Here is a 57671-nt window from a genome sequence, read left to right on the forward strand (position 1 = left end):
ATGAAACTACTAGCATATCTACAGTATAGCATATCATCAACAAAGCAATTATTTTCATCGAGCTTTGCGCTGGTATCAGCTATATAATATAAACCTTCATCTATGGCAGACAGATACTCAATTTGATCAGTAACAACCCTATTAACTACTTTTCTATAAGGACTTTCAATGAAACCATATTTATTAATACGCGCGTATATAGCTAAACTATTGATTAACCCTATATTTTGCCCTTCAGGAGTCTCAATAGGGCAAATTCTTCCATAATGAGTTGGATGAACATCACGCACTTCAAATCCTGCCCGTTCTCTTGTTAAACCGCCAGGACCTAACGCGGACAACCTTCTTTTATGTGTTATTTCAGATAACGGATTAGTCTGATCCATAAATTGAGATAATTGAGAAGAATTGAAGAAATCTCTTAAGACATTAGTTAACACTTTTGGATTAATAAAATCAGATGGAGAAACTTTATCTAAACTAGAAGTGGACATAGAATCAACTATTGCGCGTCCCAATTTCAACAACCCAGTTCTAAATTGATTTTCTATAAACTCTCCAACTGATCTTACTCTTCTGTTTCCTAAATGATCAATATCATCTACAGATCCTTGACCGTCACGTAACAATACTATTTTTTTTACAATTTCAATAATATCTTCATACGTTAAAACAGTTAAATCCTCATCATAATTTAATCCAAGGTAAGAGTTAAGCTTCAACCTACCAATGTTAGACAAATCATAATATTCCGGACTGAAGAAAAGATTACGGAAAAACTCCTCTACTATCTCTAAAACAGGAACTTCACCAGGACGCAAAACTCTATATATTTCATATAGCGCATCCTGATAAGACATGTTTTCGTCTAAGAAAAGCGTATTTAATATATAAGGTCCAACAGATACATTATCTATGTTCAATACTGATATTTCATCCACAGACAATAACTCAAGCTTCTTTATGTCTTCCAGCTTTATAGATTCACCAGCAGATAAAATTTTCGTAGAGCTAGCACTATCCATTAAATCTTCTGCGAGGAATAAACCACATATAGAATTAAAAGGAACCAGATACTCTTTCAATTCATTATCATATAGCTTTTTAGCTAGTCTTGAGGTAATACGAACGTTAGCTTTAAGCAGCACATTACCTTCAATATCCATTAAGTCGAAAGGCAACCTCACTCCTTTAAATTTATCAGGAACAAAAGGCACTTTCCAACCATCTTTATGTTTTACATACTTTATTTTCTCATAAAATCTATCGAGTATATCATTATTTGATAGACCTAACGCCTTTAACAAAACTGAGATTGGCAATTTTCTTTTTCTATCAACACGAAAATACAAATGGTCTTTAACATCAAATTCAATATCAAGCCAAGAACCCCTATAAGGAATAATTCTAGCAGAATAGATCAATTTACCAGAATTGTAAGTTTTTCCCTTATCGCTATCAAAAAATACACCAGGAGACCTATGCATTTGTGAGACAATAACTTTTTCTACACCATTAATGATGAAAGTGCCCTTATCAGTCATCATAGGCAACCCACAAAAGTGGACTTCCTGCTCTTCTATAGATTTTACAACGGTTGCAAGTTTAGAATGATCTCCACTCTCTTTAATCGATTTATATTCATCAAGAGAAATACCATCCTGCATAACAACAAGACGTATAGAAGCAATAACCTGAGCAGAAAAAGTTACACCACGCTTTATACACTCAGATTCATCATACTTAGGATCATCTACCCTACAACTTATAAACTCAATAGTAGCCCTACGCAAAGGATCATTTATTGGAAAGATTGTATGAAAGATAACTTCAAGTCTTTCATTACCCTTATTCTTAGGAGCAAATGAATCATACGATTCTTTTTGAACCTTAACCAAATCCAATAAAGAATCTTTTAAATCAATCGACCTAGAATAAGAAACTCTAGGAACAAAAGCACCAGAAGTGTACATATAAGAAGAATCAACCATTAAAATACCCCAAACTAATTAAAAGAGCTATATCAATATAAAATTAATACATTAAATATTATTCAAGCTCCACTTTAGTTGCTCCTGCTTCAATAAGTTTTTGCTTGATTTTTTCTGCTTCGTCTTTAGGAACATTAGCAGTTAAATCTTTAGGTAAAGATTCAACCAACTCTTTTGCTTCTTTTAAACCCAATGTAGAATTAACTTCTCTCACAGCTTTAATAACTCCTATTTTTTTACTCGCATCAATTTCTTTAATCACAACTTTATACTCAGCTTTTTCTTGAGCAGCAGGAGCAGCAGCATTATCACTAATAGGCGCCCCAGCACCAACAGCCCCACCAAGAAAAGAACCAGCAGGCAACCCTATTTTCTCTTCTAGAACTTTTACAAGTTCAGAAGCCTCTAATAGGTTTAAAGATAATATTTTATCAACCAAATCACTTGTTACATTACTCATAATTACCACCTTACTTAACAACAAATTTATTTTTTAGAACTATAATAATCCAAAACTCTCATAAGCCTCATAGAAGATGAATTAATAGACAACGCCAATCGAGTAGGAATATCATAAGATATTAAACGCATAATTTTAACACGCAATTCATCCAGAGAAGGCAACTTAGCCAGTTTATTAACATCTTCCACTGTTAACAATTCATTTATATGAGCCGCGCAAATCACAGACATTTTTTCTTTGTTAGCATTAATAAAATCAACTATTAACTTTGCAGCTTCTACTATGCCACTAGAGTATATAATAGCAACAGAACCAGAAAATTTGCCTGATAAATAAGAAAATTTACCAGTCCTTTCCAAAGCCAAGCGCGCTAGAGTGTTTTTAACTACTAATACCCCACCTGCTATAGACTTCAGGCTATTCCTCAGAGTTAATGAATCATTAGCATTTATAGATTTAAAATTTACTAATATCAAGAAATCATTATTTACAAATACGTTTATTGTGCTCTGTATAAATTCATCCTTATTTTTACGCTTCACGGTATCACTCCCTTAAATTATATCTTCCACTTTGCTTATCTTATAAGCTTCACCCATAGTTGAATTTAAAAAAACACCCTTAAAGTAAATTCCTTTCACAGAAATAGGTTTATTATCTTTAATTACTTTAAGAAAGGCTTTTAAATTTTCTAGCAAGTCATCAATATCAAATTTAATATTTCCTAATTTACCATGAATAACACCATTTTTATCTGTTCTAAATTTTATCTGACCAGACTTAATGGTTTTAATAGCTTCTGCAATGTTAGAAGTCACAGTACCAAATTTAGGGTTAGGCATCAGCCCTTTAGCACCCAATACTTTTGCAATAGGAGTGATTTTTGCCATAAAATCAGGAGTAGTAATGCACCAATCAACATCTAATTTTCTACCTTTTTTTATTTCTTCAACTAAATCCTCTCCTCCTGCAATATCAGCGCCAGCTTTTTCAGCTTCTAATAAATGTTTATCTTGAGCGAAAACAGCTACTTTAATATTCTTCCCGATACCTTTAGGCAAAACTACTGTACCACGCACCTGCTCTTCAGATTTACGTGAATCTACGCCTAAATTGACTGCAATATCAACTGATTCATTAAATTTTGCTGAAGCAGACTCAATAATCTTCTTCAAACACTGCTTAGGATTATCATTATATGTATTCATTTACCTAACCTTCCACAACTTCTATACCCATAGATTTTGCAGTGCCTACAACCATTTTCACTGCTGAATCTTCATTATCCACTTTCATATCAACCATCTTGCACTTTGCCACTTTAATTATAGCAGACATAGGTAATTTAGCCACTAATTCTTTACCAGGATTACCAGAACTTTTACTTAATTTAGCCTCCTGCTTAAGTAAATAAGCCACAGGTGGACCGCTGACAGTAAAATCATGAGAGCGATCATCCTTTATGGAAATTCGCACTGTTACTAAATCGCCTACTTTATAATTAGCGTTAGCAGCGCTAGTAACTTTATTAAAAGCTTCACAAAACTTAGGAACAGATATACCACGTGGACCAAGTACTGAAGCAATTTTCGGTCCTGGAATTGCTTTCCCAGCTTCCATAAGTAAGTTAATCTTAGGAACTATAACACTCATAATTAATCCTCTATTTTCTCTACTTGAGCCAGATCAAGCTCTATTATTGTCGGCTTGCCTAAAATTGATACTTCCACATTAATAATTTTTTTCTCATCGTTTACCATATTTACCTTACCAGTAAAATTTTGAAAAAGACCATCATTAATTTTCACTTTTTCACCTTTTTCATAATCATAACCTAACTTCTTTGTCTCTTGAGCATTATAAAGTGCATTACACATTGAGTGAATCTCATCGTCCAAAATCACCTTTGGAATATTACCATTTTTCAAAAACCCATAAACCTTAAGAGATTTTGGTATATTATTGATAAAATTCAATACTTCATCGCATAAATTCACGTATAAAAAGACATAACCAGGAAAGCATTTCCTTCGTGTAGCAATTTTCTTAGATTTCAACTCTACTTCACTTAGCTCTTCATATGGAATAAAAACTTCCTTAAAGTAACCATTAACACTCAATCTCATAGAATTTTCCAATATATGTTGGCGCACTTTCTCTTCACAATTGGAAGCAACTCTCAAGATATACCATTTATATCTATTAAATTCTTTACACTTTAAACTTATCTCATCATCTGAAATTATCTCAAAATCACCAGATTTGCCACTGCAGAATCCAGGCGTTTGATTCAAAATATTTTTGCTTTCATCACATAGATGCATATATACATACACTTCACATAACTCTTTTATATCAGACTTTGAATTACATACCGTTTGATAAGGAATAAACACTTCCTTAAAATAAACAGCATTACTTACCAATTCGCGTATATTTTGCTCATATCCATAATCAACTCTAATGATATACCATTTATATTCACATTCCATAAATAATTCCAAATAAAGCCTTAATTACGTAAAGAGACATAAAATCCACAAAACAGAAGAAAATCGAAAAGCATAATATAACAATCATCACAACAAATAGAGATGACAACACCTCCTGTTTCTTTACCCAAGCAATTCTTCGTATTTCTTGCTTTATATCATAGAAAAAAACACACAAACTTTTTAACATTTTCACCACAACATTAATGCAGGAGCGATAGGAATTGAACCTACAACCTCTGGTTTTGGAGACCAGCGCTCTACCAATTGAGCTACACTCCTATAACTCAAACTCTCACTCCAAAATTTCAGAAACAACACCAGAACCAACAGTTCTACCGCCTTCTCTTATCGCAAAACGCAATCCCTTATCCATTGCTATCGGTACTTGCAATTCTACTTCTACACTCACATTATCTCCTGGCATTACCATCTCCTTCCCATCTAGCAATTTTATGCTCCCAGTTACATCCGTTGTCCTTAAATAAAACTGTGGCTGGTAATTCGCAAAAAATGGTGTATGCCTTCCTCCTTCCTCTTTCTTTAATATATAAACCTCCGCCCTAAACTTTCTATGCGGCGTTATCGTCCCCGGTTTTGCTAATACTTGCCCTCTCTCTACTTCTTCTCTTTTTGTCCCTCTTAGCAATATTCCTACATTGAGTCCTGCACTTCCCTTATCTAGCAACTTCTTAAACATCTCAACACCTGTACATATCGTCTTTTGTGTTGCTTTCAGACCTATTATCTCTATCTCATCACCCGTCTTTATCTCTCCCTTCTCTATCCTTCCTGTTACCACTGTTCCTCGCCCCGATATCGAAAATACATCCTCGATTGGCAATAAAAATGGTAAATCCACAGGTCTTGGTGGAACCGCCACATACTCATCTAACTTTTCCATCAATTTATCTATTGATTTCTTTCCATATTCGCTACTGTCATCCTCCAGCGCTTTCAATGCAGACCCCACTACCACAGGCACTTCATCCCCTGGAAATCCGTATTTATTCAGCAATTCCCTCACTTCCATTTCTACCAAATCTATCATATCAGCATCAGCAACATCAGCTTTATTTATATACACCACGATATATCCAACACCTACCTGCTTCGCTAGCAATATATGCTCTCTCGTTTGTGGCATTGGCCCATCAACCCCCGACACTACCAATATCGCCGCATCCATCTGCGCTGCACCTACTATCATATTCTTTACATAATCAGCATGTCCAGGACAATCAACGTGTGCATAATGCCTTTTTTCCGTCTGATACTCAACATGCGCTGTTGCTATCGTTATCCCCCTTTTCCTTTCTTCTGGCGCCTTATCTATCTGATCGTACGCTACAAAATTTCCATAATGCTTTGTTATCGCCGCTGTTAACGTTGTCTTCCCATGATCCACATGTCCTATTGTTCCCACATTTACATGCGGCTTTCCAAATGCTTTCACTACTGCTGTCATAATTATTACCCTTAATTATACTTTAACTTTAACTCATCAACCACATATTGTGGTACTTGTTCATAACAAGAAAAATGCATACTATACTGAGCTCTTCCCTGAGATATAGAACGCAAAACATTTATATAACCAAACATATTCGCAAGAGGAACCGAAGCAGTAATTATTTTGCTATTATTACCTAAATCCAGCATATCAGCAACACTGCCTCTTCTGCTATTTATATCGCCCATAACATCACCCATATATTCTTCAGGAGTGATGATTTCAACTTTCATTATAGGTTCTAGCATTTTTGGACCAGCTTTATTTGCCATTTCCTTAAAAGCACCTTTAGCAGCAAGTTCAAAAGCCAAAGGACTAGAATCAACATCATGAAAAGCACCATCAAGAAGAGTAGCCTTAAAATCAATCAATGGAAAGCCGGAAATTATACCACCTTCTTTTATCAACTCTAAGCCATTTTGCACTCCAGGTATATACTCTTTTGGAATAGCACCGCCTACAATTTTACTTTCAAACTGAAAACCAGAACCAGGCTCAAGAGGTTCAAATTTTATTTTAACCTTAGCAAACTGACCAGCACCACCTGATTGTTTTTTATGAGTGTAATCAATTTCAACAGATTTAGTGATAGTTTCACGATATGCAACTTGAGGAGCACCCACGTTAGCCTCAACATTAAACTCACGCTTCATTCTATCAACAATAATTTCAAGATGCAGCTCGCCCATGCCTTTTAATATAGTCTGACCGCTTTCTGCATTTACTGACATCCTCAAAGAAGGATCTTCTGCTACCAACCTATTGAGAGCAATGCCCAATTTTTCCTGATCTGCAGTGGTTTTAGGTTCCACGGCAATTTCAATAACGGGCTCAGGAAATTCCATGCGTTCTAACAATATAGAGCAATCGACTGAACACAAAGTATCGCCGGTGGTCGTTTTTTTTAGTCCAACTAAAGCAACTATATCCCCGACACTAGCTTCAGTTATATCTTCTCTGTTATTTGCATGCATAAGCAACATTCTGCCAATTCCTTCAGTCTCATTTTTTCCCGCATTTAACACAGCGGATTTGGATTTTAACTTACCGGAATAAATACGAATAAACGTCAAGCTGCCTACAAACTTATCCGTCATCACTTTAAACGCAAGAGCAACGAATTTCTCTTTTTCTGAAGGTTTGACCTCAATTTTCTTTTCTGAATCTTTAGGATCAGTTCCAACAATTACATCAACATCAATAGGAGAAGGTAAAAAGTCAACCACACCATCTAAAAGTGGTTGTACGCCTTTATTTTTAAAAGCTGATCCACATAATACAGGAACAAATTTTCCTTTGATGGTTCCATTTCTCACGCATTTTTTCAGTAAATCTACTGGCAGATCATTAGACTCAAAGTAAGTATTCATCGCTTCATCATCCATCTCAGCTGCAGCATCTAATAAAAGATTTCGATATTCTTGAGCCTTGTCAAGCAAATCAGAAGGAATATCTTCATAAGAAAATTTAGCACCCAACGTTTCTTCTTGCCATATAATGGCTTTCATAGAAATAAGGTCAATTATACCTTTGAAATCTTTCTCACTTCCTATTGGCAACTGAATGACTAAAGGTGCTGCACCAAGCTTCGTCTTTATCATATCGACACATCGATAAAAATTTGCCCCTATTCTATCCATCTTATTAACAAAGCAGATACGAGGAACGCTATATTTATCAGCCTGACGCCAAACTGTCTCAGATTGAGGCTCAACTCCAGCAACTCCATCAAATACAGCAACTGCACCATCTAAAACCCTCAAAGATCTCTCAACTTCAATAGTGAAATCAACGTGACCAGGAGTGTCTATTATATTGATTCTATGATCATTCCAAAAACATGTTGTTGCAGCAGATGTGATTGTAATACCACGCTCTTTTTCCTGCTCCATCCAATCCATAGAAGCTGCCCCATCGTGCACTTCACCAATTCTATTTTGCTTGCCAGTATAAAATAAAATACGCTCTGTTGTGGTAGTCTTACCAGCATCTATGTGAGCCATTATTCCTATATTTCTGTATTTAGATATTCCAATTTCCATATCACAATTAATTAGCTACCATTAAAAACGAAGATGAGAAAATGCCTTATTAGCCTCAGCCATTTTATATTTTTCTTCGCACATCTTAAACGCACCACCGCGTTTATTATAAGCATCCAGTATTTCAGATTGCAAACAATCAACAGTGGTTTTTCCACTCTTTTTTCGAGCAGCAGAAGTTGCTTTAGCAATCCACCTTAACGCTAAAGAAATCGCTCTATCTTGTCGAACTTCAACAGGTACTTGATAAGTTGCACCACCAATGCGTCGAGAACGCACTTCTATAGAAGGAGTAACATTTCCTACCGCTGTTTCAAAAATTGATAACCCACCTTCGCCTATTTTCTTTTCAGCTAAAGACAAAGCGTCATAGATAATCTTTTCTGCAGTAGATTTTTTACCACATTTCATGATTGTATTAATGAAACGCATCAGCAAAACACTGCCATAACGCGAATCAGGACTTATTTCTCTTTTTTTTGCTTTATTCCGACGAGCCATAAACTTTAACCAGATTTCTTTACACCATATTTTGAACGAGCTTTCTTTCGATTTTGCACACCATGCAGATCAAGGGCACCTCTTATTATGTGATAACGCACACCTGGCAAATCTTTAACCCGCCCACCACGTATCAAAACAACAGAATGCTCTTGTAAATTATGACCTTCACCAGGTATATAAGCTGTCACTTCACCATACCCACTAATTTTTACTCTGGCTACTTTACGGAGTGCTGAGTTAGGCTTCCTAGGAGTTGTAGTATACACCTTAGTGCAAACACCCCTCCTTTGAGGGTTGCTTTCTCCCAAAGCTGGTACCTTTTTCTTATGGGTCAATCCTAATCTACCTTTACGTATTAATTGATTTATCGTAGGCATATGTTATAAACTCAAGCTCATTAAAATAACTAAGTTTTTAGTTATAAAATAATAAACCTCAATAGTCAATATAAAAATAAACATTACTACTCTAATAATTAAGCTCAACTGCTTTGAAAGCCATCAGTAGACTTCTTGCACTACCTCCCAAGCCACAATTGTCATTCAGTGGAAACGAAAAACTTCCTTGACAAACTCCGCCAGCCCCCTTATTATGACAATAAGGGTATTTGTGACTCAAAACTTGTTTTTGACCTGCAGGCTCAATGACAAAATTCAGTAAAAAACTTAGGGTATTTTTTGGCGGATTACATAAAATTATAGCGGCTGCATGTCTTTTAAATTTTTTCTACATTCAGCCAAATCTCGCTTATTTTAAGCGTTAGCACATTATTACAGCGCCAGTTTAAATTATTATAGGGTCAAAACTCGCACCATGGGGCTTCTTTTGCCTTTTTTTCGTTTAGTAAATTTCTTAAATATTTATAACTAAACGACAACCGTCATCCCTGTAAAGGTCAAGTATCCCGCTACGTGTTAGCGGGATCTATGCTAAGAGATACCGCGAATGAATCGCGGTATGACGTAGGGGTTGCCAAGAACTTGTCATTCCAGTGCTTGACACTGGAATAGGTGTGTGTATTTGTGAAAAAAAATCTCCATGAAATTTGTGAAGCAATGTGGTGGGACTAGTGCGATTCGAACGCACGACCTTCGGATTAGGAGTCCAACGCTCTATCCTGCTGATCTATAGTCCCGTGTTTCCTACCATTTATGTAAAGTTATAGCAAAAAATCCTTCTCTTTTCTAGATTTCTTGCATAACCAATTTATGACAACAAGAAACATTTCTGTACTTCTTGAGTATAATGCTATTATATTTAATAACATGGTTTAAGTAAGATTAATGCTAGTTAACAACATTGGTTATTTCTATAACAATCAAGACGACTTTGCTTTAAGCAATATAAACATTAAAGTAAAAAAAGGAAGTGTTGCATGTTTATTGGGGCATTCTGGCTGTGGCAAGTCAACAATTTTGAAATTAATTGCAGGGATAGAAAATCCGAAATCTGGAACTATTTTTATAAATGATAGGTTAGTTGCAAGCAATAAGGCATCAGTCGCTATAGAGCATAGAAATATCGGATTGATTTTTCAGCATTCTGCATTATTTCCTCACAAAACAGTAGTAGAAAATATAACCTTTGCTATCCGCAGCTCTTCCAAGAAAGAAAAGCACCTAATTGCATTGGAAATCTTGAAGTTACTCAATATAGAAAAATATGAAAATATGTACCCTAACGCTTTATCAGGAGGGCAGCAACAATTAGTTGCAATAGCAAGAGTGATGGCACAAAACCCTGATGTTGTGTTACTAGATGAACCATTTTCTAATTTAGATATACTGCTCAAGTGCCGAATAAGACAACATATATTGTCCCTTTTTAGAAGTAAAAATATCCCTGTACTAATGGTAACTCATGACCCGCAAGAAGCATTGAAAGTTGCAGATTTTATCTACGTAATGAAAAATGGTAGGATTATTCAATCAGGAGTTTCTAGTGATATATATCACAGGCCTCAAGATGATACGCTAGCAAAGTTTTTTAGAGAGCTCTCTTCTACTCTATAGTTAAGCGAAAAGTTTCCACTTATTCGCTGCAAGAAAACAATCTAGTTTGGAATTGTTATAAAATAATTAAAAAACCTTGATTTATAATTAAATAAAGGTGATATAATCTATGTGTTACTTGACTTCAGTCAAGTTTTAATATTTAAAGGTCAATATTTTAAATGGAGGTGAAAATGAGTTTAGGACCATGGCAATTGTTTCTAGTCTTAATAATAATTTTAGTTCTGTTTGGTGCAGGCAGATTACCGCAAGTTATGGGTGATTTAGGAAAAGGCATCAAAAACCTTAAACAGGAGCTTAAGGACTCAGAAAAATTATCGTCTAATGAACCAGATCGTTAGCGTCCTCATACTTCGTGACATGCACCTTAGTGCATGTCATCTGTTTAAAAACTTAGTCAGGTTAAAAAATGAAAGAGATGAAGTGTTGGTATGAAATAAATAACAAATATTGAAATACAGCAACAACTATGTTAGCTTAGGAGGAATATTTTATTAAAGGATAATTGTGCAAAAAAGTGAGAAACTAACTAAAGATAAAAAACTAGCTTCTGATATTCTAAAAGAGGTTGCAGATACCAATAACAATGATAGCGATAAAGTAACTTTGTTTGACATTAAAACAGCTTTGCATGAGCGCGGTTTTGGTATTTTAATAATCTGTAAAAGACAAGATTTAATGTGACAGACAAGAATTAACTGACAGAAGAATTGAGGTAGTCAAAACTAATATCAGGCTCTTGTTTAATGCTACTAATGTTTTTCTGAAAAGCAATATATTTACTATCAAAAAACGTTTGCATAGGTGTTTTGCCATAGCAATACTTACCCGAGTGAGGCCTTGTCTCATTATAAGAACGCAACCAATAATCAACATCAATCTGTAGATCTTCCAAAGAATTGTAGATTTTCTTTCTAAAGATAATATTGTAACACTCATCTTGCATGGTTCTATGAAATCTTTCACATATGCCATTGGTTTGTGGAGAGTTGGCTTTGGTTCTAGAATGATCGATATTTTCGATTCCCAAATATAACTGATAAGCGTGATTTTCTGGCTTGCCACAATACTCTGTACCCCTATCAGTTAGAATGCGTAATAATGGAATTTTCTGCTCATCAAAAAATGGAATAACTCTATCGTTGAGGAGGTCTGCAGCTGTAATAGCTGTTCTGTCCGTGTAAAGTTTAACCATTGCAACTCTCGAATAAGTATCAACAAAAGTCTGCTGATAAATTAGCCCTATACCTTTGATATTGCCCACATAATAGGTATCTTGAGAACCCAAATAACCTGGATGTTGTGTCTCAATTTCACCATGAGCTTCCCTTTGTTCTTTAACTTTTTCTAAAGCTGTAAGTTGTTCTTCAGTTAAAATGATTCCTTCTTAAGCTACTTTTGTCTCTAGCGCTTTAAGTCTCTTTTTGAGAGTTTCAAGGTCATTTCTTAGCCATACAGACCTTACTCCTCCCTGAGAAATTATTATACCTCTTTTTCTCAGTTCATTTGCAGCTCTTTCTTGCCCATATGCTGGAAATTCTGTTGCTATACCAATCACTGCTCTTTCTATATCGTCGGAAACTCTGTTCGCTAATAGCGGTTTTTTCTTACTTATTTCATGTAATGCTTCCTCTCCTCCATTTTCATATAACTCCTTAAACCGATAAAATGTATCTCTTGAGTATCCCATCACTTTGCATGCTTGAGATACATTTCCTAGTTGTTTTGCTAGCTCTAATAACCCTAGCTTTGGTTTTAGTATTTTTGTTTGTATTGTACTCATTTCTAACACTCCTTTCTTTTATTATTTTATAACTTACTTATTTTAAGTGTCAGATCAAGTCCTATTTAATACATCGATGTTATTGGCTCATGCGGATTCAAATCGTTTTTTCGACTTCCTGCAAATACTGTTGTGTATTTTATACCTTGGCTTTGATCAAAAGCGCTTTGATCAATGTGACTTGCTATTACTCCTATGCTTCCTACTCCGGATGTTCTCGTTACCAATACTTTTTCAGCACTTGACGCTATTGCATACGCTGCAGAATATGCATCATCATTTGCTATCGCTACGATCTTTTTCTTTTCCAACTTTCTTGCCTCATAAATAAAATCAGCCAGGTCAAAAATACCGCTTACTTCCCCTCCGGGGCTGTCTATATCTAAAAGTATCGTCTCAACTTTTTCATCCACTAAAGCTTTCTCTATTTGCTCATGTATCTTCTCATATGATGTCATACCTAACATGTCATCAAAAGCTCCTGGTTTCTTGGTTAAAATTCCATGTATCGGTATTATTGCTATTTTTTCTACGTTGTTTCCTGCAGTGTGTTTGATGTTTTTAAACGTAGGATGCTTTTCTGCATTTAATGACAATAGATCAAAACTTCTTTGCTCTATCATCATTGGTTTGTTAATCCAAGTCATTTATATTATCTCAGTATTAGTATTTACGTCGGAATCAAAACTTAAGCCCAGTTCACTTGAACGCCTTTGATCTTCTGCGATTTCTTGGTCGATTTCTTCTATATCGTAACCTAGTTCTGATACTACTTCTGACCTGCTCTTAAACCCATTTCTTACTGCCATTTGCTGTGCTTGCTGGTCTTTTAGTGGATCCACCCAATCAAACCCTTGCGCTATCCATTTTACTTCTTTTGCCCCTTTTTTTGTCCATTCTTCTCCTATATCCAGCTCTCCAGAGAGTAGTGCTAATTCTAGCCACCTATTCCATACTGGCCGGCAAAACTGAAATACTACCACGTTATGCTGTAACATTGCACACCTCCGGCGAAACTCTATTAACCCTGCTCTTATCGATGAATAATTAACACCGCTCAGATCTCCTGTTAGCTGCTCATACGTTATTCCCATTCCTACTGCTATTGCTCTGAGCTGCTGTTTCATGAATGCTTTATAACTTCCTCCAACATCTGATGGTTCAGAGAACTTAATATCCTCACCAGGATCAAGCAGTTGCATAGTCCCTGGCTCTAAACCTGATAGTGCTACTCCATGCTCATTACTCTCACCTTCTCCCATGATGTTCGCTTCAGGATCAAGTCTGGTAATAAATCCCGCAAACATCGCCGCAGTCTTTTTTCTCACTAATTCCGCATCGTCATATTGATCAAGTTCGTAGAGTTTTAGTAGTACTGTAGAAAGCCATGGTATTCCTCGAATTTGCCCAGGTCTCAGTGGTCTATAGATATGCAAAACATCATTTGCTGGCACTCTCACTGATTCTCCGAATGATCCTTCACCAGGGTGCTCTCGAAAAAGGTAATACGCTTCTCTTTGTCCCAGTCGGTTAAATTCAATGCCGTTTCTTATGACATTACCATTGCTAAGCGTTTGATTACTCTTATTATCTAAATGCTCTGATTCAAGTACTTGCAGTTGCAAAGGTACACAAAGACCATCTCCAGATTTTCTTGTTCGGAGCCTTACAAAGCACTCGCCGCCTTCTATCATACTTCTACAGACCAATGCCTGCAGCCCATAAAAATCACTTGCTCCGCTACTGTCTGCTTCATCTGTCCATCTCAGCCATAACTCTTGCACTTTTTTCCGAAATTTTGCATCCCTTGCTTTTGATTGCGGCTTTATTCCTGTGCCAACGCAGTTACTCACTATCGCATCTACGATATTTGCTGCATACGGGTTTTTTCTTACCATGTCTCGAGATCGACTACGCAGGTGTTCAAGGCTGTGAGACAGCAAATTGTTTATACTTCCTGATTCTCCTTGCCAATACATTACTCTTCGGCCAGATCCGGCTGCGTCCCAGGCTGAGCTTTTTGGTTTTGGTGATTTGTGGAATAATTGCTTGAATGATTTGAGTAACACTTAGCCTCCTCATTGTGCAACGGGTTGCTGCACCATTTTAAATTACGGTAGTTGTATTTCAGTTCACATCTTCTGCAGATAATATTTTATCCCAATCTACATCCTCAGCTCTAATTACTTCCGCACCATCAACATCACGTTCTGCGGCAATTTTTGACAGTTCTATATCTTCTTCTAGTGCTTCTCTTACCAGACTTACTAAAACTTCTGCTACACTTTTGTTGTCGATCTCTGCTATATCCTTGAGATATTGCGCCAATTCATTTTCAAAACTTACATTAACACTTAGTTGATTTTGAGCCATTTTACTTACTCCTTTACTTGTTGAAATCTGATATTAACTTTCTCCATCTGAAACTTTTGATAATTCAGCTTCTAATTCTTCTATTGTTGGCAAAGCCGTTTTTATCTCCTCTGGTAAGTTTTCAGTTATTCGATATTCCGCTAATCCTATTGGTTTGGTCATGTCTCGGAGTGCATATTCAGCAAGTACGTTATCTTTAGATTTGCATAAAACTAAACCAATTGAAGGATTGTCTGTTGGATGTTTTAGAAAGTCATCAACAATTGATAAGTAAAAATTCATCTTACCAGAGTGTTCAGGTTCAAATTCAACTGCTTTAATTTCTATTACTACAAAACACCTGAGCTTTAAGTGATAAAACAGGAGATCCAAATAGTAATCCTTTCTCCTTACCGTTAAATGATATTGGCGTCCAACAAAAGAAAAGCCTGCTCCAAGTTCCATAAGGAATTTCTCAATATGTGCTACTAGTCCTTTCTCTATTTCTCTTTCATGAGCATCCTTGCCTATGCTTAAAAAATCAAAAATGTATGGATCCTTGAGAGTTTGATTTGCTAAGTCTGATGTTGGCGAAGGCAATTTTTCTTTAAAATTTGTAACTGCTTTACCTTGACGTTTATGAAGACCAAGCTCTATTTGGTGCATCAGAATAGAGCGAGACCAACCATATTCTGAAGCATTTTGCATATAAAAAAGCCTCGCTTCGTGCTCCTTCACTTGATTCATTAGAACAACATGATGATACCATGGTAATTCTATAGCAGCTTGCTGTAGAAATTCAGGATTAGGATAAAGCTCTGCAAAACGCCTCATATTATGCAAGTTAGCAATACCAAAACCCTTCATTTCAGGAAGTTCAACCTTTAAATCTTTGCTTAATTGTTCAATTACCTTGGCTCCCCAGCCCTGATTCTTTTGTTTTTCTAGAATCTGTGTCCCAATATAATGATAAAGTATTAGCAGTTCTTTATTTACTGTTCTGGCTGCTTTATAACGACTAGTGGCAATACGATCCTTCAACTGCTCTAAAAATTCTGTATACTCTTTTGCTATAATTTTTGTCATAGGATTCCTCTTAACGATTTTTATCATTATATGATCCCTTTATCCGTCGAAATAACAATCTTTCTCTTCGGCTTCACACCTGCAATTTTCAATTCAGATTTAATGCGTTGCCTTAAACTGTATTAAATAGGACTTGATCTGACACTTAAAATAAGTAAGTTATAAAATAATAAAAGAAAGGAGTGTTAGAAATGAGTACAATACAAACAAAAATACTAAAACCAAAGCTAGGGTTATTAGAGCTAGCAAAACAACTAGGAAATGTATCTCAAGCATGCAAAGTGATGGGATACTCAAGAGATACATTTTATCGGTTTAAGGAGTTATATGAAAATGGAGGAGAGGAAGCATTACATGAAATAAGTAAGAAAAAACCGCTATTAGCGAACAGAGTTTCCGACGATATAGAAAGAGCAGTGATTGGTATAGCAACAGAATTTCCAGCATATGGGCAAGAAAGAGCTGCAAATGAACTGAGAAAAAGAGGTATAATAATTTCTCAGGGAGGAGTAAGGTCTGTATGGCTAAGAAATGACCTTGAAACTCTCAAAAAGAGACTTAAAGCGCTAGAGACAAAAGTAGCTTAAGAAGGAATCATTTTAACTGAAGAACAACTTACAGCTTTAGAAAAAGTTAAAGAACAAAGGGAAGCTCATGGTGAAATTGAGACACAACATCCAGGTTATTTGGGTTCTCAAGATACCTATTATGTGGGCAATATCAAAGGTATAGGGCTAATTTATCAGCAGACTTTTGTTGATACTTATTCGAGAGTTGCAATGGTTAAACTTTACACGGACAGAACAGCTATTACAGCTGCAGACCTCCTCAACGATAGAGTTATTCCATTTTTTGATGAGCAGAAAATTCCATTATTACACATTCTAACTGATAGGGGTACAGAGTATTGTGGCAAGCCAGAAAATCACGCTTATCAGTTATATTTGGGAATCGAAAATATCGATCATTCTAGAACCAAAGCCAACTCTCCACAAACCAATGGCATATGTGAAAGATTTCATAGAACCATGCAAGATGAGTGTTACAATATTATCTTTAGAAAGAAAATCTACAATTCTTTGGAAGATCTACAGATTGATGTTGATTATTGGTTGCGTTCTTATAATGAGACAAGGCCTCACTCGGGTAAGTATTGCTATGGCAAAACACCTATGCAAACGTTTTTTGATAGTAAATATATTGCTTTTCAGAAAAACATTAGTAGCATTAAACAAGAGCCTGATATTAGTTTTGACTACCTCAATTCTTCTGTCAGTTAATTCTTGTCTGTCACATTAAATCTTGTCTTTTACAGTGCAATAAGAAATTACCTTATCAGATATATATTTCACTAGACACACTGTAATTGCTGTTGAATGACGGCTTTTTACTTAAAGGAATTAGATTTTATCATAAGTAGTGTAGAAAGTTTTTCCTCTGAGGTTGAATTAGAACTTGATCAAGCAGATTGGGAGACTAAACTTGATATAATTAGAAAATTAGCTCAACGCATTGAAATTGATGACGATAACGTACATATAGTGTTTCGATTAAAAGAACTCACTCTGGAAAGGCAAAAAAATGTTCACCATTGTATCAGGATTCCAGCATCACACGCTGGAATGACGCCTGAGTTTTTTTGTCATCAAATAACTCCTACTCTTTAAGTCATCCAAGTAGCTGACACTGGGACTATACACCTACATACATCAATCACTTATCTTCAAAGCTTGAATAAAAGCATTCTGTGGAATATTTACGTTTCCTATAGAATGCAACCTTTTCTTACCTTTCTTTTGTTTTTCTAGCAGCTTCATTCTTCGCGTTACATCTCCACCATAGAGTTTAGCTGTTACATCTTTTCTGTACGGGTTAATCGTTTCTCTGGCAATAATTTTGCCTCCCGCTGCCGCTTGAATCGCGATTTTATATTGCTGACGTGGTATTAGATCCTTCAAGCGTGCACATATTTCACGTCCTCTTTTTTCTGCCCTACTTTTGTGAGCGATACAAGCCAGTGCATCTACAGGCTCTGCATTAATTAAAAAACTTAATTTATCTATTTGACTTTCCCGGTAACTGGAAATTTCCCAATCCAAACTTGCATACCCCTTGGAAATTGATTTTAATCGATCATAAAAGTCAAAAACAACTTCAGACAGTGGTAACTTATATCTTAACAATGCTGTTGTTGTGTTACCAATGTAAGATAAATCTTCCTGTTCTCCCCTCCTCTCTTCACATAATGATAGAATCTCACCTAAATATTGGTCAGGGACCATTATGGTTGCAGTAATCCATGGTTCTTCCACCATTTCAATCTTTGTTGGATCTGGCATATCACTTGGATTATGAATATTTAGAATTTCGCCGCTTCGTGTTGTAACTCTATATATAACACTCGGTGCAGTTGCTGTTAGGTCCAAGTCAAACTCTCTTTCGAGCCTCTCTTGAATAACTTCAAGATGCAGCATTCCCAAAAAACCGCAACGAAATCCATAGCCGAGTGCATTTGAAGTTTCAGCTTCAAAAGTAAAACTTGCATCATTTAAATGTAATTTTTCCAGCGCTTCTCTCAAATATTTAAAGTCGTCCGTTTTATTAGGAAAAATACTACAAAATACCACAGGGTGCACTTCTTTAAATCCCGGTAATGCTTCGCTGCAAGGTCTTTTTTCCTCAGTGATAGTATCCCCTACTTTGCAGTCTGCCACTTCCTTCATTGAAGCGGTAATAAAACCAACTTCACCTGCTGAGAGTTCACCTGTCATTACTTTTTTAGGAGTAAAAATACCGATATTGTCCACTTGGTATGTAGAGTTATTAGACATCATAACAATCTTCATGCCCTTTTTTAGCACTCCATTTTTAATTCGTACTAAAATTACTACTCCCAAATAAGTGTCATACCAACTATCAACTAAAATTGCCTTTAGTGGAGCATTTACATCACCTTGAGGAGCTGGAAGTTTTGTCACTATAGCTTCTAATACATCCCTTATTCCAAGACCAGTCTTGGCTGATATTAAAACTGACTCACTTGCGTCAATGCCAATTACTTCCTCAACCTGGAGTTTTACCTTTTCTGGATCTGCAGCAGGGAGATCAACTTTATTGAGTACAACTATTATTTCATGATTGTTGTCAATTGCCTTGTATACATTTGCAAGAGTCTGAGCTTCAACACCTTGACTGCTATCTACCACTAAAAGTGAGCCTTCACACGCTGCTAAACTTCGACTTACTTCATACGAAAAGTCAACATGACCTGGAGTGTCCATGAGATTTAGGCAATATTGATTACCATCGTTTGCTGTATAATTGAGTTTTACCGTTTGTGCTTTAATTGTAATCCCACGTTCACGTTCTATATCCATTGAATCGAGTATTTGATTGGTCATTTCTCTTGCTTCAAGGCCGTTACATTTCTCTATTAAACGGTCAGCAAGCGTTGACTTACCGTGGTCTATATGCGCTATTATTGCAAAATTCCTTATGTTGTCCATTGATGGCTATTTTATTTAAGTAGAACCATTAAGGGAGACTGATCATTTCTTGAGGCAAAGCTTGATCAGCTACTGGTTGACTCAATTTACTACTCTCTACCGCATCAGCAAGACTCAAGTAGTTGCCATTAACTTGAATCTTTACATCTTTATATTTTTCCAAATCTTCACCGGCTGGTTCATCACCCACTATTTTAATACTGCCATCGCTATTAGCACTTAATGTAATGCTACATTTTTTTCCACCTACATACCAATTAAACTGTATTCCATATCGAGCTATGGCACTTAAATCGTAGTGCCTTACTTTATTATCTACATAGCCACTGATAATTTTTTCTTGATTGTTATTTAATATTAAGAAACCAGTAATGTTGTTTTCTGTACAGAATTTGCTATTTAAAAACTCACTTATTTTAATACTCGTGTTTTCATTATTATTATCTTGTAGTTTAATTATTGCATACAGATCACCATTCTCATACCTTCCAATTAATACTTCATCAATAGTACTATTTTCTATGTACTCTTTAAACTTTTCTTTAGCTTTTTTTTCTAACTCACAGTATTCTTTTTTATTAGTATCATCAGGATATTCGTTTACATCATTACCTTGACCTTGGTTCGTTGCACTTTGTGGCAATTGCTGCTGTGGCATTTTTTCTAGCGCTTCTTTCATTTTTTTCTGAAGTGATGTGATGTCATCAGGTAATATGGTTTCATCAGCACTGATAATTTTATCAGACAATTTTTCATCTAATTTTTTGATTAAAGTTACTATTTTAAAAATTAATTCTAAGTTTTCATGATTTACATTAATTTGTTCGTTACTCAAGCTATTCTTATTGCTATCCCAATCAATAGAAATGTTAGTAAATATTACATTAAGCCCTTTATAAATAGTTTTCAATTCATCTAATTCCTCTTTTTTCAAGCCTTGGCCTGTTCCATTTTGCTTAATATTAATATAACCATTAATTAGCTTTATTTCTTCAGGATCCATAAGGACACCCTGTAGTTTTTTATTTGCTACTATATCTTGTATTTTTTGTTTTATTGCCTTGAGCTTTTCTAAAGCCATATACTTCCCCTTATTAAATTACCTAACATTATAATTATATCCATAAATATCAGGAAATGATAGCACTTATTTAACACATTTCCTATTACTCCTTCAACATAGACGACACTTTTTTTGAGCAGGAAATCACTTTATTAACCATATAGTTTTCATGATTGTTATCTATTTTAGTTAATTCATATAGGTAGTTCACCATTATACCAGCAGACTGGCTCACACCCTTTTCAGAGGTATCCGCCATCCAGTTCAATTGTTTTATTGATGCACCATTGCTCAAATGAAAATGTGCTACTGGATCATAAGCATTTCCATTGCTATTATTCACTTTTAGTAAATAATATGCACATAGCTTAAGCAAGCACTGTTTAACTCTACTTTCACATTCAACGTTAATTTTTAATTGCTCTGCACTTTCTAAAATTTCTGCACTAGATTGTTTTATATTTAGTTTGCCCAATAAAGTGACATCTTGGTTTAGATTGTTTTTTAGCCATTTCGTAAAGCCAGGTATTGGAGAAAGAGTTGCGTATGTTTTTATACTTTTAAACTCTTGCGATAGCTTTTCTACAACCCTTTTGATCAAAAAATTACCAAGGCTGATTCCAGATAACCCTGCTTGAGTGTTTGATATAGAATAGAATATAGCAGTGTTTGCATTACTTGGATCACTTGAAGGCACTGACTCATCTAAAAGGTGTTGAATGCTATCTGCAATCTTATTCACCAATGCAACCTCTACAAAAATTAGAGGTTCGTTTGGTATTTTGTAATGAAAAAAAGCAAAACATAGACGATCAGAATCTAGCCTGTTTTTTAGGTCACCCCACGAAGAAATTTTATGCACAGCTTCATATTTTATAAGTTTTTCTAGCAATGATGCAGGTGAATCCCAGGTGATTTGACGAAGATCCAACAGATCAACATCAACCCAATTACAGAGTATATTTTTTAACTCGTTTTCTAGTGGATTTAGACTTCTATATTGATTTTTTAACTTGAGCACGTCAGAACGCATATCAACAATAAATTTGAGGCCTTCTGGTAAAGAAATAAACTGTTTCAGTATTTTAGAACGTGGCGATTCAAGGATTTTTATCAAATCTTGTTCAAATTTATAGTTTAACTCAGGATTCTGACTCTCCTCATATTCTTTAATTTTCTCATCTATTTCCGTTTTATTCGGATTAAATTTTTCTGCCAGGGTTTGCAGAAACTTTATTTTACCTTTCTCTGATAAACTTAAGTACAGATTACCAAGAGATACAGTGTTCTTACGTGCTGAGACCTCCCCTCCCTTTGGGTTTAAGCACTCGTTCATTTTTAAGACTAAACTATCGATATCGCGACTGTTGCTTAAATCGGGGCCAATATTACCAATCCACGATCTTACAGCATCTGCCACTCCACCTAGTATCTTAAAAAAGCCTTTTACTGCTTTCTTATCTTCAACTTTCACTACGTCGGTTTTTGCTAATGATTCTTTTGTCATAGATTCCTTTTACCGTATATCTATATTAAGCTAAAGAAAAATCTTAGTCTACATAGCAGGCATTATTACCGAATTATTAATAATTTAGTAATACAATTAATTTTAAGGTGTTAATGGAAAACAACTATGGCAGAGGTAAAGAAAAATCCAATAGCTACATTGAATGCTCAAGCTAAAGAGTTTGATTTTAGTAAATTAAGAGCTGATAAAAACAATTCCCTAGCGAATTCTGGTGAAACAATGTACTTAGATTTTCAAAGGATGAATTTTGTTATCAATGGAAAAGAAATAGATAAAAATTTTATTATTGCGCTGAAAGAAGGAGCTAAGGATTATAAAAGCGAACTTTTTAGTAGAGGTGACATCTATAATCCCGAGAGTGGAAAAGAAAGAGAAATAGATACGGAGCAGGGTAGAGCTTTTATTGATTCAGTGTTGAAAGAGCTTGATCAGAATAGATTACCTAAAATTTGGGATGACCACTGCAATAATCCTAACACTGCTGATCACCAAAAAACTGATTTATACAAAAAAGAGTTTGAAAAATTTTACAATATAGGAAAGGAGTATAATCATCTATTACCAAAAAAAGGAGACGAAAACAAAAATTATCGCCCATTTGCAAAAGAAATTTTTAAGGAAATGTTTGAATATGCCGGAGCAGAAGTTCCAAGTGACCCCATTTTAGAAGAGCTAATTACTAATTGTAATCAAGCAGGGTATGGGGCTGGTATATTTAACGAGTATCACGCTGCACTCAGTAGTTGTAGCTTAACTCCACACAATCCTAAAAAAGCGCTAAACATTTACTGTATTGACCACAATCATATAAAAGTGAAGTCCGATATGGCAATACCTATAACCACATTTGACAATCCAGAAGAAAAAATATGTGATCTATCCAGCTCACTGGAATTCACACTTGAATCTCAAGACGGTAAAGATGGTGTAACATATAAAGATGGCAAATTATCACTTACTGCTCCTGAAGAGCTAAAAAACTACCAAGAGGGTGGTAAGAGCTTGTTTGATATTATCAAAGAACATTTCCAAAAATTCTGCGAACAGTTAGGATTTAAATTCGAAACAGAAACACAAATAAAGCATAATTTAGAGAATCCACTGAAAGTAAATAGCCATCTAGAAAGTGTCAAACCTCCTGTTCATGTCAATGAGAATGAGCATGTTCATGGTGGTCGAGGATTGTAGCTAACCCTTCTAACTTTCACTTCTTAATTTGATGTGTATGATTCTTTACACACTCCAGCGTCATCTACTGCTTCTAAATAAATCATTGCTAGACATATACCACTATGTACTTCTATAGATACCTTACTGTCTAAACTTCGATTAAAGCAAGAATTCTTTCCCGGAAAGGCAAGTTTATTAAGACATAGTTCCCACTTTAACCCTTTAGTTGATACTTGTGCTTTGGGTACACCAAGTAAAGATATTTTAGTATTTTTTGGCAAAGAAAAAAAATGGGTAATACCTTTTTGTAAGGTGTAACCTACCATGGGAGGTGAAGGCGTGTAAAAGATACTGCCTGTACTTAGAAAGATGTTAATATTCTGCAGTATGTGATCAATTGCTCCTCCAGTAATACCCGTGATTATCGATGGCAGTAACTTCACTATCTTTAAATGGGCTATGGCTTTAGAAAAATCGCAATAATCTTGATCAGGCAGATATATTGTATTTAAACTAGCACGTAAATTTGGATTTATACTATCTAAATCCCCCAACACAAAATCAGGTTGTACGCCAATTGATGCAAGCCGATTTGCCCCTCCATCCACAGCAATAATAGGTATACCTTGTTTAAAAAATGATGAATCAGGTATTTCCCCATTTAACACCACAATAGAACGATATTGTTGTTGTGCACTACAGATGATCATGAAGCGTCTCGCGCAGATTTTGCATCGTAATAACACTTTTGAATATTGATATTAGCAATTATTCTAATTATTATCCAAACTAATCGTTGGTTGTGCATCTTGCTCAGAGATCAGGGCAACCAGCAAATTATTTATCAATTGAACCTTTTGCTTACCATCTAATTGTATGCTTTTATTTTTTTCAAAATGAGCTATTACTTCCTCGATAATTCCTATTGCGTTTTGCACTATATGCCTTCTTGCAGAGGTGATAGCATGTGCTTGTTGACGCCTCAGCATTACCTGTGCAATCTCAGATGAATATGCTAAATGCGATATCCTTGCTTCTGTAATCTCAATTCCCGCAATATCTAATCTTTGTTGCAACATTGACCGCAATTCGTCTGAAATTTTATCAGAATTTTTGCGTAAAGATTCCTCATCGCTTTCGCTGTCATATGGATAATTGCTTGCCAATTCCCTTATTACTGAATCGCTTTGTACAAAAACAAACTCATAATAATTATTAACATTATAATATGCCTTTGCAGGACTGCTCACTCTCCAAACAATTACTGCTGAAATCTCTATTGGACTTCCATTTGCATCATTCACTTTAATTTTTTCTGTATTGATATTCTGAAATTTTAGAGAAATGACATGTTTGTTTGTAAATGGGATTGTGATAAACATTCCTGATTTAAAATAAGTACCGACGTAATGACCGAGAAATTCTATCACTCTTGCTTCATTAGGATTATTGATGAAAAACCCTTGAGAAAAAGCCAATATTGAAACAGTAGCAATTCCAAGTGCAATTGTACTGTCATACGCTACAGAAAGTACCGATAAAATTAATCCTAATATTATTAGTACAGGAAAAACCCGGAGTTGACTTAAATTTCTATCGTTTATCGTATTCTTATCCATATTGTCTTTACACTTCTTTTTCACTTGAACCCTTTCTATTGACCGTTTTATCTATCTTATTTACAAATAGTTTAAACTCTCTTAATTCATGATCAAGCAACTTTACTTCAGTTCTATGTGCTATTGTAAGTGGATCAATATGTTTATCGTTATATATAACTTCGTAATGTAAATGAGGTCCTGTTGCAACACCAGTGCTACCAACATAAGCGATAACCTGTCCCTGCTTTACTTTAGAATCTAACTTCACATTACTACTAAATTTACTTATATGCGCGTAGCAGGTTGAATATCCATTTTTGTGTCTTATTTTGATGTAATTTCCATAGCCACCATTCTTTCCTATATATTCTACCACACCCTCTGCAGCAGCGTATATGGGAGTGCCAAGCTTAGCTGCATAATCCACTCCTTTGTGAAAAGCAGTTTTACCGCGAACAGGATGCTTTCTACTGCCAAATTTTGAGGATATGCGATAATCTCCATTCAAAGGATTTATAAAAATTTCGCCATTTTTTAAGCTTACCCCTTCTTTATTAAAATACCCCTCTTTGCCGTTTTGTAATTTATAATGATATAAACTAATAGCTTTTTTGTTTATTGTCAGTGAAGTATATAAAATTTTTTCTTCAGCCTTCTGATTACTGAGTGATCTCTCAAAAAGAACTTCCAATTTACTCCTTGGTACAATGTCTCTTTTAAAATCTATACCAAAATTTTTATATATGTTGATTAATTTCATCACTGTATTTGGTACCAACCCTTGCTCAATTCCTGTGGCAAAAAAGGAAGATTTTATGTTACTTGATATAAATAACAACCTTCTATCGTGTATTAGGCTTCCTACGTTGTTTTCTGTCATCAAAGTAGCTTGACTACTTGGACCCATGTCTTCTTTTTTCCTGATCACGTGCTGGAACGGCACTGCAAGATCTGTTGATGCTTCAGTGGTATATAACGGCAAGATAAAAAGCAGTATAAATATGATCAATTTCATAATTTAAACAGCATCAACAAAAGTAAAATTACCTTCCACATGCTGTACATCATCATTATCTTCTAGCTCTTCAACCAATGCAGATAGTTTATCAATCAACTCTTTATTGCTAATTTCAATTAGATCTTTTGGCTGCCATGAAAGACGAGCAAGTTCTGGTTCCCCAAATTTTGCATAAAAGGCATCGCGTACTTTGCCAAAATCTTTTATTTCACAAGTTATAACGTGTAATCCTTCTTTGTCATTTTCCTCAAGATTCAATACTTCTAATTCGATTCCATGACTGAATAAATCGTCAAAATTCACACCCTCTGCTTTATAGACGATTAAGCCTACATGATCAAAAAGATAACTAACACTTCCTGTTTCTCCCAAGTTTCCACCCTTGCGAGAAAATATATAACGTACCTCAGAAGCAGTACGGTTGCGGTTATTAGTCAAGGCATGGACAATAAGTGCAGTGCCAGAAGGCCCATGACCTTCATATTGGATTTCCTCATAATTTTCTCCAGCAACGTTACCAGTTGCATTTTTTATTGCTGTTTCTATTTTATCTTTTGGTAGATTTTCCTTGCGTGCAGCAAATATAGCAGAGCGAAGGCGCGGGTTGAGTTCGGGATCGGGCAGCCCCTGCTTTGCAGCAACTGTTATTTCTCTAATCAGCTTCGTAAATTTTTGAGAGCGCTTTGCATCCTGAGCGCCTTTCCGATGTTTTATATTTGAAAATTGTGAATGACCAGCCATATTCAAATAGTTAAAAACCTAAATTATATATAAAAGCGTAGAAAAAGCTAAAGCAAATTTTCAAGCCTCCGGCTTGGCATCTTGCAGGTTTTCTGCTAATAACATACTTTCATACTGCTCAGCTTCCCTATCAAGGCCAAGAGCTGAATGGGCTGCTATTAAATAGTTAATAGATTTAGAAAGATATTTAGAATTTTTATAGCTTGCTATATTCTGGAAACGCTTAATTGCTGCCAAATATTCACCACGCCTCAGGTAAAATTTACCGATAGAGTACTCTTTTGTTGATATATGCTCTGTGATCAGCTTTGCTTTTTCCTTCATCTCGTCTACATATTCGCTGCCTGGAAAGAGATTAATGTACTCTGTAGCCAGCTCTAAAGTTTTATATGCAGTTTGCTGTCCAAGTTGCACTTTATTAATTTGCATGTAATAAGATAATACTCTTAAGTAGTATACATATGGTAAATCTTCACCATTTGAATAAACATATATATAATCATCCATATCACTTGCAGCACTGCTATAGTTACCCATATTATAATGAGACACACCAGATAATAATTTTGCTTTCCTTGCCCAATAAGAGAAAGGATACAAATCCTCTATCTTTTGAAATGCCCTAATAGCTTGTTTATATTTTTTCTGGTCAAAAAGTTCAACTGCTTCTTCATATAGTTCAGTTTCGGTTTTTTCAAGATCATTCGCATACGACTGCGTAAAGGAGCAAGCCAGGAAAATAAAGCATGTGATTAAAGTCTTATACATAAGATTTTTTTTGATAAAAATAAAGTATAGACTAAATATTACTTAAATAAATAAATTTCTTAGGCAATAGCCGGCCCTGTATTATGATCATCTCCCCCGCTATAGCCAACAACAGTACCAGTTGAAGCACCCTTTCCTTCCACTTTTGGATCTTTCAGCGTCTTGCTATAGGAACGTATAGTTAATATCTGTACAACCATAAAAAGTGCAATACCTATCAAGCCTAAAGTAGGCCCAACAGCAGGATTTAAGGATGATGCTAATGCCATTAACATTATCCTTCTTATTAAAAATATAGAAGAACCAGCAAGCGCCAATCCGGCTACAGACATATTGCTAGTTTTCTTGCTAGATTTCTCATCAAGATTAGATTTTTCTGTTTCCTTTTTCTTATTTTTTTCATGCTCACCAATATAAGAAGCAAGAGTTGCAAGAAAAGCAATTGCATTGGCAAGAAATAAAATTGCATCCTCTGCTGCTTCAAGTGAAGATGTTTCACCCATTATCATACCTACAATAACCAGTGCAGTTGTTATAGCCTCAATATAGATCAAACACTGACCTATGTCAGGAACATTGTGCTCTTTTTCCTTTACTTCCTCTCCATTTTCAATATTCTCCAACTCTCGTTCTTTTTGTACTATTTTCCTATTATTGTAAATTAAATATAGCGTACAAATAAGAGATAGGACCATAGAAGGTAATATAGTGTGGCTTAGCGCGCCACTTATCACGCCAAGTAATACCTGATCGCTACATATTTTTTCCAGTTCAATAGCCATAAATAATGCAAATGGAACCATTGTTACCAATGATACACATTGTCTATATAGCTCTCTTTTTTTTAGTGTTAATAGCTCTTGTTCTAGCTTCTTCTTTTTTTCTGCTGCTTCTTTAATCCCTAACAAAAAATCTTCCATTCCAGGATTTTGTTCAACTTCTGGTCCTTTAGAAAAAGACTTAGTCCCAGAGTTACCTGTAATACCAGTCATACAAACCCGATCAATTTATGAACTAATATATTATACAGGATTTTAACTATTCAGTCAATATTATGAAAGTATTAACCACTTTTGTACATTAATTGCTTCTTAAGAAATTCAGTCAATCTGTTTGATGCCGGCTAGGATATAATTATAGCCTGACCACATAGTTATAATAGCTGCAACCCATAAACAAATTGCACCTATATATTGAGTTGTGTCGTAATCGTTCATTATTAGCGCTACTACAGCAACCATCTGCAAAAATGTTTTAATTTTGCCAGCTTTGCTTACAGGTAGACTAACATTTATAGCTATAAGGAACTCCCGTAAACCCGAAACTAATATTTCCCTACAGATGATGATAATCGATGGTACTATTGTAAAATCATTTATCTTCTGCTTATAAACTAGCATAATTATCGTTGAAACCACTATTAATTTATCAGCAATTGGATCAAATAGCTTGCCAAACTTTGATTGGACTTTCCACGCACGCGCCAAGTAACCATCAAAAAAATCCGTAATGCACGCAAACACAAAGATTGATATTGTTATCAGGTCTGCAGATTTATTTTCTATATAAAAACTTAATATTATTGCTGGTATTGCAAGTGCACGAGAAATTGTAAGCAAATTAGGCACGTTTTTCTTAAGCATGTAATATCATCTTACGTAATAGGTAAACTTATACAGAAGTACAACAGAGTTCACAAGCTAATAGTTTACAATTGAACATTTATAAAAACTCCATATACTTAAAAATTACAAGCTTAAAATATAAGAATGAACGATGATTTAGATAATACCACAAAACAAGAGGCACTTAAGTATCACAGTAGAGGTGGTAACCCTGGTAAAATTTCAATCATGCCAACAAAACCTTTATCTACCCAGTATGATTTGTCACTTGCTTATTCTCCTGGCGTTGCAGCTCCGTGCCTTGAAATAGCTAAAAATCCTGAGGTTGTTTATGATTATACGGCAAAAAGCAATTTTGTAGCTGTCGTTTCAAATGGCACTGCAGTGCTTGGACTTGGTAATATCGGTCCTCTTGCTGCAAAACCTGTCATGGAAGGCAAAGCTGTTTTATTTAAGCGTTTTGCTGATATTGATGCAGTTGATATAGAAGTTGGTACAGAAAATATAGAAGATTTCATCAATGCAGTAAGGTACCTTGGGCCAAGTTGGGGGGGGATAAATTTAGAGGATATAAGATCTCCCGATTGTTTTATAATAGAGAAACGTCTGAATGAACTGATGGATATTCCAGTGTTCCATGATGACCAGCATGGAACTGCAGTGGTTGTTGCAGCTGGTATAGAAAATGCTCTTGATATTGTCGGAAAGAAATTAGAGGACGTTAAGATCATTATGAATGGAGCTGGAGCAGCCGGTATTACATGTTTAGAAATACTAAAGTCCATGGGCGCTAAAAATATAGTGCTGTGTGATAAACAAGGAGTAATATACAAAGGTAGAAACGAGGACATGAATGAGTGGAAAGAAAAATATGCAATTGATACTTCCGAACGTTCTCTACTTGATACAATAAAAGGCGCTGATGTATTCATCGGATTATCTGCAAAAGATGTGTTAAATGAAGAGATGTTAAAGAGTATGGGCAAAGACCCGATTATTTTCGCTCTCGCCAACCCCGATCCAGAAGTAAAGCCTGAGTTTGCAAAATCTGTGAGGCCAGATGCAATAATCGCAACTGGCAGGTCAGATTACAACAATCAAGTCAACAACGTAATGGGATTTCCTTATATATTCAGAGGAGCGCTTGATGTACATGCAACAACAATAAATGATGAGATGAAAATTGCGGCTGCAGGTGCAATAGCAAAGCTTGCCCGTGAGCCAGTGTCTGACGAGATATCTGCAGCCTATGGCGGTCGTAAAATGAGCTATGGACGTGAATATATAATACCTACTCCATTTGACCCAAGATTAATTTCTATAGTATCTCCTGCTGTTGCAAAAGCCGCAGTTGATTCAGGTATTGCAAGAAAGGCAATACAAGATTGGAGTAAATATGAAAATCAATTAAAATCTCGCCTTGCTAGTGCACTTAACACGCTGAATCTACTGTCTTCACAATATTAGTAACCATATAATCAATAATTCAATTGCACCCAGTCGTTTTAGATTTATAATGAAAGTATTGTAATTTAAAGCAAATCAATGACTATTGCAATTCACGAATTAGAAAGGATCATCAAACAATCGTTCCCCGACGCTGATATAAAGGTTCATGACCTTGCTGGAGATGATGATCATTATCATTTAAAAATAACCTCCAAGCGCTTTCTTGGAAAGACAAAAATAGAACAGCATAAAATGGTATATAAAGCTCTGGAAGGTCAGTCTATACACGCCTTGCAACTGGAAACTAATACTTAAAAATAAGGTGAATTTATGAGCAGTTTTGAACAAATAAAAAAAGATATAGCGGAAAGTGATGTGGTGTTGTACATGAAAGGCACTTCTGATTTTCCTCAATGCGGATTCTCTGGGCTCATCGTGTCAATCCTAAAAAAATTGAACGTGAAGTTTAAGTATATTAACGTGTTGGAGAATGATGAAATACGTGAATCTATAAAAAAGTTTTCTGATTGGCCAACAATTCCACAATTATATATAAAGGAAGAGTTTATCGGTGGTTGCGACATCACTCGCGAGATGTACGAAAAAGGCGAACTGCAAAATTTATTGAAGGAAAAAAAAATTATTGCGGAATAAGTACCAAGAAACCAGTGCCCAGACGCTGGGATTGGTATAATGTAGTATAAGCTATGAAAAAGGATCTTATGTCTTAAACCTTATCACCAGGCTTAACAAATAGGTGGCCCAATACTATTAACTTTATGGGTTTACCTTCGTTATTTGCTACTATCCAGACCCCATCGCTCTCATGATCAACAATTTCTATTGGTACAAATATTACATAATTATTGTCATCAACAATCTTTATTCCAAGAGCACCCTCGTCACTTAAGCTCAGGGCTGAAGAAGGAACTTTATATGCAAATCTTTCGCCTGAAGGTAGTCTTACGTTGGCAGTTAGTCCCTGTAAGGATATCATTTTATTATTAATTACCTTTACCTCTACCCTATAAGACCCAGTTTTAGGCTCAACAATTTTACTAATAAAACTTACTTCACCTGCCAATTCTTTTCCGTCCAGTAAACTAATTTGAGCTGTGCTGCCTAGCTCTATTTTATTTACTTCATTTTCCGAAACGTATAACACCACAAGAATTTGATCGAAATCAACCACGTCAGCTATTTTTTGCCCAGCATTAACAAAATCCCCTTCGTTTGCATTGATTTTATCAATATAACCATCTATAGGAGATTTGACTGCAGTATTTTCTAAATCCAATTCTAGCCTTTTTAGGTCAGCTTTTGCACTTTGTAACGCAGTAAAAGCTGCTTCTACTTGTATTTGTGCTCCATAGCCTGTTTTATTCAGTTTGTAAGAGGAATCATACTCAATTTCACGCTGCTTTAATAAAGCTTTGGCTTTCTGAGCTTGCTCAATCCTGTCATAATCTTCTATCTTTAACACTACATCATCTCTTTTTACCTTTTCACCATCAGGTAAATAAATAGCAATAATCTTACCACTTATTTTTGAGACAAGGCTAGCTCTATGTAAGGGATTTACTGTACCAGAAAAATTTAAATATATAGTGCGGTTTTGCGGCGCACATTCTTGAGTTTTTACTGAAAAGCTACTAGTTGTATTATCACTATGAACCGCCTGATCTTTTTTTAAAAATGCACTGCTGATAAAAAACAGTAGAATAAAAGCAATACTAGAAATGATGATTACTTTATTTCTCATCTTTAAACAATAGAATTTGTTGACTAATTTTGTTAGAAACAACTGCATAAATTTTCGAATCAGAAATGTAAGTATAATACATGCACCATTGTCACTCCATAAATAGTTTTATATGAGAACAAACACAAGATTTTCCTACAATAAGTAAGTTTTTTATTGTAAAAATGCAATTTTTAATCGAATAAAAATGTAAAATTGCAAATAAAGTTGTGCATAAGACTGAAAATTTCCATCAAATGATATTATGGAAATAAGAATATTGTAACAAAACTCAGTATATTAGTATATATTTAAATAGGGTAAGGTCAGTTTTAACGCTCCATTAAACGGATACCCAATTGTTCAACACTATCAATTTCAATTTGTAAAGTGTCCTTTATAAATTCATTAGCCTGTCCTATGTTCATTAAAACTCTATATTTATTGGAATTTGGCATAAACTTTTTATAACAGCTCTACTTTTCAATAAACTCCATTTGCATTTCTTGTATATTACTTTCTATTTGCTCTATTTGTTCTATTAACCTTTCCTCTAAGTCAAGATTACCGCTCAGCCTCGCTTCGATTCTTTCTTTTCGTAACGCATTTAATTCTTTTAGTAACACTATATTATTCCACACAATTTCTGCAGATTTTCTCTCGTTCAGTTGGCTATTTAGTACACTAGTTTTTTCAAATACATACTTTATAACGTCAAACTGTTTCAATTCTTGTAACAAAGCCTCTTTACCAAGTTTGCTTTTGTTACTTATTACATCAATTACACGCTGTTGTAATCTTTTCATCTCATTAGTAAATTCAAAATGAGAAAATTGCTCAAAAAATATAGGACGGTTCAAGATTTCAGGAAATTCTACGGCTATACGCAAAATTATGGCCTGATTTTGCTCTGCCTCAATTAGCTCTGGAGATTTGTTATGAAGATACTCACCTTTTGTTGCTCTAGTTTTACTATTAAAAATCTGTTTTTTGAAGTTACTTCTTAGTTCACTAGCCTTATTGTAAAAATAATCTCTATAATACCTTCTAATACTGCTGTTGCTAATAGTATTTACATATTCCATGAACTTGTGCTCAAGAATTGAATATTTTTCCGGAGCAAGTTTTTCATAATTTTGCAAGTTGCTATCGATTATGTGATGCCATAAATATTCAGAATGCAGTTTTGTTGAATGGTCAAGAGCAGTCAACACGTCTTCTTTCTTGTATGCCAGTTCGTTACATATATCGTATGGATCTTTATTACTCGGCAAAGTCACAAACTTTAACGTGTATCCAGGCTCTAATATTGGCAGAGCAAGTTCTGCAACTCGGGTAGCAGCATGATGTCCAGCACTATCGCCATCCATACAGATGGAGATTTCTTTAGCAAATCTCCATAGATTTTTTATCTGTTCTGCAGAAATTGCGGTACCAAGTGGAGCAACTGCATTACTAATTCCCGCTTGATGTAGCGCTATAGTGTCCATATATCCTTCAACAACAAATATGTGCTGTTTTTTACGTATTTCGCTTAAAGCAAAGTTTAATCCGTATAAATTCTCCCTCTTCTTGAAGAGCTGACTCTCTGGGCTATTTAAATATTTTGGCTGTTGCTCAAAGCTCAGCGCACGTCCACCAAAACCAATAACTCTCCCTACAATGTTGCATATAGGAAACATGAGTCGATCATAAAAATAATCACGAAAATTTTTGTTTACTAATCCAATATCAATTAAAATTTTGTCTTCAATACCTGAAGAGTTTAAATACTCTTTCAAACCAGAGCTTGGTGCATAACCTATCTTAAATTTATCTATGATTTCAGGTAAAATCTTGCGCTGCTTTAAATAATCTACAACGCCCTGATTTTTTTGTGCAAACCAATTTGCAGCTAAATCAAGCGCTAAAAATAGTTTATTGTCCCCTTTTGTAATACTAAGACTTTTGGGCAGTTCAACACCTGTAACCGATGCTAATCTTTTCAATGCTTCTTTAAAGCTTAATCCCTCAGTTTGTGAAATAAATTCAAATGCATCACCACTAGCTGAACAACCAAAACAGTAATATAACCCCTTAGTATTGCTCACCAAAAAAGATGGGGTTTTTTCGTTATGAAATGGACAGAGCCCAACAAAACTATCTCCTCTTTTTATTAGCCTGACTTTTTTACCTACTATGTCAGATAATAATAATTTTGATTTTATAATATCTATGTGATCCATCTTATTGAATTAGTAGTAGGATAAAAATTATATAGAATTTATACACATCTGACTCGAAATTTATTTCAAGCTTTAGGACTCCCGAAAGATCAGGAGTATTAAAACGGCTTGACAGAACGGCTTGACAGAAAGATCAAAATAAATTACCCATATAAATATCCTTAGGTTATGCAAGATCAACTTTTTATATGTCAGATATAATATCAATTGCCTCAGATCATGCTGGTTATGAATTAAAATCAGAAATAAAATCCTACCTGGAAACCCTGGGTTACACAGCGGTAGATCAAGGCTGCACTGCTAAGCAAAAGTGTGTAGATTACCCAGACTATGCTGTTAAAGTTGTAGAAGATATAACAAGCAAAAAAGCAAATTATGGGATATTAATTTGTGGTACAGGTTTGGGCATGAGTACTGTGGCAAATCGTTTTGAAGGAATCTACGCTGCTTTATGCAATAGTGTTGAGATCGCAAAATTAGCTCGCGAGCATGGCAACGCAAATGTACTGTGTCTTGGTGCAGGATTTACTGCGAGTGGATTAGCAAAAGACATAGTCAAACAATTCCTCGAAACAGAATTTTCAAAAGAAAGCAGACATAAAAAACGTCTTGATAAACTCAGTAATATAACCTCTAAGGAAAAAAAAACAAAAACTTATAACGAAGATGAAATATCAAAATTTGCTAAAATGGCAGGTGAATGGTGGGATGAGAATGGTAAATTTAAGCCATTGCACATGATGAATCCTGTGAGAGTATCTTACATTATTGAGAAAATAAAAGAGTTAAAAAAATGTGACTTAAATGAAATATCACTTCTTGATATCGGGTGTGGTGGTGGCATTTTATCAGAGTCAATGGCACGTATTGGCATTAACGTTTCAGGAATAGATGTATGCGCAGAAAACATCAAAGTGGCACAATCACATGCGAAAAAAGTAGGGCTTAATGTAGAATATATGCACACCAGCATTGAAGAGCTAAGCAATGACAAGAAGTACGACGTGGTTCTGCTGATGGAAGTAGTCGAGCATGTAGATAATTTAGAATTCTTTATGAGAAGAGCAATAGAATTGCTGAAACCAGAAGGGCTAATCTTTATATCCACAATAAATAGAACTATCAAATCCTTCTGTCTTGCAATAGTTGGTGCGGAGTATATATTAAATTGGCTGCCTAAGGGTACGCATAATTGGAATAAATTTCTCAAGCCGTCAGAAATTGCAAATCACTTAAGAGAAAATAATGTAACGCTGCAAAACATGGCTGGCATGGAGTACAACGTAATAAAGCGTGAGTGGAATCTAACTAAAGGCGTGGATGTTAATTATATACTTTGTGGTTTGATGAGTGGTTAGATTTAACTCTATAAAAGCACCATTTTCACTTCCAATACTTTGAAGGATCTAGACCAGGTTTCTTACATCTGCCCTTACTAGTGACCACCCAGCCATTAGGACAACATCCTCGAACCACGTTTCTCCAAGGGCCACAGCGATCACGACCTATGTATTCATATCCAGGAGCAGCAACACACTTTCCATTATTCAATGTTTGTCTCTTATCAAGACAACAAACTTCTTTTTCTGTTACCTTTGTTACAATTTGAGGAGCACCAAAAAACACAGCAACAAACATACCCAGTGCAAAAAGTGCAGGCCAAGGCATTCTTCCAAATATTGCAAGTAAGCTTGTACCAATTATTACCACTGTAATCATTGGTCCACCTATTCCATGAACGTAACCTATTACATTACACATTACATCTGTTGCTCCATCAGCGTGTGCATCAAATGCATAGAAAACTATAAATAGAATTACAAGAAAATTTCCCATTGTTCTGTCAATAATCATGCCTGATTGTTCCATATTTCAATGAAATTTCAGTAAATAGCTTTTTTCAAAAATTATGTTCAACCCAATCAATATTTATTTATTACTGCCTTTTTAATACTATAATTAACTCAGTTGATTTTTATCAAAATGCTAAACCATGGATCGATTTGAGAACTTTTACATCACCACGCCAATATATTACGTAAACGACAAACCACACATTGGTCATGCATATACTTCTCTTTTGTGTGATGTGGTGACAAGGTTCATGAAATTAGCTGGAAAAAATGTCAAATTTACCACAGGCACAGATGAACATGGACAAAAAATAGAAAAAGCAGCTAAAGCAAAGGAAATGCAGCCAAAAGAATTTACAGATGAAGTGAGCGTTTCATTTAAAGAATTGGCTAAGTTCATGAATTTTGAGTATGACGATTTTATTCGCACTACGGAGGAACGTCACAAAAAAGCAGTGATAGCTTTATGGAATAGACTTGAAGAGAGAGGACAAATATATTTGGATTCCTATTCGGGTTGGTATTCAGTTCGTGATGAAGCATTTTATCAGGAGTCAGAGCTGATAGATGGCAAAGCACCAACAGGTGCTGAGGTCCAGTGGATAAAAGAAGAGAGTTACTTTTTTCGCTTATCAAACTGGCAAGAAAAATTACTGGAACTCTATAAAAATCAGCCAAGTTTTATCTTTCCTGAGAGCAGAAGAAATGAAGTGATATCGTTTGTAAGATCAGGGCTCATTGACCTCTCAATCTCTCGCACTAGTTTTAACTGGGGAATAAAAGTACCAGGTAATGACAAACACGTAATCTATGTCTGGATAGATGCATTAACCAATTATCTTACATCAATAGGTTTCCCTAGTACTGAAGGTGAGGAATATAAGAGGTTTTGGGCAGAACCAGAAACACAGATTCCAGTGTCAAGCACTGGAATGACACCAAACCAAGGGAAAACGCAGATTCCAGTGTCAAGCGCTGCAAACCTAGCTGACAACTCTTTCAACGTTCATGTAATCGGTAAAGACATATTGCGCTTTCATGCTGTATATTGGCCAGCGATTCTCCTTGCAGCAGACCTGCCACTGCCAAAACAAATTGCAGTTCATGGTTGGTGGTTGAACGAGGGAGAGAAAATATCCAAGTCCCTTGGTAATGTCATAGATCCAATTGGCCTCGCTCAAGAGTTTGGTGTTGATCAGCTACGCTATTTTCTCCTCAGGGAAGCAAGCTTCGGCCAAGATGGCAACTTTAGTAAGAAAAATATGATCAGCCGGATAAATTCAGAACTGGCAAACAACATAGGCAATTTAGTACAAAGAACAATTTCATTTTTACACAAGCAATGTTCTGGAATTGTACCAACAATCGATCAAAGCCTACTTAAAGGTGAAGAAAGTCTTCCAGGTTGCAAAGCTATACTCGATCAAGTGATGAATCACCTATCAAAGTATGAATTTAACCATATCATACTTCTAATCATCAACATCTCTTCTGAAGCAAATGCCTACATAGACAAAAGTGCACCCTGGACACTAAGCAAAACTGACAGAGAGCGCATGAATTTAGTAATTTACAAGTTACTGGAATATATCAGGATAATAGGCATTTTATTGCAGCCAATCGTTCCCAAGTCAGCAGAGATGATACTAAATCAACTGCAAATTCCGAAAGAACAACGAGATTTAAAATCTTTGTGCGACGCGTGTGTAAGTTCAGGCATAACATTGCCTAAACCTACGCCGGTTTTTTTGAGGGTTGATATTTGAGTAGAGAGCATATAATATGCCCTCTACTATTTTGTTTTAAAGTACCGGGCTGGTTATACTAGAATCAGTAACAAACGATTTAGTTATATTAACATCATCAAGCGATGCTGATACAGGAGTGGTAGCATAATTATAAAAAACATAAGGCAAATAACCCATAGCTTTTGTTGCTTGACTAGTAAGCCAATTAGCTGTGCTCACTACTTGATTAAAATAACCACTAACTTTAGTTTCTTCTTTTTCAGCCGGCTGACTTTCTGGGCTAGAAATCTCAGGATCTTTTTCACCACCAGATTCTGCATCATAAAATATATCTTCTTCATCCCCAGCCAGTTGACTAGAAACATCATAATCTAAACGAGTTAGTTCTTGCATACTAGGTTTAGATCCATCTTCACGCTTAAACTGCTCTTCCGGACTAGAAACCTTAGTACCATAAAGTCTACTGTACAAGCTGCTTCCAACGCTGTTAAGTGCTCCTTTTGTATACTCAACTGATGTACCATAAACATTTTTTAATTTATTTCCAGCACTATTAAATTTCCCTTTTACATACTCAACTGATGTGCCATAAGCATTTTTCGCACTACCTACGACATTTTTTAAGTCATTCGCAACATCACTAAGGCGCTGCTTAATAGTACTATGAACGCGCCCACTACTGTAGGCTTCTGCTACATATGCAAATACTTCTTGAGATGCTTCTTTGATATTCTTCATTGCTTGCGGAACAAAAGTTTTCTTGTGTTTAAGTTCTTCTATTTCTTTTTTTTGATTATCAATCTCCTCATTTTTTTTATTAATTTCAATTTTTTGCTTAGAATTTTCCTCCTCTTTAGCTTTTACTTCCGCTTCTTTTTTAGTCAGTTGGTCATTTTGCCCAGAAATTGTTTGCTCTTGAGCTTGTATCTTAGCTTCTAACTCAGAAATTGTTTGCTTTTGAGCCTGTACTTTATCTTCTTCTTTAGCTAGTTGAGCATCTTTTTTAGATATTTCTTCTACTTTCTCAGCCAGTTGAACATCTTTCTCAGAAATAGTTTTGTTCTTACTAATTGCTTTATACGAAAGTGCAATAGTTACAACAAAAAATACAGCACAACCAATAATAAATGGCAGGCCAACACTTAATGCTGCAACTGGAGCTAAGAAACCAATATAAGGAGCTGCAGCAAACACTCCAGATGCTAATAAAGTTAGAGTAGCCAGAGCACCAGCTACAAGATAGGGTACATTGTTTTTACTTATCATCTCACGTATTATAAAATATAATACCATTATAAAAGGATTTTTAAGAAATTGTCAAGTTAACTTTTTACATAAAAAATAATTAATGAACTTGGGAACAAGAACCAATTCACATGCAATACGTGCGTAAGTTCAGGCATCTGCGGGTTTTTTTAGGATTGATGCTAAAGAGGAGAAATAGTTTTGAACTATTTCTCCTGGGTGAGATTACCTCTTTAAAGGCTCTTACCTTCATTACTTGGATGTGATACTTCAGTACTAGTAAAGAACGACTTAATCCATGCACCCCAGCCTTGACCATTTTCTTCTTTAGCTGGCTCATTTTCTGGGCTAGGAGTCTCAGTATCTTTATACGGAAGAGCGATAATGTCAGGAAGTAAACCCTTAGCCTTTAACTCTGCTCTTTCCTTTTCTTCTTCCTGCTTCCTTTGAGCCATGCGATTTGAAAAATTTTCTTGTCGAGAAATCTCAGGCAATGCAATAACGTCAGGAAGTAAACCCTTAGCCTCTAACTCCGCTCTTCCATTTTCTTCTTCCTGCTTCCTTTGAGCTACACAACTTTCAAACTTCTCCTGTTGAGAAATAGTTTTGTTCTTGCTAATTGCTACAGATGAAAGTGCAACAACTACAGCAGAAATTATAGCGCCACTAATAATAAATGGCAGGCCAACACTTAAGGCTGCAACTGGAGCTAAGAACTGAGCATAAGGAGCTACAGCAAACACTCCAGATGCTAATAAAGTTAGAGTAGCCAGAACACCGACTGCAAGATAGGGTGCGTTAGTTTTATTAAATATATTTTTCACTGTATACCTCACTAAAATAAATAATTTACTATTAAAATTATAGCACAAGTAAAGGTAATGTGTATTAAATAGGACTTGATCTGACACTTAAAATAAGTAAGTTATAAAATAATAAAAGAAAGGAGTGTTAGAAATGAGTACAATACAAACAAAAATACTAAAACCAAAGCTAGGGTTATTAGAGCTAGCAAAACAACTAGGAAATGTATCTCAAGCATGCAAAGTGATGGGATACTCAAGAGATACATTTTATCGGTTTAAGGAGTTATATGAAAATGGAGGAGAGGAAGCATTACATGAAATAAGTAAGAAAAAACCGCTATTAGCGAACAGTGTAAAAGACAAGATTTAATGTGACAGACAAGAATTAACTGACAGAAGAATTGAGGTAGTCAAAACTAATATCAGGCTCTTGTTTAATGCTACTAATGTTTTTCTGAAAAGCAATATATTTACTATCAAAAAACGTTTGCATAGGTGTTTTGCCATAGCAATACTTACCCGAGTGAGGCCTTGTCTCATTATAAGAACGCAACCAATAATCAACATCAATCTGTAGATCTTCCAAAGAATTGTAGATTTTCTTTCTAAAGATAATATTGTAACACTCATCTTGCATGGTTCTATGAAATCTTTCACATATGCCATTGGTTTGTGGAGAGTTGGCTTTGGTTCTAGAATGATCGATATTTTCGATTCCCAAATATAACTGATAAGCGTGATTTTCTGGCTTGCCACAATACTCTGTACCCCTATCAGTTAGAATGCGTAATAATGGAATTTTCTGCTCATCAAAAAATGGAATAACTCTATCGTTGAGGAGGTCTGCAGCTGTAATAGCTGTTCTGTCCGTGTAAAGTTTAACCATTGCAACTCTCGAATAAGTATCAACAAAAGTCTGCTGATAAATTAGCCCTATACCTTTGATATTGCCCACATAATAGGTATCTTGAGAACCCAAATAACCTGGATGTTGTGTCTCAATTTCACCATGAGCTTCCCTTTGTTCTTTAACTTTTTCTAAAGCTGTAAGTTGTTCTTCAGTTAAAATGATTCCTTCTTAAGCTACTTTTGTCTCTAGCGCTTTAAGTCTCTTTTTGAGAGTTTCAAGGTCATTTCTTAGCCATACAGACCTTACTCCTCCCTGAGAAATTATTATACCTCTTTTTCTCAGTTCATTTGCAGCTCTTTCTTGCCCATATGCTGGAAATTCTGTTGCTATACCAATCACTGCTCTTTCTATATCGTCGGAAACTCTGTTCGCTAATAGCGGTTTTTTCTTACTTATTTCATGTAATGCTTCCTCTCCTCCATTTTCATATAACTCCTTAAACCGATAAAATGTATCTCTTGAGTATCCCATCACTTTGCATGCTTGAGATACATTTCCTAGTTGTTTTGCTAGCTCTAATAACCCTAGCTTTGGTTTTAGTATTTTTGTTTGTATTGTACTCATTTCTAACACTCCTTTCTTTTATTATTTTATAACTTACTTATTTTAAGTGTCAGATCAAGTCCTATTTAATACAACTTAGCAAACAATAGGTTTCATGTAATGGTAACCCTATAACGGAAGAGTAGGAGCCGCGTAAGAACAATACGAACATCCCAGCTAGGCCTTGTATATTGCATCCCCCTGCCCTATTTTTCCACTCTTCTGATGCTAAATAATACTTAATTTCTTGTTCACTGAGACGTTTAAATTTCACTATTGTAACCACAGTTCTAATATGTTGTTTAGATTGATCGGGAGTTAATAGACACACACTGGTATATACTCTATGCCTTCTTCCTGATAACAAGCGGATGCATTTTTCTGCTTGCTCAACGTTTTCAGCTTTAAGCAATATCCTTCTACCACAAGCAACAACTGTATCAACGCCAAGCACAAAATGATCTGGATTTGAGCTTTGTATTTTCTCAGCTTTACTTTTTGCCATACGGATTGAGTAATCCTTCGGAAGTTCCTTTTTCAAAGGAGTTTCGTCTATATCTGCTGGCAAAACTAAGCCTGGCTTAATATTGATTTGTTTTAGTAAAGCTATACGCCTTTTCGATGATGAAGCAAGAATAAGATTATTTAGAGATCGTTCTGTCACTTGTACCTTTAAGCCTTCTAATGATCCGACCTTTTTTCGCATTCCTATCGTAAATGCTCATCTCAACTAACACCCTATCCCCTATAATGATGCGTATTTTACTTCTTCTCACTTTCCCTGATACATGACAGATAATCTCATGTTCATTGTCCAGTTTCACTCTAAATTCTGCTGCAGGTAGTAAAGCAGTTACTGCCCCTTCCACTTCAAAAATTGTTTTTGATTTCTCGTCTTTTATCATATGTTATATTATAATTTAATAATCTTTTTCAGTCTACTATAGATTTTAAATTATTATCAACACAAAAGACTTTTTGCACCCCACTTAAGTATTTCTCTTGCAACTTAACCCCAACCATCTTCACAATAATGCGAGAGGAAGGCGAGCTACCTATCTACGCTTCTACTCCTTGCCTGTGCTCTGATAGGACTTACGGACCCTAGGACTAGAACTGAACTACAAGGATGATTATCACAATTCTCCTCATTGCTATCATATGCGCTATCATTGTCCCCTTCCTGTGGAACATAAGACTCATTATCAGATTCACTATCAAAGCTTAAAGATGTATTAAATAGGACTTGATCTGACACTTAAAATAAGTAAGTTATAAAATAATAAAAGAAAGGAGTGTTAGAAATGAGTACAATACAAACAAAAATACTAAAACCAAAGCTAGGGTTATTAGAGCTAGCAAAACAACTAGGAAATGTATCTCAAGCATGCAAAGTGATGGGATACTCAAGAGATACATTTTATCGGTTTAAGGTGTAAAAGACAAGATTTAATGTGACAGACAAGAATTAACTGACAGAAGAATTGAGGTAGTCAAAACTAATATCAGGCTCTTGTTTAATGCTACTAATGTTTTTCTGAAAAGCAATATATTTACTATCAAAAAACGTTTGCATAGGTGTTTTGCCATAGCAATACTTACCCGAGTGAGGCCTTGTCTCATTATAAGAACGCAACCAATAATCAACATCAATCTGTAGATCTTCCAAAGAATTGTAGATTTTCTTTCTAAAGATAATATTGTAACACTCATCTTGCATGGTTCTATGAAATCTTTCACATATGCCATTGGTTTGTGGAGAGTTGGCTTTGGTTCTAGAATGATCGATATTTTCGATTCCCAAATATAACTGATAAGCGTGATTTTCTGGCTTGCCACAATACTCTGTACCCCTATCAGTTAGAATGTGTAATAATGGAATTTTCTGCTCATCAAAAAATGGAATAACTCTATCGTTGAGGAGGTCTGCAGCTGTAATAGCTGTTCTGTCCGTGTAAAGTTTAACCATTGCAACTCTCGAATAAGTATCAACAAAAGTCTGCTGATAAATTAGCCCTATACCTTTGATATTGCCCACATAATAGGTATCTTGAGAACCCAAATAACCTGGATGTTGTGTCTCAATTTCACCATGAGCTTCCCTTTGTTCTTTAACTTTTTCTAAAGCTGTAAGTTGTTCTTCAGTTAAAATGATTCCTTCTTAAGCTACTTTTGTCTCTAGCGCTTTAAGTCTCTTTTTGAGAGTTTCAAGGTCATTTCTTAGCCATACAGACCTTACTCCTCCCTGAGAAATTATTATACCTCTTTTTCTCAGTTCATTTGCAGCTCTTTCTTGCCCATATGCTGGAAATTCTGTTGCTATACCAATCACTGCTCTTTCTATATCGTCGGAAACTCTGTTCGCTAATAGCGGTTTTTTCTTACTTATTTCATGTAATGCTTCCTCTCCTCCATTTTCATATAACTCCTTAAACCGATAAAATGTATCTCTTGAGTATCCCATCACTTTGCATGCTTGAGATACATTTCCTAGTTGTTTTGCTAGCTCTAATAACCCTAGCTTTGGTTTTAGTATTTTTGTTTGTATTGTACTCATTTCTAACACTCCTTTCTTTTATTATTTTATAACTTACTTATTTTAAGTGTCAGATCAAGTCCTATTTAATACAGATAATTTCTGTTTTTTGATTCTATCTGTCCATTTATCATTTTCTATATCTTGTTTGTTGGTTGCTCTTTTTTCTTGCTCAACAATTGCCTTATCTACCTTCTGATAAATTGCATCAATTGCATTAATTGCATTTTTTTCTTTGTATACTTCGCTTTTCCCTTCAATAATTAACTTAATAAAAGTATTTACAACAGACTGCACTTGATTATGATTAATATGGCCTCTTATCAAAGAAGGTAAAGAGCCTAATTCCATTATATGTTGACCTATGTTATTATCTATACCTTCTGTATGCATTAACATTTCATCATCAAACTCTTTCAATACTTCTGATGCTATTTTACCTTGAAAGGAAAGCCCTAAATTATCTGCTACTTCACTTATTAATAACTCTCTGTTTTCTTTATTATCTTCCAATTTAGCATAATTACTCAATAGATCCATAACTGTAGATACTCTGACTTCAACAAGATCATTAACATCTTCATCTTCTAGAGCAACTCCTGACCCCAAGAACCTCTCTCTGAGATTTTCGCTTAAAAGATTGATAAACTCTTCATTTGCATCCGATCCTGTAGTAGATATTGTACCATCTAAATAGTTACTTTGAGCACCGAAGTTACGCTCTATTTGTATTCTTATCTCAGATTTAAATCCTAATTTTGCACAGAATTTCTGAAAATATTCTTTAATAATGTCAAACAAGCTCTTGCCATTATCTTTATAATTTTTTAACTCTTCAGGAATAGTAAGTGACAATTTACCCTCACCGTATGTTACAAAGTTTTCACCATTGTGAGATTCAATTGTAAATTCCAATGAACTGGGCAGATTACATATCTTATCCCCATGCATAACTTGATCTTTGACAGAAAGTATCGGTAGCCTCATATCAGATCTAATTCTCACATTATTTTGGTTAGCACAATCAATGTTTATTACTTTTTTAGGATTTTCTACTATGAACGACTGTCCAAGTGCAAGTTGGGTTTGTATAAATGGAGCAGCCTCATACCCTGCTTGATTACAATTGGTGACTAGCTCTTCTAAAATAGCATCACTTGGAACTTCTGCCCCAGCGTATCTAAACATTTTCTTGAAAACTTCTTTTGCAAAGGAACGGTAATCCTTGTTTTCATCTCTCTCTGTAGGTAATAGATGGATATACCCATGGCCAGCATTGTAAAATTCTTCAAATTCTTTCTTATATGAATCGGTCATTTGATGATCAGCAATTTTGGGATTTTCACAGTGATTTTTCCACAGCTCACCCAATGCATTACTTACAAGCTCTTTCTCAATATCTTCGAGTACTGAAGCAACAAAAGCTTTGCCACGATCCGTATCTATTTCTCTTGTTCCTTTTTTGTTAAATATTTCGTCATTATATATATCATCACTATTAAAAAGTTCGCTTTTGCAGTGCTTAGCTCCTTCCTTAAATGCAATAATAAGATTTTTATCTATTTTTTTTCCGTTAATAATAAAATTCATCCTTTGAAAATCTAAGAACATTGTTTCACCAGAATTTGCTAATTTATTATCTTGACCGGCTTTTAATTTACTAAAATTGAACTTTTTAGCTGTGGCCTTTAATCTAACTACTGGACTATCCTTCCTCTCTTTCATAATTAATACCTTACTGTAAATGCGCTGTAAGTTGTATCATATAATGATGAATAATTTGATAATATATAAAAAAAGTCGATAGTATATTTCTTTATTTAAGAGGTGTAGGAAAGGTGTAAGATTTTAAATTTCTCTTTCCATTTGTAGCGTACTGCATTAATATTTATGTATTAATTTAGAAAATAATGATGAATAACATTGTAATTGTTGGTCTGCAATGGGGTGACGAAGGCAAGGGTAAAATAGTAGATTATCTTTCTGAGAATGCAGATGTAGTTGTGAGATTTCAGGGAGGAAATAATGCAGGGCACACTATAGTAATAGATGATGAGGTTTATAAATTAAATTTACTGCCCTCTGCTGTTTTGAGAACGGGCAAAATATCTATTATAGGAAACGGTGTTGCTCTTGATTCACATGCTCTAATCTCAGAAATAGAGTCATTGAAAGTTAAAGGAGTGGACGTAAACTATAACAACTTGATGGTATCCGAGAGCTGTCCATTAATACTTAGCGTACATAAGGACAAGGAAAAGCTATTTGAAGATTTAAACGGAAATCACAAAATTGGTACAACAAACAAAGGGATAGGGCCATGTTATGAAGATAAAGTTGGCAGAAGAGCTATACGCCTTTGTGACTTAGAAAACGCAGATGAGCTCAATAAAAGAGTGGATACTCTTCTTAATTACCACAATGCTATCAGGAAAGGCCTTAACTACCAGATGGTTAAAAAAGAAGAAATATTAAAGGAAATTCAAGAGATTTCAGAAAAAATTCTTTCATATAAAAAACCTGTGTGGAAGATATTGAATAGCTTTATGAAAGAAGGTAAGAAAATAATATTTGAAGGCGCCCAAGGCACGTTTTTAGACATCGACCACGGAACTTACCCTTTTGTTACTTCAAGTAATACTGTAGCGTCGCAAGCAATAACAGGCTCAGGATTAGCCTCCAATGCTTACATTATTGGTGTGGTAAAAGCTTATACAACAAGAGTGGGCAATGGTCCATTCCCTACTGAGCAAAAGAACGAGATTGGAGATAGCTTATTTACTGTAGGCAAGGAACTTGGAACAGTGAGCAATAGAAGAAGGCGCTGCGGATGGTTTGACGCAGTTTTAGTGCGCCAGGCTGTGCAACTTTCTGGAGTCTCAAGTATTGTATTAACTAAACTAGATATCCTTGATTCTTTTGACACAATTAAAATATGTGCTGGTTACAAGTATAGCGGAAAAATGTATGATTATTTACCCGCATCACATTCAATACAAGAAGAATTAGAGCCAATATATGAAGAGTTTCCTGGCTGGAAAGAAAACACTCAAGGTAAAAGGCCGATTAAAGCATTGCCTATCAATTTAATAAAATATATAGATAGGGTAGAAAAATTAATAGGCGTACCAATTCATCTCATTTCAACCAGCCCAAAGAGAGAGGATGTTATTAAGCTTAAAGATTTCTGAAAACGTTTTTTTAACTTTTATCCAATAAAAAAAATACTTGCGTAACTTTGAATAGTCTATTATGCAAGGTAGTAAGTGAGCAGTGTATCATGAAAGATAAAAGCTCAAGGTTAACACTTGCAGTTATTTTTACACAATAATCATAAAATTGGTGTAGAACGTGGTTTGATTTTTTTGAATATATGTTAATTAGTATAATATAAACACAGTCAAAGGAGGTGTGTTATGATTGGAGGTTTGACTAAGGGAGACAAAGCAGCAGAGGCAGGAAAAATAGGTGATCAATTTGAAAAGCATTTTTGTATTGGACCAACTTCACTGAATAGGGAAGTTTATTACTCTACGCTTATCTACCATACATTCAAAGAGTTATATTCACAATTAGGTAATACCTCTTATGCTGATAAAACGAGATCAGAAAAAGAAATAATCGATTTTTATGTTCTACCTCAATTTGCACGTTTTAAAGAAATTATTGATGAAGGTGTAAAAAAAGATTCTTCGTTTGCAAATTCTGCTATTGTAAAGTTTTGCTACTCAATTATAAAAGATAATAAATTACTTAAAGGATTAGAAAAAGTTAGTATTCCTGCCAAAAACTCTAGTGTAAAGGCAAGGATAAGCTTTCAACTGGAAAATCTGAAAGAAAAGGTGTGGTTCTTAAGAAAACTAAAGGAAAAAAAGAATTTCACTTACGTGCAGGGGGCTTTTGGGGATGAGTGGAGTTTTTATGACCTAATAAACGATAACGATAGAGATTTTAAACAAACGTACATAGATAAAGCAGTAACAGAGTCTGCTAATAAGAGCTTTAAGGAAGATATAAATAAATACATAAAGTTGGCAGAGCTGGGAAAAAAAGCTGCAAGTAAATATTTTGAGAGGAAAGACGTAGAGCTTCAAGCTTATTACACAGAAACTGATAACGCTCATAGAGTTTTGAATGTTAACCTTATTAATTACAATAGAAGTGAGCCAACAAGAATTAGTGACATTTTACAGCAAGAGAAAGATATTAAAGAATTGAATATCTATTGCAATAAAAAACATGAAATATACGCTCATCAAGAAGATAAGAAAAGATATTATGAATTTAAAGAAGGCGCATGTTATGAAATGACAAGCACTTGGCCTGTAGAGAATGGATCCAGAATGTGTACCATGATTATGAATGTGAGTAGTAGCGACATAACTGAAGTACTAAAATTTGATGGTGAAGATTTTGTGTCATCGGAGGAGATCCTAGAATTAATAAAGCAAAACGATGAATTATATATTCAAGGTCTCTCCTTACATGATGCTGTAATGAAATCACTAGAAAAGGGTAAGGCTGCTGATGTTGTACCTACTGCTAATAATAATTTTCAAAATGAATCTATAGCGGCCTATCAAGATAAGGAACCAGGGGGGGAATCGAAAGGTCCAGACCCTAAAGTTGATGATGACAATAGCCTTCATCCTTCTCCTTCTATATAATAGCAATGCATCAACTCAAACAGAAGTTAAATTACAACAGATTGCAACTCAGACAGAAATTAATTCACAATAAACCGAAACTCAAACGGAAGTCAATTTACAACAGATTGCAACTCAGACGGAAGTTGCTTCACAACAAATAACTGATTTACAAAACAGGTTTGGAAAAGAAGAGCAAAAAAACACAAAATTGCAAACTGAACTGGCACAAAAAGATGAAGAGTTAGCAAGCGCGTTAGCAGAGCTACAAGGGAAAGCACAAGAACTTAAAAGTGTATATGAAGAAAAAGGAAAGCTAAGGTGTAAAAGACAAGATTTAATCTGACAGACAAGAATTAACTGACAGAAGAATTGAGGTAGTCAAAACTAATATCAGGCTCTTGTTTAATGCTACTAATGTTTTTCTGAAAAGCAATATATTTACTATCAAAAAACGTTTGCATAGGTGTTTTGCCATAGCAATACTTACCCGAGTGAGGCCTTCTGTATTAAATAGGACTTGATCTGACACTTAAAATAAGTAAGTTATAAAATAATAAAAGAAAGGAGTGTTAGAAATGAGTACAATACAAACAAAAATACTAAAACCAAAGCTAGGGTTATTAGAGCTAGCAAAACAACTAGGAAATGTATCTCAAGCATGCAAAGTGATGGGATACTCAAGAGATACATTTTATCGGTTTAAGGAGTTATATGAAAATGGAGGAGAGGAAGCATTACATGAAATAAGTAAGAAAAAACCGCTATTAGCGAACAGAGTTTCCGACGATATAGAAAGAGCAGTGATTGGTATAGCAACAGAATTTCCAGCATATGGGCAAGAAAGAGCTGCAAATGAACTGAGAAAAAGAGGTATAATAATTTCTCAGGGAGGAGTAAGGTGTAAAAGACAAGATTTAATGTGACAGACAAGAATTAACTGACAGAAGAATTGAGGTAGTCAAAACTAATATCAGGCTCTTGTTTAATGCTACTAATGTTTTTCTGAAAAGCAATATATTTACTATCAAAAAACGTTTGCAGGGAGTGTTAAATAAACTGTGTCAAACCGAAAAAAAAGTAATAAATTGATATAAAAAAATGGAGGTTTGACAATGAGTCAGAAAGTAGTAAACAGAACTACCGGTTTGGTAGATTATAAAGAATTAGAAACAAATATCCTGTCGTCTATACGAGAAGGAAGACCGTTGACAGGAAGAGATGGAGCATTAACACCGTTTATAAAAAAGTTGCTGGAGGTAAGCCTGGAAGGTGAAATAGAAAACCACTTGTCGGCTGAAAGCGAAGAGAATAATCGAAGAAATGGGAGGAATGCAAAGACTTTACGTACAAGCGCAGGGTCATTTGAGCTTTTGACGCCAAGAGATAGGGAAGGAAGTTTCGAACCACAAATAGTCAAAAAAAGGCAAACAAACTTACATCCAGAGCTTGAAACGAAGATTTTGAGCACATTTGCCAGTGGTATGGGCTATAGAGATATAGTGTCACATGTTGAGGAAATTTATGATCACAAAATATCGGCGGCAGAGATATCAAGTATTACTGACAAATTGCTACCAGTAATCAACGAATGGCGTAGTCGCCCGCTGCAGTCTGTATATCCGATAGTTTTCATGGATGGCATGTTTTTTAAAGTCAAAGAGGACGGGCATTGCGTAAGTAAATGCATGTATAACATATTAGGCATAGATCAAAATGGCAAAAAAGAAGTATTAGGTTTTTATTTGGCTGAAAGTGAAGGAGCTAACTTCTGGTTGGGAGTGCTAAATGACCTCAAAGAAAGAGGAGTAGAAGATATCCTTATTGCCTGCGTTGATGGGCTGAAAAGCTTTCCTGCAGCTATAAACAGTGTCTTTCCTAATGCGGAAGTGCAGATGTGTATAGTGCATCAGATACGCAACTCACTGAAGTATGTGGCCAGTAAAGATGCGAAGAGTTTTTTGAGCGATTTAAAGAAGGTATATCAAGCTTCAAGCAAGGAAATTACCGAGAATTATCTGTTGGAATTGGATGAAAAATGGGGCACAAAGTACCCTATGGTTATAAAATCTTGGCAGAATAATTGGGAAAACTTGTCTGGTTATTTTAAGTATTCTGGTCCAGTTAGGAGGATAATCTACACCACCAATCCCATAGAGGGGCTACATAGGCAAATTAGGAAATTCACTAAGACCAAAGGCTCATTTACCAGCATAAATGCCTTGTATAAGCAGGTATATTGTGCTATAAAGAAGGCAGAGGAAAAGTGGACGATGCCTGTACATGATTGGGCATTAACTATCTCTCAACTTGATGTTTTCTTTCCTGGCAGATTGAAAATTGAGTTGAACTAAAAATGCGGTTTGACACAGTTTATTTAACACTCCCCGTTTGCATAGGTGTTTTGCCATAGCAATACTTACCCGAGTGAGGCCTTGTCTCATTATAAGAACGCAACCAATAATCAACATCAATCTGTAGATCTTCCAAAGAATTGTAGATTTTCTTTCTAAAGATAATATTGTAACACTCATCTTGCATGGTTCTATGAAATCTTTCACATATGCCATTGGTTTGTGGAGAGTTGGCTTTGGTTCTAGAATGATCGATATTTTCGATTCCCAAATATAACTGATAAGCGTGATTTTCTGGCTTGCCACAATACTCTGTACCCCTATCAGTTAGAATGCGTAATAATGGAATTTTCTGCTCATCAAAAAATGGAATAACTCTATCGTTGAGGAGGTCTGCAGCTGTAATAGCTGTTCTGTCCGTGTAAAGTTTAACCATTGCAACTCTCGAATAAGTATCAACAAAAGTCTGCTGATAAATTAGCCCTATACCTTTGATATTGCCCACATAATAGGTATCTTGAGAACCCAAATAACCTGGATGTTGTGTCTCAATTTCACCATGAGCTTCCCTTTGTTCTTTAACTTTTTCTAAAGCTGTAAGTTGTTCTTCAGTTAAAATGATTCCTTCTTAAGCTACTTTTGTCTCTAGCGCTTTAAGTCTCTTTTTGAGAGTTTCAAGGTCATTTCTTAGCCATACAGACCTTACTCCTCCCTGAGAAATTATTATACCTCTTTTTCTCAGTTCATTTGCAGCTCTTTCTTGCCCATATGCTGGAAATTCTGTTGCTATACCAATCACTGCTCTTTCTATATCGTCGGAAACTCTGTTCGCTAATAGCGGTTTTTTCTTACTTATTTCATGTAATGCTTCCTCTCCTCCATTTTCATATAACTCCTTAAACCGATAAAATGTATCTCTTGAGTATCCCATCACTTTGCATGCTTGAGATACATTTCCTAGTTGTTTTGCTAGCTCTAATAACCCTAGCTTTGGTTTTAGTATTTTTGTTTGTATTGTACTCATTTCTAACACTCCTTTCTTTTATTATTTTATAACTTACTTATTTTAAGTGTCAGATCAAGTCCTATTTAATACAAATAATCATCTTCTCCTTGCCGCTATCGGTGCCTATACCGGTTCCACCTGGTTATACAACTATTCTTTCTATACCTTTAATCTTATTCTCACTGCAGCTTCTATTTGGATTTGATTCTCCTTGGATGCCCAGTTGGCTAGAAAGAAAATCTTTTCAACGTTCAACACTAGCTCTTGTGGTAGAGAAAACTTCCCCTGTATTAGAAAAAATAGAAAAATTCATGAAGCCAAGACTGTCTTTCATTTTCTATGGGCCTGGTGAGAAGATTCTGGCTTTTATGATGTTGCTTTGTGCAATAATAATAGCTCTTCCTTTACCTTTTACTCACTTCCTTCCTGCAATTGGCGTAATTCTTATTTCACTTGGTATTATGAGTAAAGACGGGTTTCTATCCATATTGGGAGTTTTAGTGTCATTGTGTGCGTTGTTGCTTACTCTTGTTGTAATAGTCAAAGGACCACAACTTATAACCGGAGCACTTTCTCTTCTTAAAAGCTTCGTACATAGTTAGGTTTTACAACACCTTAACAAAAAATGAAGCATTAGTGTAAAATGAATAACGAATATTGAAATATAGTAATAATTATGTTAGTTATAAGGAACAATCTTATTAAAGGGTAGCTGTGCAAAAAAGTGAGAAATTGGCTGAAAATAAAAAATTAGCTTCTGATATTCTAAAAGAGGTTGCAGATACCGATAACGCTAATAGCGATAAAGTGACATTGTTTGATATTAAAGCAGCTTTGCAAGAGCGCGGTTTTGGTATTTTAATAATAATCTTTTCCTTGCCGCTATCGGTACCTATACCGGTTCCACCTGGGTATACAACTATACTTTCTATACCTCTAATCTTATTCTCACTGCAGCTTCTGTTTGGGTTTGATTCTCCTTGGATGCCTCACTGGTTGGAAAGAAAATCTTTTCAACGTTCAACACTAGCTCTTGTGGTAGAAAAAACTTCTCCAGCATTAAAAAAAATAGAAAAGTTCATGCAGCCAAGAATGTCTTTCATTTTCTATGGGCCTGGTGAAAAGATTTTAGCTTTTATAATGCTGCTTTCTGCATTATCAATAGCCCTTCCACTACCTTTAACTAACTTTATCCCTGCAATTGGTACAACTCTTATCTCACTTGGTATTATGAGTAAAGACGGATTTCTCTCTATATTGGGAGTCTTAATATCATTGTGTGGGTTATTACTTACTCTTGTTGTAATAGTCAAAGGGCCACAACTTATAATCGGGGCATTTTCTTTTCTAAAAAGCTTTGTATATGGTTAAGCTTTACAACACTTTAACAAAAAAAAAAGAACTTTTTACACCGATCAATACAGATCACGTAAAAATGTATGTTTGTGGGCCAACGGTATATGATACGGCACATATAGGCAATGCACGGTCTGTTGTTGTTTACGATGTGTTATTTCAGCTACTTAAGTTTTGTTATGGCAAAGTTACCTATGTGCGTAACATAACCGACATTGATGATAAGATAATTAATGCAGCAAGTGAGAAAAATAGCAATATAGAAAGTATAACCACACATTACATTAAGGCTTTTCATGATGATATGGGAAGAATAAATTGTAAAGAGCCAACACACGAGCCAAAAGCAACGGAAAACATAGATTATATTATAGAATTAATTGAATATTTGCTGCAATTAGGTCACGCTTACGAATCTGACAAACACGTGTATTTTAATATAGAATCTTACCATGAATATGGTGCTTTATCAGGAAAAAAAACTGATGAATTGATTCATGGTAGCAGGGTTGGAATTGATGAAAATAAAAAGCACCCTGGAGATTTTGTGCTGTGGAAGCCTGCAAGTGATATTGACTATAAACTTTCAAGTTATTGGAATAGCCCATGGGGAGAGGGCAGACCTGGATGGCATATAGAATGCTCAGCAATGTCATATGCTTACCTTGGCAAAGATTTTGACATTCATGGTGGCGGTATAGATTTACAATTCCCTCATCACGAGAATGAAATTGCACAGAGTAAGTCTGCATTTGCTGGATCAATGTTTGCAAAATATTGGATACATAATGGTTTTCTTACAGTAAATGAAGAGAAAATGAGCAAGTCCTTATTTAATATAGTCAAAATAAGAGAATTGCTTGATAGTGGAATAAAAGGCGAGGTAATACGTTATGCACTGCTCAAAACTCACTATAGAAAACCACTTGATTGGACAGAAAACGTTATTTCCGATGCACAAGAAACCTTAAATAAATTTTATCGGTTATCACGTGGTTTAGATACAACGAATATTGATGAAAGTAACGCAGAGATTTCTAAAGATTTTATAGACGCTTTAAAAAACGACTTAAACATTCCTGAAGCTCTAGCTATACTGCATGAAATGGCTGCAAAAATCAACAAAATGAGTAATGAAAGTGAAAAGCTTAAATTAACTGAGAGTTTTGTTAAGAGCGCTAGATTTATTGGTCTTCTTGAGTCAAGTTATCAAGAGTGGTTTACTGTGGATGTAAATCATCAAGAAATAGAAAGGCTGATAGACTTAAGAAAAATTGCAAAAAAAAATAAAAATTACGATACTGCAGACAAAATAAGGGATCAGTTGAAACAAATGGGGATTACAATTTCTGACAACGAAGATGGTACAACAACTTGGTAAACTTATATGGAAGATTACTTTCTGCTGTTTAAAGACAGCCTATTATCATCGTTAATCTTGCCTATACACCAAGGCTTTATGTTTGAAGCTATGCTGTACTTTAGATCACATCACAATCTACTACTGATGTTGTTTTTTGGAGTACTAGGATCAAGCCTTGGTGGAACAGTTAATTGGTACTTAGGTAGAATAACAATCTCTATACGAAAATCATACCACAAATTAGAAAACGAATATACAATGCCAAAAGTTACAAAAAATTTGCTAATTTTTACAACTTTATTACTTTCGTGGGTGCCAGCACTTGGAAGTGTGATTCAAATTTTATCAGGTTATTTCAAGTTAAACCTTTATATCCTTGCCCCTTTAATCATTCTATCTAATTTCTTCTATTTGTTATATCTAATACTTACTTTTGGAGTATAACAGCTATAGTACTACAGCTATTAAAAGCCCACTTCTGTTATCCTATGCCCTGACATAAGCGGAGCTATAAATTAAATGCAAAATTTCAATAGTCACGGGATGCACCATGAGCTAAAAGCAACCCCACAAGTTCTTGGCAGTTATTAATGGCATAATCTAATACTGTCACTCCCCTATGATTTCTAGCATTAACATTTGCGTTGTATTTCAGCAGTGCCATAGCTATATCAACTTTCCCCATAAGGACAGTATGATGTAGTGGTGTTTCGCCATATTTGTCTTTAGCGTTGACATTAGCACCTTTTTCAATAAGATATTTTGTTATTTCTAAGTTTCCATCTTCAACAGCAATTTGTAATGGAGTTTTATTATCTCCGTTTTTAACATTAACGTCAGCACCTTTGTTGATTAGATATTTCACTATACTTAAGTCCTCACTAAAGGTAGCCATATGGATAGCGAGGTGTAACGGTGTTTCGTCATTTTTACCCTTAGCATTGACTTGAGCACCTTTTTCAATAAGGTATTCCATTATTTCTAAGTTTCCATCTTTAGCAAAACGATGTAATAGAGTATCATTATACCAGTTCGTAGCATTAACATCAGCACCTTTATTGATTAGATATTTCACTATACTTAAGTCCTCGCTAAAGGTAGCCATATGGATAGCAAGGTGTAACGGTGTTTCGTCATTTTTACCCTTAGCATTGACATTAGCACCTTTTTCAATAAGATATTTCATTATTTCTAAGTTTCCATTATCAGCAGCATAATGTAATGGAGTTTCATTGTATTTGTTTTTAACATTAACACCAATACCTTTTTCTACATAATATTTTACTACTTCTAGTCTTTCACTTTTAACAGCAAGGTGTAATAAAGTATCACCAAATTCAGTTCTGACATTAGAATAAGTATCCTTTCCAACCAAATATTCCACTACTTTTAAGTTTCCACTTATAGCAGCATAATGCAACGGAGTTTCATTATCTCCGTTCTTAGCATCAACATTAGCACCTTTTTTAATAAGGCACTCCACTACATCCAAATTCCCACTATAAGCAGCAAGATGTAATGGGGCATTGCCATCCTTGGTTTTAGCATTAACAACCTTGCTAACTCCACCTGAATGTTTTTTTTCTGTATGTGTTAGCAGAGCCTTAACCACTTCATAATTACCACCCTCAGCAGCTGAATGTAATAGAGTGCCATTAAGCTTGTCTTTAGCACTAAAGTCAGCACCTTTACTGATAAGGTACTCTACTACATCCAATTTGCTATTATAAGCAGCAATGTGCAACAGAGTTCGGCCACGATTGTCTTTAATGTTAATAACCTCTCCCAATTTATCTAAATGATATTTTTCTACATGTGTTAATATAGCCATAATTGCTTTACAACTACCATTTTCAGCAAGCAAGAGCAAAGGATTACTTTCCTTGTTTTCTTTAGAGAACATTACCCTACGTACGTAAATAGAGTTAAAGTAAAATTCATCAATCAACTTACCGTGTTTACTTGCATACTCCCAAACAGAAACAATATGACTAACATCCTCTTTTACCACATCATTACTATTTATTAACTCCAGAGCTTTTCTGAGAGCTTCCTCTTCTTGTTCTTTCTCTTGTAATTTTAACCTTATTACTTTCTGCACCAGCCTGTGGGTATTTACTATTCTTTTCTTTAAGTTAATCATTGAGTATCTATCAAGCAACTTAACTGTATTAAATAGGACTTGATCTGACACTTAAAATAAGTAAGTTATAAAATAATAAAAGAAAGGAGTGTTAGAAATGAGTACAATACAAACAAAAATACTAAAACCAAAGCTAGGGTTATTAGAGCTAGCAAAACAACTAGGAAATGTATCTCAAGCATGCAAAGTGATGGGATACTCAAGAGATACATTTTATCGGTTTAAGGAGTTATATGAAAATGGAGGAGAGGAAGCATTACATGAAATAAGTAAGAAAAAACCGCTATTAGCGAACAGAGTTTCCGACGATATAGAAAGAGCAGTGATTGGTATAGCAACAGAATTTCCAGCATATGGGCAAGAAAGAGCTGCAAATGAACTGAGAAAAAGAGGTATAATAATTTCTCAGGGAGGAGTAAGGTCTGTATGGCTAAGAAATGACCTTGAAACTCTCAAAAAGAGACTTAAAGCGCTAGAGACAAAAGTAGC

General features: G+C 35.2%; 49 protein-coding genes, 2 tRNA genes and 13 pseudogenes (2 of these 64 running past the window's edge). 22 read left to right on the forward strand and 42 right to left on the reverse strand.

The features are described 5' to 3' along the window. From ACE38O_RS04025 to ACE38O_RS04085, 13 genes are all read right to left on the reverse strand, one after another. Positions 1 to 1991, reverse strand: partial view of a DNA-directed RNA polymerase subunit beta/beta' gene (locus tag ACE38O_RS04025; RefSeq protein WP_374698328.1) — the 5' end (the start) only. 6529 nt of this gene lie to the left of the window's left edge; only the first 1991 of its 8520 coding nucleotides appear in the window; it begins with the start codon at positions 1989 to 1991; the stop codon falls past the left edge of the window. A gap of 58 nt (positions 1992 to 2049) precedes the next feature. Beyond that, the gene (gene rplL, locus ACE38O_RS04030) at positions 2050 to 2451 is read right to left on the reverse strand and encodes a 50S ribosomal protein L7/L12 (RefSeq protein WP_253307301.1); all 402 of its coding nucleotides are present in this window, start codon (positions 2449 to 2451) and stop codon (positions 2050 to 2052) included. Positions 2452 to 2477: 26 nt separating this feature from the next. Continuing rightward, complete coding sequence (gene rplJ / locus ACE38O_RS04035; protein ID WP_374698329.1) at positions 2478 to 2996, reverse strand: 50S ribosomal protein L10; 519 nt, start codon at positions 2994 to 2996, stop codon at positions 2478 to 2480. 12 nt (positions 2997 to 3008) lie between these two features. After that, positions 3009 to 3662 carry a 50S ribosomal protein L1 gene (rplA, locus tag ACE38O_RS04040; RefSeq protein WP_374698330.1) on the reverse strand — a complete coding sequence of 218 codons (654 nt, stop codon included), beginning with the start codon at positions 3660 to 3662 and terminating at the stop codon, positions 3009 to 3011. Positions 3663 to 3666: 4 nt separating this feature from the next. Continuing rightward, positions 3667 to 4107: a 50S ribosomal protein L11 gene (locus ACE38O_RS04045; protein WP_374698331.1), complete on the reverse strand. Its 441-nt coding sequence runs from the start codon at positions 4105 to 4107 to the stop codon at positions 3667 to 3669. A gap of 2 nt (positions 4108 to 4109) precedes the next feature. Next, entirely contained in the window at positions 4110 to 4946 is an 837-nt protein-coding gene (gene nusG, locus ACE38O_RS04050; protein WP_374699081.1) for a transcription termination/antitermination protein NusG, read from the reverse strand. Continuing rightward, the gene (gene secE, locus ACE38O_RS04055; RefSeq protein ID WP_205517846.1) at positions 4936 to 5136 is read right to left on the reverse strand and encodes a preprotein translocase subunit SecE; all 201 of its coding nucleotides are present in this window, start codon (positions 5134 to 5136) and stop codon (positions 4936 to 4938) included. Before secE ends, nusG begins: the two co-directional genes overlap by 11 nt. 19 nt (positions 5137 to 5155) lie before the next feature. Further along, positions 5156 to 5228: transfer RNA gene (locus tag ACE38O_RS04060), tRNA-Trp, on the reverse strand. A gap of 13 nt (positions 5229 to 5241) precedes the next feature. After that, positions 5242 to 6414 carry an elongation factor Tu gene (tuf, locus tag ACE38O_RS04065; protein ID WP_374698332.1) on the reverse strand — a complete coding sequence of 391 codons (1173 nt, stop codon included), beginning with the start codon at positions 6412 to 6414 and terminating at the stop codon, positions 5242 to 5244. An 11-nt stretch (positions 6415 to 6425) separates the two neighbouring features. Beyond that, complete coding sequence (fusA, locus tag ACE38O_RS04070; protein ID WP_374698333.1) at positions 6426 to 8501, reverse strand: elongation factor G; 2076 nt, start codon at positions 8499 to 8501, stop codon at positions 6426 to 6428. A gap of 21 nt (positions 8502 to 8522) precedes the next feature. Then, positions 8523 to 9002, reverse strand: coding sequence for a 30S ribosomal protein S7 (rpsG, locus tag ACE38O_RS04075; protein ID WP_253307294.1), 480 nt, complete (start codon positions 9000 to 9002; stop codon positions 8523 to 8525). A gap of 5 nt (positions 9003 to 9007) precedes the next feature. Continuing rightward, a complete protein-coding gene (gene rpsL, locus ACE38O_RS04080) occupies positions 9008 to 9382 on the reverse strand; it encodes a 30S ribosomal protein S12 (protein WP_374698334.1) in 375 nt (124 codons plus the stop codon). A gap of 681 nt (positions 9383 to 10063) precedes the next feature. Continuing rightward, positions 10064 to 10140: transfer RNA gene (locus ACE38O_RS04085), tRNA-Arg, on the reverse strand. Between the two features lie 148 nt (positions 10141 to 10288). On the opposite strand from ACE38O_RS04085, the gene ACE38O_RS04090 reads away from it, so the two are divergent. The 3 genes and pseudogenes from ACE38O_RS04090 to ACE38O_RS04100 form a co-directional block, all read left to right on the forward strand. Then, positions 10289 to 11017: an ABC transporter ATP-binding protein gene (locus ACE38O_RS04090; protein WP_374698335.1), complete on the forward strand. Its 729-nt coding sequence runs from the start codon at positions 10289 to 10291 to the stop codon at positions 11015 to 11017. 173 nt (positions 11018 to 11190) lie between these two features. Next, positions 11191 to 11358, forward strand: a complete 168-nt coding sequence (locus ACE38O_RS04095) for a twin-arginine translocase TatA/TatE family subunit (RefSeq protein WP_006013840.1) — start codon at positions 11191 to 11193, stop codon at positions 11356 to 11358. Between the two features lie 166 nt (positions 11359 to 11524). After that, positions 11525 to 11677, forward strand: a pseudogene (locus tag ACE38O_RS04100) (exopolysaccharide biosynthesis protein); the annotation flags it as partial. A gap of 34 nt (positions 11678 to 11711) precedes the next feature. On the opposite strand, the pseudogene ACE38O_RS04105 reads toward ACE38O_RS04100, so the two are convergent. The 5 genes and pseudogenes from ACE38O_RS04105 to ACE38O_RS04125 form a co-directional block, all read right to left on the reverse strand. After that, a pseudogene (locus tag ACE38O_RS04105) lies at positions 11712 to 12800 on the reverse strand (IS481 family transposase). Between the two features lie 74 nt (positions 12801 to 12874). Next, a pseudogene (locus ACE38O_RS04110) lies at positions 12875 to 13447 on the reverse strand (S49 family peptidase); the annotation flags it as partial. Continuing rightward, positions 13448 to 14869 (reverse strand): phage portal protein, encoded by a 1422-nt coding sequence (locus ACE38O_RS04115; protein WP_374698336.1) that lies wholly within the window; start codon positions 14867 to 14869, stop codon positions 13448 to 13450. It abuts the pseudogene before it with no gap. A gap of 58 nt (positions 14870 to 14927) precedes the next feature. Next, entirely contained in the window at positions 14928 to 15173 is a 246-nt protein-coding gene (locus tag ACE38O_RS04120; RefSeq protein WP_374698337.1) for a hypothetical protein, read from the reverse strand. Positions 15174 to 15206: 33 nt separating this feature from the next. Continuing rightward, positions 15207 to 16238, reverse strand: a complete 1032-nt coding sequence (locus tag ACE38O_RS04125) for a YhcG family protein (protein WP_374698338.1) — start codon at positions 16236 to 16238, stop codon at positions 15207 to 15209. Positions 16239 to 16429: 191 nt separating this feature from the next. Here ACE38O_RS04125 and ACE38O_RS04130 point away from each other — a divergent pair. Together ACE38O_RS04130 and ACE38O_RS04135 are read left to right on the forward strand one after the other, a co-directional pair. Continuing rightward, positions 16430 to 17518, forward strand: a pseudogene (locus ACE38O_RS04130) (IS481 family transposase). A 96-nt stretch (positions 17519 to 17614) separates the two neighbouring features. After that, positions 17615 to 17905: a hypothetical protein gene (locus ACE38O_RS04135; RefSeq protein WP_374698339.1), complete on the forward strand. Its 291-nt coding sequence runs from the start codon at positions 17615 to 17617 to the stop codon at positions 17903 to 17905. A gap of 42 nt (positions 17906 to 17947) precedes the next feature. Here ACE38O_RS04135 and lepA read toward each other — a convergent pair whose 3' ends face one another. The 3 genes from lepA to ACE38O_RS04150 all read right to left on the reverse strand — a co-directional run bounded on the left by lepA (position 17948) and on the right by ACE38O_RS04150 (position 22314). Next, the gene (gene lepA, locus ACE38O_RS04140; protein ID WP_374698340.1) at positions 17948 to 19744 is read right to left on the reverse strand and encodes a translation elongation factor 4; all 1797 of its coding nucleotides are present in this window, start codon (positions 19742 to 19744) and stop codon (positions 17948 to 17950) included. A gap of 28 nt (positions 19745 to 19772) precedes the next feature. Further along, positions 19773 to 20825, reverse strand: coding sequence for a hypothetical protein (locus ACE38O_RS04145; RefSeq protein ID WP_374698341.1), 1053 nt, complete (start codon positions 20823 to 20825; stop codon positions 19773 to 19775). Positions 20826 to 20910: 85 nt separating this feature from the next. Further along, entirely contained in the window at positions 20911 to 22314 is a 1404-nt protein-coding gene (locus ACE38O_RS04150; protein ID WP_374698342.1) for a malonyl-CoA decarboxylase, read from the reverse strand. A 126-nt stretch (positions 22315 to 22440) separates the two neighbouring features. On the opposite strand from ACE38O_RS04150, the gene ACE38O_RS04155 reads away from it, so the two are divergent. Then, positions 22441 to 23523 carry a hypothetical protein gene (locus ACE38O_RS04155; protein ID WP_374698343.1) on the forward strand — a complete coding sequence of 361 codons (1083 nt, stop codon included), beginning with the start codon at positions 22441 to 22443 and terminating at the stop codon, positions 23521 to 23523. Between the two features lie 23 nt (positions 23524 to 23546). Here ACE38O_RS04155 and ACE38O_RS04160 read toward each other — a convergent pair whose 3' ends face one another. From ACE38O_RS04160 to pgsA, 7 genes are all read right to left on the reverse strand, one after another. Further along, positions 23547 to 24215, reverse strand: a complete 669-nt coding sequence (locus ACE38O_RS04160) for a thiamine diphosphokinase (RefSeq protein ID WP_374698344.1) — start codon at positions 24213 to 24215, stop codon at positions 23547 to 23549. 63 nt (positions 24216 to 24278) lie between these two features. Continuing rightward, on the reverse strand, positions 24279 to 25124 hold the full coding sequence (locus tag ACE38O_RS04165; RefSeq protein WP_374698345.1) for an SPFH domain-containing protein: 846 nt from the start codon (positions 25122 to 25124) through the stop codon (positions 24279 to 24281). A gap of 7 nt (positions 25125 to 25131) precedes the next feature. Then, entirely contained in the window at positions 25132 to 26121 is a 990-nt protein-coding gene (locus ACE38O_RS04170; RefSeq protein ID WP_374698346.1) for a M23 family metallopeptidase, read from the reverse strand. 3 nt (positions 26122 to 26124) lie between these two features. Then, entirely contained in the window at positions 26125 to 26865 is a 741-nt protein-coding gene (locus tag ACE38O_RS04175) for a YebC/PmpR family DNA-binding transcriptional regulator (protein ID WP_374698347.1), read from the reverse strand. Positions 26866 to 26925: 60 nt separating this feature from the next. Beyond that, a complete protein-coding gene (locus ACE38O_RS04180) occupies positions 26926 to 27633 on the reverse strand; it encodes an outer membrane protein assembly factor BamD (protein WP_374698348.1) in 708 nt (235 codons plus the stop codon). Between the two features lie 59 nt (positions 27634 to 27692). After that, entirely contained in the window at positions 27693 to 28625 is a 933-nt protein-coding gene (locus tag ACE38O_RS04185; RefSeq protein WP_374698349.1) for a hypothetical protein, read from the reverse strand. 108 nt (positions 28626 to 28733) lie between these two features. Further along, the gene (gene pgsA, locus ACE38O_RS04190; RefSeq protein ID WP_374698350.1) at positions 28734 to 29276 is read right to left on the reverse strand and encodes a CDP-diacylglycerol--glycerol-3-phosphate 3-phosphatidyltransferase; all 543 of its coding nucleotides are present in this window, start codon (positions 29274 to 29276) and stop codon (positions 28734 to 28736) included. A 126-nt stretch (positions 29277 to 29402) separates the two neighbouring features. On the opposite strand from pgsA, the gene ACE38O_RS04195 reads away from it, so the two are divergent. The 3 genes from ACE38O_RS04195 to grxD all read left to right on the forward strand — a co-directional run bounded on the left by ACE38O_RS04195 (position 29403) and on the right by grxD (position 31361). Next, complete coding sequence (locus ACE38O_RS04195; RefSeq protein ID WP_374698351.1) at positions 29403 to 30725, forward strand: malic enzyme-like NAD(P)-binding protein; 1323 nt, start codon at positions 29403 to 29405, stop codon at positions 30723 to 30725. A 78-nt stretch (positions 30726 to 30803) separates the two neighbouring features. Continuing rightward, complete coding sequence (locus ACE38O_RS04200; RefSeq protein ID WP_096641415.1) at positions 30804 to 31022, forward strand: BolA/IbaG family iron-sulfur metabolism protein; 219 nt, start codon at positions 30804 to 30806, stop codon at positions 31020 to 31022. 15 nt (positions 31023 to 31037) lie between these two features. Further along, positions 31038 to 31361 carry a Grx4 family monothiol glutaredoxin gene (gene grxD / locus ACE38O_RS04205; protein WP_374698352.1) on the forward strand — a complete coding sequence of 108 codons (324 nt, stop codon included), beginning with the start codon at positions 31038 to 31040 and terminating at the stop codon, positions 31359 to 31361. A gap of 73 nt (positions 31362 to 31434) precedes the next feature. Here grxD and ACE38O_RS04210 read toward each other — a convergent pair whose 3' ends face one another. Both ACE38O_RS04210 and dnaG read right to left on the reverse strand, forming a co-directional pair. Then, positions 31435 to 32517 carry an efflux RND transporter periplasmic adaptor subunit gene (locus ACE38O_RS04210; protein WP_374698353.1) on the reverse strand — a complete coding sequence of 361 codons (1083 nt, stop codon included), beginning with the start codon at positions 32515 to 32517 and terminating at the stop codon, positions 31435 to 31437. A 407-nt stretch (positions 32518 to 32924) separates the two neighbouring features. Next, on the reverse strand, positions 32925 to 34673 hold the full coding sequence (gene dnaG / locus ACE38O_RS04215; RefSeq protein ID WP_374698354.1) for a DNA primase: 1749 nt from the start codon (positions 34671 to 34673) through the stop codon (positions 32925 to 32927). Positions 34674 to 34861: 188 nt separating this feature from the next. Here dnaG and ubiG point away from each other — a divergent pair, with 188 nt between their 5' ends. Next, a complete protein-coding gene (gene ubiG / locus ACE38O_RS04220; RefSeq protein WP_374698355.1) occupies positions 34862 to 36031 on the forward strand; it encodes a bifunctional 2-polyprenyl-6-hydroxyphenol methylase/3-demethylubiquinol 3-O-methyltransferase UbiG in 1170 nt (389 codons plus the stop codon). 25 nt (positions 36032 to 36056) lie between these two features. Here ubiG and ACE38O_RS04225 read toward each other — a convergent pair whose 3' ends face one another. Next, on the reverse strand, positions 36057 to 36527 hold the full coding sequence (locus tag ACE38O_RS04225; protein WP_374698356.1) for a TrbC/VirB2 family protein: 471 nt from the start codon (positions 36525 to 36527) through the stop codon (positions 36057 to 36059). A gap of 139 nt (positions 36528 to 36666) precedes the next feature. Between ACE38O_RS04225 and metG the strand changes: the two genes are divergently transcribed. Next, on the forward strand, positions 36667 to 38292 hold the full coding sequence (gene metG, locus ACE38O_RS04230; protein WP_374698357.1) for a methionine--tRNA ligase: 1626 nt from the start codon (positions 36667 to 36669) through the stop codon (positions 38290 to 38292). A 36-nt stretch (positions 38293 to 38328) separates the two neighbouring features. On the opposite strand, the gene ACE38O_RS04235 is transcribed toward metG, so the two are convergent. Both ACE38O_RS04235 and ACE38O_RS04240 read right to left on the reverse strand, forming a co-directional pair. Then, the gene (locus ACE38O_RS04235) at positions 38329 to 39540 is read right to left on the reverse strand and encodes a hypothetical protein (protein WP_374698358.1); all 1212 of its coding nucleotides are present in this window, start codon (positions 39538 to 39540) and stop codon (positions 38329 to 38331) included. Between the two features lie 212 nt (positions 39541 to 39752). Next, the gene (locus ACE38O_RS04240; protein ID WP_374698359.1) at positions 39753 to 40343 is read right to left on the reverse strand and encodes a hypothetical protein; all 591 of its coding nucleotides are present in this window, start codon (positions 40341 to 40343) and stop codon (positions 39753 to 39755) included. 133 nt (positions 40344 to 40476) lie between these two features. Between ACE38O_RS04240 and ACE38O_RS04245 the strand changes: the two are divergent. Then, positions 40477 to 40692, forward strand: a pseudogene (locus ACE38O_RS04245) (helix-turn-helix domain-containing protein); the annotation flags it as partial. A gap of 18 nt (positions 40693 to 40710) precedes the next feature. Here the strand turns inward: ACE38O_RS04245 and ACE38O_RS04250 are convergent. The 4 genes and pseudogenes from ACE38O_RS04250 to ACE38O_RS04265 all read right to left on the reverse strand — a co-directional run bounded on the left by ACE38O_RS04250 (position 40711) and on the right by ACE38O_RS04265 (position 43036). Further along, positions 40711 to 41799: pseudogene (locus tag ACE38O_RS04250) on the reverse strand (IS481 family transposase). A gap of 61 nt (positions 41800 to 41860) precedes the next feature. Further along, entirely contained in the window at positions 41861 to 42442 is a 582-nt protein-coding gene (locus ACE38O_RS04255) for a Maf family nucleotide pyrophosphatase (RefSeq protein ID WP_374698360.1), read from the reverse strand. Then, positions 42420 to 42683, reverse strand: coding sequence for a translation initiation factor IF-1 (gene infA, locus ACE38O_RS04260; protein ID WP_164224845.1), 264 nt, complete (start codon positions 42681 to 42683; stop codon positions 42420 to 42422). The genes ACE38O_RS04255 and infA overlap by 23 nt, the downstream gene beginning before the upstream one ends. Before the next feature lie 146 nt (positions 42684 to 42829). Further along, entirely contained in the window at positions 42830 to 43036 is a 207-nt protein-coding gene (locus ACE38O_RS04265; protein ID WP_374698361.1) for a hypothetical protein, read from the reverse strand. 46 nt (positions 43037 to 43082) lie between these two features. On the opposite strand from ACE38O_RS04265, the pseudogene ACE38O_RS04270 reads away from it, so the two are divergent. Then, positions 43083 to 43211: pseudogene (locus ACE38O_RS04270) on the forward strand (helix-turn-helix domain-containing protein); the annotation flags it as partial. A gap of 35 nt (positions 43212 to 43246) precedes the next feature. On the opposite strand, the pseudogene ACE38O_RS04275 reads toward ACE38O_RS04270, so the two are convergent. Both ACE38O_RS04275 and ACE38O_RS04280 read right to left on the reverse strand, forming a co-directional pair. Next, positions 43247 to 44335: pseudogene (locus tag ACE38O_RS04275) on the reverse strand (IS481 family transposase). A 54-nt stretch (positions 44336 to 44389) separates the two neighbouring features. Further along, positions 44390 to 46039 carry a hypothetical protein gene (locus ACE38O_RS04280; protein WP_374698362.1) on the reverse strand — a complete coding sequence of 550 codons (1650 nt, stop codon included), beginning with the start codon at positions 46037 to 46039 and terminating at the stop codon, positions 44390 to 44392. A gap of 188 nt (positions 46040 to 46227) precedes the next feature. On the opposite strand from ACE38O_RS04280, the gene ACE38O_RS04285 reads away from it, so the two are divergent. Together ACE38O_RS04285 and ACE38O_RS04290 are read left to right on the forward strand one after the other, a co-directional pair. Next, positions 46228 to 47505, forward strand: a complete 1278-nt coding sequence (locus ACE38O_RS04285) for an adenylosuccinate synthase (RefSeq protein WP_374699082.1) — start codon at positions 46228 to 46230, stop codon at positions 47503 to 47505. Positions 47506 to 47730: 225 nt separating this feature from the next. Then, positions 47731 to 48981, forward strand: a complete 1251-nt coding sequence (locus ACE38O_RS04290; protein WP_374698363.1) for a hypothetical protein — start codon at positions 47731 to 47733, stop codon at positions 48979 to 48981. A gap of 335 nt (positions 48982 to 49316) precedes the next feature. Here ACE38O_RS04290 and ACE38O_RS04295 read toward each other — a convergent pair. Next, positions 49317 to 49463, reverse strand: a pseudogene (locus ACE38O_RS04295) (IS481 family transposase); the annotation flags it as partial. A gap of 75 nt (positions 49464 to 49538) precedes the next feature. Between ACE38O_RS04295 and ACE38O_RS04300 the strand changes: the two are divergent. Both ACE38O_RS04300 and ACE38O_RS04305 read left to right on the forward strand, forming a co-directional pair. After that, positions 49539 to 49862 (forward strand): annotated as a pseudogene (locus tag ACE38O_RS04300) (helix-turn-helix domain-containing protein); the annotation flags it as partial. 213 nt (positions 49863 to 50075) lie between these two features. Next, complete coding sequence (locus ACE38O_RS04305) at positions 50076 to 51314, forward strand: IS256-like element ISWpi15 family transposase (RefSeq protein WP_374698228.1); 1239 nt, start codon at positions 50076 to 50078, stop codon at positions 51312 to 51314. A gap of 19 nt (positions 51315 to 51333) precedes the next feature. On the opposite strand, the pseudogene ACE38O_RS04310 reads toward ACE38O_RS04305, so the two are convergent. Then, positions 51334 to 52338 (reverse strand): annotated as a pseudogene (locus tag ACE38O_RS04310) (IS481 family transposase). A gap of 68 nt (positions 52339 to 52406) precedes the next feature. On the opposite strand from ACE38O_RS04310, the pseudogene ACE38O_RS04315 reads away from it, so the two are divergent. The 4 genes and pseudogenes from ACE38O_RS04315 to ACE38O_RS04330 form a co-directional block, all read left to right on the forward strand. After that, positions 52407 to 52922 (forward strand): annotated as a pseudogene (locus ACE38O_RS04315) (exopolysaccharide biosynthesis protein); the annotation flags it as partial. A 112-nt stretch (positions 52923 to 53034) separates the two neighbouring features. Beyond that, positions 53035 to 53691, forward strand: coding sequence for an exopolysaccharide biosynthesis protein (locus ACE38O_RS04320; protein WP_374698364.1), 657 nt, complete (start codon positions 53035 to 53037; stop codon positions 53689 to 53691). Continuing rightward, the gene (gene cysS, locus ACE38O_RS04325) at positions 53684 to 55057 is read left to right on the forward strand and encodes a cysteine--tRNA ligase (RefSeq protein WP_374698365.1); all 1374 of its coding nucleotides are present in this window, start codon (positions 53684 to 53686) and stop codon (positions 55055 to 55057) included. The genes ACE38O_RS04320 and cysS overlap by 8 nt, the downstream gene beginning before the upstream one ends. 6 nt (positions 55058 to 55063) lie before the next feature. Beyond that, positions 55064 to 55483: a DedA family protein gene (locus ACE38O_RS04330; RefSeq protein ID WP_374698366.1), complete on the forward strand. Its 420-nt coding sequence runs from the start codon at positions 55064 to 55066 to the stop codon at positions 55481 to 55483. An 85-nt stretch (positions 55484 to 55568) separates the two neighbouring features. Here the strand turns inward: ACE38O_RS04330 and ACE38O_RS04335 are convergent, their stop codons facing one another. Next, complete coding sequence (locus ACE38O_RS04335) at positions 55569 to 57233, reverse strand: ankyrin repeat domain-containing protein (RefSeq protein ID WP_374698367.1); 1665 nt, start codon at positions 57231 to 57233, stop codon at positions 55569 to 55571. Positions 57234 to 57279: 46 nt separating this feature from the next. On the opposite strand from ACE38O_RS04335, the pseudogene ACE38O_RS04340 reads away from it, so the two are divergent. After that, positions 57280 to 57671, forward strand: a pseudogene (locus tag ACE38O_RS04340) (IS481 family transposase) (it continues 697 nt past the right edge of the window).

Source organism: Wolbachia endosymbiont (group B) of Limnophora tigrina (assembly GCF_964263235.1).
Lineage (GTDB): Bacteria > Pseudomonadota > Alphaproteobacteria > Rickettsiales > Anaplasmataceae > Wolbachia.

Coding starts and splice junctions, on each gene's coding strand:
- ACE38O_RS04225 (WP_374698356.1), bottom strand. CDS start 36,527: ATGATTATTGACAGAACAATGGGAAATTTTCTTGTAATTCTATTTATA.
- ACE38O_RS04200 (WP_096641415.1), top strand. CDS start 30,804: ATGACTATTGCAATTCACGAATTAGAAAGGATCATCAAACAATCGTTC.
- ACE38O_RS04135 (WP_374698339.1), top strand. CDS start 17,615: ATGACGGCTTTTTACTTAAAGGAATTAGATTTTATCATAAGTAGTGTA.
- ACE38O_RS04235 (WP_374698358.1), bottom strand. CDS start 39,540: ATGATAAGTAAAAACAATGTACCCTATCTTGTAGCTGGTGCTCTGGCT.
- nusG (WP_374699081.1), bottom strand. CDS start 4,946: ATGGAATGTGAATATAAATGGTATATCATTAGAGTTGATTATGGATAT.
- rplA (WP_374698330.1), bottom strand. CDS start 3,662: ATGAATACATATAATGATAATCCTAAGCAGTGTTTGAAGAAGATTATT.
- ACE38O_RS04045 (WP_374698331.1), bottom strand. CDS start 4,107: ATGAGTGTTATAGTTCCTAAGATTAACTTACTTATGGAAGCTGGGAAA.
- rplL (WP_253307301.1), bottom strand. CDS start 2,451: ATGAGTAATGTAACAAGTGATTTGGTTGATAAAATATTATCTTTAAAC.
- ACE38O_RS04290 (WP_374698363.1), top strand. CDS start 47,731: ATGATTGGAGGTTTGACTAAGGGAGACAAAGCAGCAGAGGCAGGAAAA.
- rpsG (WP_253307294.1), bottom strand. CDS start 9,002: ATGGCTCGTCGGAATAAAGCAAAAAAAAGAGAAATAAGTCCTGATTCG.
- ACE38O_RS04120 (WP_374698337.1), bottom strand. CDS start 15,173: ATGGCTCAAAATCAACTAAGTGTTAATGTAAGTTTTGAAAATGAATTG.
- infA (WP_164224845.1), bottom strand. CDS start 42,683: ATGATAAAAGACGAGAAATCAAAAACAATTTTTGAAGTGGAAGGGGCA.
- dnaG (WP_374698354.1), bottom strand. CDS start 34,673: ATGGATCACATAGATATTATAAAATCAAAATTATTATTATCTGACATA.
- ACE38O_RS04280 (WP_374698362.1), bottom strand. CDS start 46,039: ATGAAAGAGAGGAAGGATAGTCCAGTAGTTAGATTAAAGGCCACAGCT.
- rpsL (WP_374698334.1), bottom strand. CDS start 9,382: ATGCCTACGATAAATCAATTAATACGTAAAGGTAGATTAGGATTGACC.
- ACE38O_RS04125 (WP_374698338.1), bottom strand. CDS start 16,238: ATGACAAAAATTATAGCAAAAGAGTATACAGAATTTTTAGAGCAGTTG.
- pgsA (WP_374698350.1), bottom strand. CDS start 29,276: ATGCTTAAGAAAAACGTGCCTAATTTGCTTACAATTTCTCGTGCACTT.
- ACE38O_RS04285 (WP_374699082.1), top strand. CDS start 46,228: ATGAATAACATTGTAATTGTTGGTCTGCAATGGGGTGACGAAGGCAAG.
- ACE38O_RS04180 (WP_374698348.1), bottom strand. CDS start 27,633: ATGTATAAGACTTTAATCACATGCTTTATTTTCCTGGCTTGCTCCTTT.
- ACE38O_RS04165 (WP_374698345.1), bottom strand. CDS start 25,124: ATGGATAAGAATACGATAAACGATAGAAATTTAAGTCAACTCCGGGTT.
- ACE38O_RS04095 (WP_006013840.1), top strand. CDS start 11,191: ATGAGTTTAGGACCATGGCAATTGTTTCTAGTCTTAATAATAATTTTA.
- tuf (WP_374698332.1), bottom strand. CDS start 6,414: ATGACAGCAGTAGTGAAAGCATTTGGAAAGCCGCATGTAAATGTGGGA.
- ACE38O_RS04185 (WP_374698349.1), bottom strand. CDS start 28,625: ATGACTGGTATTACAGGTAACTCTGGGACTAAGTCTTTTTCTAAAGGA.
- ACE38O_RS04330 (WP_374698366.1), top strand. CDS start 55,064: ATGGAAGATTACTTTCTGCTGTTTAAAGACAGCCTATTATCATCGTTA.
- ubiG (WP_374698355.1), top strand. CDS start 34,862: ATGTCAGATATAATATCAATTGCCTCAGATCATGCTGGTTATGAATTA.
- ACE38O_RS04305 (WP_374698228.1), top strand. CDS start 50,076: ATGAGTCAGAAAGTAGTAAACAGAACTACCGGTTTGGTAGATTATAAA.
- fusA (WP_374698333.1), bottom strand. CDS start 8,501: ATGGAAATTGGAATATCTAAATACAGAAATATAGGAATAATGGCTCAC.
- ACE38O_RS04155 (WP_374698343.1), top strand. CDS start 22,441: ATGGCAGAGGTAAAGAAAAATCCAATAGCTACATTGAATGCTCAAGCT.
- lepA (WP_374698340.1), bottom strand. CDS start 19,744: ATGGACAACATAAGGAATTTTGCAATAATAGCGCATATAGACCACGGT.
- ACE38O_RS04090 (WP_374698335.1), top strand. CDS start 10,289: ATGCTAGTTAACAACATTGGTTATTTCTATAACAATCAAGACGACTTT.
- cysS (WP_374698365.1), top strand. CDS start 53,684: ATGGTTAAGCTTTACAACACTTTAACAAAAAAAAAAGAACTTTTTACA.
- ACE38O_RS04195 (WP_374698351.1), top strand. CDS start 29,403: ATGAACGATGATTTAGATAATACCACAAAACAAGAGGCACTTAAGTAT.
- ACE38O_RS04145 (WP_374698341.1), bottom strand. CDS start 20,825: ATGGCTTTAGAAAAGCTCAAGGCAATAAAACAAAAAATACAAGATATA.
- ACE38O_RS04210 (WP_374698353.1), bottom strand. CDS start 32,517: ATGCAGTTGTTTCTAACAAAATTAGTCAACAAATTCTATTGTTTAAAG.
- ACE38O_RS04170 (WP_374698346.1), bottom strand. CDS start 26,121: ATGAAATTGATCATATTTATACTGCTTTTTATCTTGCCGTTATATACC.
- ACE38O_RS04150 (WP_374698342.1), bottom strand. CDS start 22,314: ATGACAAAAGAATCATTAGCAAAAACCGACGTAGTGAAAGTTGAAGAT.
- metG (WP_374698357.1), top strand. CDS start 36,667: ATGGATCGATTTGAGAACTTTTACATCACCACGCCAATATATTACGTA.
- ACE38O_RS04175 (WP_374698347.1), bottom strand. CDS start 26,865: ATGGCTGGTCATTCACAATTTTCAAATATAAAACATCGGAAAGGCGCT.
- ACE38O_RS04160 (WP_374698344.1), bottom strand. CDS start 24,215: ATGATCATCTGTAGTGCACAACAACAATATCGTTCTATTGTGGTGTTA.
- secE (WP_205517846.1), bottom strand. CDS start 5,136: ATGTTAAAAAGTTTGTGTGTTTTTTTCTATGATATAAAGCAAGAAATA.
- grxD (WP_374698352.1), top strand. CDS start 31,038: ATGAGCAGTTTTGAACAAATAAAAAAAGATATAGCGGAAAGTGATGTG.